Here is a 56,399-nt window from a genome sequence, read left to right as displayed (position 1 = left end):
TTGAGGACCTCGATGACCTTCTCCGCGGCGGCCTCGATGCCGCGGCCGATCGAGGTCGGGTTGGCGCCGGCCGCGACGTTGCGCAGGCCGACCTTCACCAGCGACTGCGCGAGCACGGTCGCGGTGGTGGTGCCGTCCCCGGCGACGTCGTTGGTCTTGGTGGCGACGCTCTTGGCGAGCTGCGCGCCGAGGTTCTCGAACGGGTCGTCGAGCTCGATCTCACGGGCGACGGTCACGCCGTCGAGGGTGATGGTCGGGCCGCCGAACTTCTTGTCGAGCACGACGTGGCGACCGCGCGGGCCGAGGGTGACCTTGACGGCGTCGGCGAGCTTGTTCACCCCGCGCTCCAGCGCGCGACGAGCGTCCTCGTCGAAACTGATCTGCTTGGGCATAGCGTGTTCCGCTTACCTTTCTCTGAACGCAAGAACGCCCCGCTCCCCGGCTTGCTGCGGGGCCCGGGGCGTCATTGCGCTGCGAGCGGACGTCAGTTGATGACGGCCAGCACGTCGCGGGCGGACAGGATGAGGTAGTCCTCACCGTTGTACTTGACCTCGGTGCCGCCGTACTTCGAGTAGATGACGACGTCGCCGACGCTCACGTCCAGCGGGACGCGGTTGCCCTTGTCGTCGATCCGGCCCGGGCCCACGGCCAGAACCTTGCCCTCCTGGGGCTTCTCCTTGGCGGTGTCGGGGATGACGAGGCCGGAAGCGGTCGTCTCCTCGGCCTCGCTCGTCTGGACAACGATCTTGTCCTCGAGCGGCTTGATGTTCACGCTCACCGGGTTGACCTCCACGGTCGTCGAAAGCGTTGGCAGGATGTGGTTACGGCTCTACCACCCCCGCCGTCGCGGGTGCCGGGGCTGTCGGGCCGTGCGATTAGCACTCTAGCCACGTGAGTGCCAGTCGTGCAAGGAGGGTGGTCACGGGCGCGGGGAATGCACCCGGAAGGGCTCCGACCGGCGGCTTGCCGGCCCCTCCCACCGGTCCAGCCAGTGCCGCAGGTCCAGCTCGGGGACGAGTTTCCCGACCTCGGTGAGACCCAGGATCGCCGCGGGGCGCAGGTGCTCGTGCCGATCCGCCAGCGAAGCGACCAGTTCGGCCGCCGCGGCCTGGGCCGCGCCCCCGACCGGCCCGTTGACCACCGCCACTTTGGCCAGCGCCTTCACCAGCTCCAGGTCCGCCCCGCCGGGCTCGGCGGCGTTCAGGGCGTCGGTGAACACGGCGTGCTCGGAGACGGCCTTCGCGATCGGTTCGACCAGGAGGGCCGGTCCGCGGGCGTTGGCGAGGTCCATGAGCTTGACGAACAGCTCCGCCGTCCGGAGGTCCCGTTCGAGCTCGGCCGAGGCGCTGAGCCTCGCTTCTTCGCGGCGCTTGAGGCGGTAGGTGACGAGCGAACTGACCACAGCGGACAGCAGCGTCGACCCCAGGACCGCCGTGATGATCGTCACCCAGACCGGCATGGGGGCACCTTAGAGAAGACCGCGGCTCGCCGGGACGGTTTTGCCGGAATGCCCGGTTGGCCGTCCCGGCGGGTGCGGCGGACACTGCGAGGGTGGACAAAGCGGCCGTTCACGCGGAACTGGAGCAAGCGCGCAGGACCTTCCACGAGCTGCTGGACAGCGCGAGCCCGGCGGACTTGCGGCGACCCAGCGCGGGTACGCGGTGGACCAACCGCCAGCTGCTGTTCCACATGCTGCTCGGCTACCTGATCATCCGCGCCCTGTCGGGCCTGGTGCGGCTGTTCGGCCGCCTGCCCGACGGCGCGAGCCGCGGGTTCGCCCGGGTGCTGAACGCCGTGACGGTGCCGTTCGACGCGGTCAACTTCGCCGGCTCCTGGCTCGGCGGCACGGTGCTGCCGAGGCGGTGGATGCGGGCGCTGTTCGACCGGACGATCGCGGCGCTGCACCGCCGTCTCGACCGCGAGACCGACGACGCCCTCGCCCGCGGCATGCACTACCCGACGCGGTGGGACCCGTTCTTCCGCGACCACATGACCTTGGCCGACGTGTACCGGTTCCCCACGCAGCACTTCGGCTTCCACCGCCGGCAACTGACGCTCGATCAGTGACGGACGCTCAGGAGCAGCAACCCTCCGGCTGGGCGGTGTTGTCCTCGGACGTGCAGCAGGCGGCCGCGAGGGCCGCGCTGCCGGTGCCGTACGTCGGGGAATCGGCCTTGACCGTGTAGACCTCCCACGGCTCCTGGCCGGGACCGTGCACCCACACCTTGTCCTGCACCGCGTAGCAACACGTCGTGTCGTCCTCGGTCAGCGTCTCCAGGCCCTCGCCCGTGAGGCGCTTGCTCGCCTCGCTGACCTGATCTGTCGTCTCGACCTCGACGCCGAGGTGGTCCAGCACCGTCGCCTGGCCGGGCTCGCCCTCCAGCAGCACGAGCTTGAGCGCGGGCTCGGCGACGGCGAAGTTGGCGTACCCCGCCCGGCGCTTGGCCGGCTCGGTGCCGAACAGCTTCGAGTAGAAGTCGATCGAGCCTTCGAGGTCCCCCACCCGCAGTGCGAGCTGTACCCGTGCCATCGCGTCCTCCTTGAATAGATATCCATCGAAACAGAAACTTAGATTGCCCTCTACTTAGAAGCCTGTCAAGATAGACGCATGCCGAAACAGCTGCCCCTAGTCGCGATGGACGCCTGCTGCTCACCGCTCGCCCGTGAGCCGCTGAGCGAGGACCAGGCCGCGGAGCTGTCGAAGCTGTTCAAGGCCATGGCGGACCCCGTCCGGCTGCGGCTGCTGTCGCTGATCGCCTCCCACGCCGGCGGCGAGGCGTGCGTGTGCGACCTGACCGACGCCTTCGACCTGACCGGGCCGACGATCTCCCACCACCTGAAGGTCCTGCGCGAATCCGGGCTGATCACCGGCGAACGGCGTGGCACGTGGGTGTACTACCGCGTGCACCCCGAGGTGCTGGCCCGGCTCTCGGCCGTACTCGTCCCCGGCGACGCGATCGTGCCGGCGTGACCGGCACGATCGTCGGCCGGCTGTCCACTTTGGACCGGTTCCTGCCCGTGTGGATCGCGGCCGCGATGATCACGGGGCTCCTGGCCGGCCCCGGCTTGAAGCCGGTGCTGTCCGCGGTCCAGGTCGACGGGATTTCGCTGCCCATCGCACTCGGGCTGCTGGTCATGATGTACCCGGTGCTGGCGAAGGTCCGCTACGACCGGCTCGGCACGGTCACCCGCGACCGGCGGCTGCTGTGGCCGTCGCTGGTGCTGAACTGGCTGATCGGCCCGGCCCTGATGTTCGCGCTGGCCTGGCTGCTGCTGCCCGACCTGCCCGAGTACCGGACCGGGCTGATCATCGTCGGCCTCGCCCGCTGCATCGCGATGGTGATCATCTGGAACGACCTCGCCTGCGGCGACCGGGAAGCCGCCGCCGTGCTCGTCGCGCTGAACTCGGTGTTCCAGGTCCTCGCGTTCGGGCTCCTGGGCTGGTTCTACCTCACGGTCCTGCCCGGGTGGCTCGGTCTCCCGCAGGCCGGCCTCGCCGTCTCCGGCTGGCAGATCGCGAAGAGCGTGCTGATCTTCCTCGGCATCCCGCTGGTGGCCGGCTACCTGACCCGCCGTTTCGGCGAACGCGCCAAGGGCCGCGCCTGGTACGAGTCGCGGTTCCTGCCGAAGATCGGCCCGGCCGCGCTCTACGGCTTGCTGTTCACCATCGTGGTGCTCTTCGCCCTGCAAGGAGACCAGATCACCGCGCGGCCGCTGGACGTCGTCCGGATCGCGGTGCCGCTGCTGGTCTACTTCGGACTGATGTGGGCCGGGTCGTACGCGTTCGGCAAGGCCGTCGGCCTGTCCTACGAGCGCACGACGACGCTGGCGTTCACCGCCGCGGGCAACAACTTCGAACTCGCCATCGCCGTCGCCATCGCCACGTTCGGCGCGACCAGCGGGCAGGCGCTGGCCGGCGTCGTCGGGCCGCTGATCGAAGTGCCGGTGCTCGTCGCGCTCGTGTACGTGTCCCTGGCGCTGCGCCGCCGCTCCCCGGTGGAGGTCACCCCGTGAACACCCCCGAAGTCCTGTTCGTCTGCGTCCACAACGCCGGCCGCTCGCAGATGGCCGCCGCGCTGCTGGACCACCACGCCGCCGGGCGGGTCGCCGTGCGCTCCGCCGGGTCGGCTCCGGCGAGCGAGGTCAACCCGGCCGTGGTGGCGGTCATGGCCGAACTCGGGATCGACGTCTCCCGCGAGTTCCCCAAGCGCCTGACCACCGACGCGGTCGAGGCCGCCGACGTCGTGATCACCATGGGCTGCGGCGACGCGTGCCCGGTCTTCCCCGGCAAGCGCTACCTCGACTGGCAGCTCGACGACCCCGCCGGCCTGCCCGTCGAGCGGATCCGCCCGATCCGCGACGAGATCGACCGCCGGGTCCGCGCCCTGCTCGCCGAGCTGGTTGCCGCCTGACCCTTCATCGTTTATCGTCGATGGACGATGAAAGGGGCCGCCGTGCTGGATCGTGCCACTGCTGAGACCTACGCCGGCTGGTTCCGGGCCCTGGCCGACCCGACCCGGGTGCAGCTCCTCAACCTGCTGGCCGCCGCCGGCACCCCGATGACCGTCGGGGAGATCGTCGATCGCGTCGACGTCGGGCAGTCCACCGTGTCCGCCCACCTGAAGATCCTCACCGAAGCCCGGTTCGTGCTCGCCGAACCGCGTGGCACCGCCCGGCTCTACCGGGTCAACCAGCGCTGCGTGTCCTGCTTCCCGACCGCCGCCGACGTCGTCATGGGACGCGCCGCCGTCACGTTCGCGCAGGTGTGCCCGTGAGCCTCGACCGCTACGCCGACGCCGCTCGCCGGGCCCTGGCCGGGGAAAGCACCGGCCTGATCGCCGACACGGACCCGCTCGGTGCCGTCCACTACGCCGGCGAAGACGCCCCCGCCGAGGTGGCCGCGACCAGCCTCGGCTGCGGCAATCCGGTGGCCGTCGCCGACCTGCGGCCCGGGGAGACCGTGCTCGACCTCGGCTCCGGCGGCGGGCTCGACGTCCTGCTCTCCGCGCGCCGGGTCGGCCCGGCCGGCCGCGCCATCGGCCTCGACGTGACCGAGGAGATGCTCACCCTCGCGCGCCGCCACGCCGCCCGAGCCGGCGTCGCCAACGCCGAGTTCGTCCACGGCACCATCGAACGGATCCCGCTGCCGGACGCCTCGGTCGACGTCGTCATCTCCAACTGCGTGATCACGCTCTCCCCCGACAAGCCGGCCGTGTTCGCCGAGATCGCCCGCGTCCTGCGGCCCGGCGGGCGCCTCGGGATCACCGACATCGTCGCCGCCGGCACGCTCACCGACGCCGAACGCGCGGCCGCCACCGCCGAATGCCTCGGCGACGCCCTCACCGCCGAGCGCTACCGGGCGCTGCTCCGCGACGCCGGGCTGGCAAGCATCGAAGTCCGGCTCACCCACGAAGTCGGCGACCAGCTGCACTCGGCGATCATCCGCGCCGTCCGGCCGGCGCCGGCGGGGAGCTGAACCCCGCCGGCGCGACCACGGTCAGAACGCCGGGAGGATCCGGACGTCGTCCGCCTTGACGAACGCGATCCGGTGCCCGAACTGGATCTGGACGTACTTCAGCTTGCCCTTGACCACCACGTGGTCGGCCGGGTCGAACGTCACCGCGTAGTAGTACTCCGACCCCACCGTGCCGGCCGACGAGTACTTCTGGCCCGCCGACAGCGTGTACGGCAGCGGCGTGATCGCCTGCACCGGGACGTTCGCCGGGTAGGCCTCCGGCTCCGGGTACGCGCGCCCGAACACCGGTACCGTCGCCAGGCCCGGCTTCGGCGTCACCACCCAGCCGATCGCGGGCTTGGCCACGTGCGCCCCGCGCGGGTTGTGGAACCAGCCCTTCTGGCCGAGGTACCAGATCGCCGTCCAGTCGCCGCTGACGCCGGCGACCGCGTACTGCTGCCCGGTCGCCGCGCGGCTGCCCACGTCCGACACGTCCATTGTGGACGGCGAACCGTCGGTGTGCAGGCCGGCGTCCTTCAGCAGCGGCGCGGACTCACTGGGCTCCGAGTGCAGCACCACGGCCTCCGAACCCCTTGGCGCGCACGGGGTTCCGGGGCTGTCGCAGCCGGTGAACGCGGGCTGGTTCTTCGCGAAGTCCGGGTCGATCGTGACCAGCGACGAGCCCGGCAGGCCGAACCCGCCGAGCGGCGCGCCCAGCAGGTCGAAGTAGTGCGACCAGTCCCAGTACGGGCCCGGGTCCCAGTGCATGCCCTTGATCGTCGACGGGATCGTGCCCGGCACGTTGTCGTGGCCGATGATGTGCGCGCGGTCGAGCGGGATGCCGTACTTGCGCGCGAGGTAGCCGACGAGCTTCGCGCTCGACCGGTACATCGCCTCGGTGTACCAAGTCCCCTTCGCGGCGAAGCCCTCGTGCTCGATGCCGATGGACTTCGCGTTGACGTACCAGTTGCCGGCGTGCCAGGCGACGTCCTTGGTCGGCACGTGCTGCGCGATCAGGCCGTCGTTGGAGCGGATCGTGTAGTGCCAGCTCACGTACGTCGGGTCCTGGGCGAGCTTGAGGACGCTGTCCCAGTAGCCCTCGGTGTCGTGGATGACGATGTGGTCGATCTTCTGGCTGCTCGGCCGGTCGGCGAGGTCGTGGTTGCCGTAGTCGTCGTTCGGCAGCTCCTGGTACGGCGCCGGGACGGACTCGCAGGCGACGGTCCGCGGGCACTCGACGTTCGCCGGGTTCCCGCTGTGCGCCGGCAGCTGCACGTCCGGCGAAGCGGCGAGGGTGACCTGCTGGCCGTCGTCCGTGGTCCGGGAGATGCCGCTCTTGATGGTCTCGTAGACCTCGTCGGCGAACGTCTGCGCGGCGTCGCCGGTGGACCCGCTGTAGCGCGCGACGGCGTCGTACCAGCCGGTCTGGCCGGCGTGGTACTTCGCGAGCAGGGCGGCGCCGCCGCGGATGTTCTGGGTGGCGTCGGTGCGCAGGGTCGCGGCGTCGGTTCCGATGAGCTTCGCCGCTTCGTCGACCGTCTGCAGCCCGGCCGGCGGCGCGGCGGGCCCGGCCTGCGGGTGCAGCGCGGGCCGCGCGTCGTCGCCGCGCGGGTCTTCGGTGCCTTCGTCGTGGTGGCTGGTCGCGACCCCGGCCTCGCGCACGTCGGTGAGGTGCATCGGGCCGTAGCCGGCCGACGTGCTGGGCGTGCCGGCGTTGAAGTCCCAGCGGGATTCCAGGTAGGAGACACCGAGCAGGACGTTCTCGGGGACGCCGAACTCGGCGGCGGCGGCCGCGAAGTCGCGTTGCCGCTGGTCGCGGCCGGCGGCCTGGGCCGGTGCGGTGGCCAGGCCGGTCAGCAGCGCGACGGCGGCGACCAGCGCCGCCGATCTCGGGAGGGAACGGACGGACATGGGCATAAACCCCCAGGGTTCAGGTGCCAGACGGTGAGAACCTAACCAGAAACTCACCCCGGAGGTAAGAGCTCACGCGTCGAGCGCGACCTTCGCCCCCGCCGCCTGCTCGGTGTTGCGGCGTGTCTTCGCCCAGCCGTTGCGGCCGCGGACCAGCCGGAACAGCGCGCGCCACGACGTCACGTAGAACGTGTAGATGTACGCCGCGTACGCGAACCCCAGCCCGATGCCGCGCAGGACGTTCTTGCTGCGCAGGCACTTCAGCTGGTAGATCGGGCCCCAGACGAGGAACGGCAGCAGCCCGAACGAGCCGTAGATGGCGAACAGGATCCAGGCGCCGCCGGTGAACCACGTCCACATCTGCGCCGGGTCGCCCGCGGTGCTCACCACCAGCAGGACGAACGGGATCGGGTACAGCAGCGAGCCGAGCAGCTGCAGCCACGGCTGGGCGAGGTAGTACATCATCTCCGCCGCGCCGAGCGTGCTGACGTGCGGCGAATCCCAGATCCGCCGCAGGTAGCGCGCGCACTGCATGGTGCCCTGACCCCACCGCGTGCGCTGCACCAGGAACCGGCGCAGGCTGTACAGACCCTCCTGCGCCACGTGGGAATCCGGGGTGAACCCGGTGCGCCAGCCGGCCGTCAGCAGGTGGACGCCCAGCTCGAAGTCCTCCAGCAGCGACCCGCGCCACGGCTCTTCGGTGCCGCCCGCGATGGAGTCGAGCGCGGTGAGCCGGGTGAACTGGCCGTTGCCGCCCATCGAGATCGTGCCGGTGAAGCCGCGGGAGGTCTGGATCGCCGCGATCGCCGTCCGGAACTCGAGGTCCTGCAGCTGGGCGAGCTTCAGGCCGAACCAGCGGCCGACCGGGTTGCGCGACGGCGGCGGCGTTTCGACGTTGCTCATCCACACGTCGAGCTGGACCGCGCCGATCTCCGGGTCGCCGAAGAGGTGGTCCGCCGCGCAGACCTCCAGGCAGTTCGGGGCCGGGCGGCCGTCGGCGTCGACGACCACCACGACGACGTCGTCCCGCGCGGCGTCCGGGCCCATCCAGTCGTTGAGCGCCCGGTAGGCGGCGTTGAGCGCGTCGCCCTTGCCCGTCCGGGCTTCGGGCCGCACGCGCGGCACCAGGTGCAGGTACGGGTCGTAGCCGCCGTGGCGCCGCCACAGCATCCGGACGACGCGGGCGGTGCGGTCCTCCGAGTCGTCGTCGACGACCCACACGTGCGCCTTGCGGAACGTCGTGCGCAGGTAGCGGATCGTCTCGCGGATGACCGTCTGCTCGTCGCGGCACGGCACGAAGAAGTGCCACGTGAAGTCCGCCGGGTCGCCGACCGGGGCGGGCTTGCGGCGCAGGTAGGGCACCACGATGACGACGACGTACACCAGGAACGCCACGCTCATCGTGAGCGCGAACGCCTGCGTGATCGCCAGCAGGACCTTGACGCTCATGCCTTCTTCTTCCGGGTGGCGAGCCAGACGAACAGGACGATCGAGACGGCGCCGCCGAACACGCTGACCATCGAGCCGAGCAGCGTGTGGCCCCAGTAGTAGCCCTCGTCGGTGCCGAACCAGTGCACCAGCCCGACGATCGTCAGAATGCGCAGCTGGTTCACCAGCACGACGACGAGCGCGGAAATACCGAGGGAAAAGAACAGGCGTTTCGCATTCGACGGCCGGAAATACAACATGACCATGGTCACAACGAGCAGCGGGAGCAAAAGGAACGCCGAAGAGCATTCCGGAGTCATTCTCAACCCGAATGGAGCAGCGCTGCTCAACCCAAAGTAAACGGACTCCCGATCGGGAGCAACATAAACACCCGATGTAGTGATGACGTCGAGGATCGCGCCGGCCAGGCGCACTTCCAGTTCGCGGTAGAACCGCTCGGCCAGCACCACCACGACCCCGGCGGCCGCCAGCGCACCCAGCGCGATGACCAGCGGAAACCTTGCCATGCCAGTGTTCGGAGCGCTCGCTACGGCCACGACGGTCCTTTCGGTGTCGATTCTTCGTTCAAGCTGCGGACCCCGGGGCGAGCGTAGAACACAAGTGCCGAGCCGCTCCACTCGGAGGTGTGGTTTGGCGTCCCCATTCGGCTGTTTCCGCGGCTGACTTGCTAGACCGAACGGGTGATGTCACGGCGACCAGCGCAAACGGCGTCACGGAATACCCGATCCGGTGATTCGGGAAATTTCGTGTGCTATTCGAGCCGCACTTCGCGATAGTCGATTCGCGTGCCGAGTCGAGGCAAGCCGGTTCGATCCGCGCCACCGTCACGCGAACTCCAGGGAAACCCAGCGAATTCGGAGGACCAGTTGATGAAGAGCTCTCTCGCGCGCCGCGGCGGCCTGCTCGCCGCGGTCGTGGCGAGCTTCGTGCTCGCCGGCGCGGCGCCCGCTTCGGCCGCGCCCGGCGACGGATCCGCGTACGGCGTGAAGGTCGACGTGACGCTGCTCGGCCAGCCTGCGGTGCACGCCGGGCCGCTCGCGGCCGCGAACACCGCCGGCCCGACGACGAGCACGCTGGCGAGCGCCACCGTGCCGGGCATCCTGACCGCCGGCGTGATCGCCACCGAAGCCAAGCGCGACGACAACTCCGGTGCGGTGACCGCGAAGGCGAGCACCGCCGACGTCGGGCTGCCGCTGCTGAAGGCGGCCCTCGGCGACGTCGGCATCAAGGTCGTCGAAGCCGTCTGCACCGCGACGCAGAAGGGCGTCGAGGGCAGCACGAAGCTGGTCGGCGCGAACCTCGGCAGCGTCGGCAAGGTCGACGCCACGCCGGCCGCGAACACGCAGATCAAGGTCGGGCTCGGCGCACTCAACGTCGCGACGATCATCCTGAACGAGCAGGTGAAGAACCAGGACGGCAGCCTCACGGTCAACGCCGTCCACGTGAAGCTGCTCGGCGAAGGCCTCAACGCGCTGGGCTCGGGTGACGTGATCGTGTCGTCGGCGACCTGCGGGCCGGCCGCGCCGCCGATGCCGCTGGCGTCCGGGGCGGGCCTGTGGATCGGGCTCGGGCTGCTCGGCGCCGTCGCGGTGCCGGTCGGCACGCGCATCTACCGCCGCCGCTCCGCGCGGGCCTGAGCGAGGCCCGCATGTACAAGATGCCGGGCGCGGGCGTCGGCGTGGCCGGTGGCGGGGTGGGCACCCTCGCCGCCACCGGCGCCGACGTCGGGTGGTGGCTGGCCGTCGGCGTGCTCCTGGTCCTGCTCGGGACCGTCGCGTTGATCGCCGTCCACCGCCGCAACCGCCGTCTCTCCCAGGCGCGGGAGTAGCGGAAGAGGGCCGTCGGCGTGTGCCCCTCGCACGCCGGCGGCCCCGTGGTGGGAGTTTTGCTGGACACTGGACTATGTGGAGAAGGGGCACCGCGGGGTGGATGTCATGTTGCTGGCCGGGACGCGGCCGGAAGCGCTGAAGCTCGCGCCGCTGGCGCTGGCGTTGGAGGCGCACCCCGCGTTGCGGCCGATCCTGGTCCACAGCGGGCAGCACGCGGGCATGGTCGAGCAGGCGCTGACGCCGTTCGGCCTGAGCGTGGACGAGTGGCTGGCCGTGCCACCGCGCGTGACCGGCGGCCAGGCGGAGCTGGTCGCGGGCCTGCTGCCCGCGCTCGACGAGGTCCTGCGCCGGCACGCACCGGCCGCACTCGTCGTCCAGGGCGACACCACGACGACCCTCGCGGGCGCGCTGGCCGCATTCTGGCTGGGCATCCCGGTGGTACACCTGGAAGCCGGACTGCGCACACACGACCTCACGGCACCGTTCCCGGAGGAGGGCGCGCGCCAGATGGTGTCCCGCCTGGCGGCGCTGCACCTGGCCCCGACCCTCGCCGCGGCGGCCGAGCTGCGCGCGGAAGGCGTTGCGCGGCAACGAATAGCGGTCACAGGCAACACGGTGGTAGACGCGGTACTGGAGATAGCGGCGCGCGACCTCCCGGCCCGCGACACGGCGCTGGCGTTGCTGGAGATGGAGATAGCGGAGGCGGACGAGCGACTGGTGCTCGTGACGTCCCACCGGCGAGAGTCGTGGGGCGAGCCACTGGAGCGGACGCTGGCGGCGGTCCAGCTGATCGTGGCCGAGCACCCGGACGTCCAGGTGCTGTTCCCAGCGCACCCGAACCCCCAGGTCCGCACCCAGGTGGAGGCGGCGTTGGCCGGCCTGCCACGGGTGACGGTGACGGACCCGCTGGAGTACCCGGACCTGGTCCGCGCGTTGCGGCTGGCATCGCTGGTGCTGACGGACTCGGGCGGAATCCAGGAGGAGGCCCCAACGTTCGGGACACCGGTGCTGGTCCTGCGAGACGTAACCGAGCGGACCGAAGTAGTGGAAGCGGGCTGCGCATGGCTGGTGGGCACGGAGACATCCCGCATCGCCGACACGGCGGCCCGCTTGCTGAACGGCGAGCTGCGGCCGGCACAGGTCGGAAACCCGTACGGCGAAGGAAACGCGGCAGCGTTAGCGGTCGCGGCAATAGAGGAGCTGCTGGGCGTGGGCGCCCCAGCCCAAAAACACGCCGCGGCGTCCTAACGGGACAGGACACGAGCACCCAGAAAACTCGGAACCCAGACCCCCCGCAACCCCGATCCGAAGCCAGAACACGGCCGGCGGCGCCGGGTCAAGGCATCTTTCCCGCCTTGACGCGGTGCCGCCGGCCGTAGTCACAATGGGCGAGCGGGGTGGCGGATCACCACACCTGAGCGAACCAGCTTCTACAGCGACACCACGCTCACCGGCAAGGCCGGATTAGCACTGAAGTCCAACGGCGCAGTCGGCCGCTTGGCAGCAACAACATGCGCCCCCAAAGCCGCGATCATCGCACCGTTGTCCGTACACAGCCGCGGCCGCGGAACCCGCAGTTCGATCCCCGCCGCAGCACAGCGCTCAGCCGCCAGCGACGACAACCGCGAGTTCGCCGCCACGCCACCGGAAATCACGATGGTGCCGATCCCCTGCTCCTTCGCCGCACGAACCGCCTTCATAGTCAGCACGTCCGCAACAGCCTCCTGGAACGACGCGGCAACATCATCCACCGGGATCTCCTCGCCCCGACGAGAAGCACCTTCGACCCACCGAGCAACCGCAGTCTTCAACCCGGAGAAGGAAAAGTCGTTCTTGGCATCCCTCGGACCAGTCATACCGCGCGGAAAGGCAATCGCCGCCGGATCGCCGTTCTTGGCCGCCTTGTCGATCGGCGGCCCACCCGGATAGGGCAGGCCGAGCACGCGCGCAACCTTGTCGTACGCCTCACCGGCAGCATCATCCACAGTGGACCCCAACTCGATGATCTCCGAAGCGATGTCATCGACCCGCAGCAGCTGCGTGTGCCCACCGGAAACCAGCAGCGCGAGACACGGCGTAGGCAACGGCCCGTGCTGCAACGTGTCCACCGCGATGTGTCCAGCGAGATGATTGACGCCGTAAAGCGGCACATCCAACGCAGTCGCGTAGGCCTTCGCAGCCGAAACGCCAACGAGCAGCGCCCCCGCCAGCCCCGGCCCGGCCGTCACCGCGATGGCGTCCACATCGGACAGAGAAAGGCCGGCGGTAGCAAAAGCCCGCTCAGTCGTCGGCACCATCGCTTCCAGGTGCGCCCGGCTAGCAACTTCCGGAACCACACCGCCGAACCGCGCGTGCTGCTCGACACTGGAAGCGACCTCGTCGGCAAGCAACTCCACCGCGCCGTCGTCGTGCAGGCGGACCAGGCCGACGCCGGTCTCGTCGCACGAGCTCTCGATGCCCATGATGATGCGTGCCATCAGCCCGCCACCCCGTCTCGCGTCCGCGCGGGGCGGACCATCGTGTACGCGTCGGCGCCGGAAGGCTGGTAGTAGCGCTTCCGGATGCCGAGCCGTTCGAAGCCGTGGCTCTCGTACAGCGCGAGAGCCGTCTCGTTGTCCGTGCGGACCTCCAGGAACACCGGCGCCTCGAACTCGTCGGCCCGCTCCAGCAGCGCCCGCAGCAGCGCCTTGCCGATGCCCTGGCCCTGGTACTCGGGCGCGACGCCGATGGTGTGCACGGTCGCCTCGTACTCGCCGCGGCGCCGCCCGAAGACGGCCAGGCCGGCGTAGCCGAGCAGCTCGTCGCCCTCGTCCGGGCGCGCGGCCAGGTAGAAGTTGCCCGCGTCCAGCTCGGAGTGGAACGCGCGCGAGCTCCACGGGTCGTCGCCGGGGAACAGGATCTTCTCGATCTCGACGCACCGGGCGATGTCCCGTCGGCGCAGCGGCTCGAGTCTCACGGCGCGGTCACCCGTTTCGGCGCCGCGGGCTCGGCGGCGTCGGGACGGCGCAGGTACAGCGGCGTCAGCGGCGCCGGCGTCTCCTTCGCGAGCAACGCGGCGCGAGCGGCCTTCACCAGCCCGGCGGGTGACGGGAAGCGCGGCTCGATCGGCCGGACGTCGAGCGCGTCGGCGTACAGCAGGGCGCCGTCGCCCGCCGCGACCTTGACGTCGGTCTCGAGGTCGGCCGGGCGCTGGACGTGCGGGCCGTCGGTGCGGGTCCCGGCGGCGTCGTAGGCCGCCCAGTAGACCTCGCGGCGGCGCGCGTCGGTGAGGACGAGGAAAGCGCTGTCGCCCGGGGAGACGTCGGCGGCGAGCGCGTCGAGGCTGCAGACCGGGTACACCGGCAGGCCGAGCGCGTGCCCGAGGGCGGCGGCGGTGGCCATCCCGGCACGCAGGCCGGTGAACGGCCCGGGGCCGACGCCGACGACGATCGCGTCCAGGTCCTTGACGGTCACGCCGGCTTCTTCCGCGGCCGCCAGCGCGTGCGGCATGATCAGTTCGCCGTGGGCGCGGGGGTCGACCGTGACGCGGTCTCCACGCGTCTCGACCCCGCTGTCGTCCACCGCGACGACGCCCGCGGTCACCGCCGGGGTCGAGGTATCGATCGCCAGTACCAACACGGTGAGCAAGCGTACGACCAGGGCCTTCGGCCGCTTGCTGCAGGGGACTGATCCGCACGGTAACGTGCGGGACGAGTGCGACTCTGGGAGGTCCCCGCGGTGCCCGACCCGATGTTCCCCACCCTCTTGCCAGGTTCGGGCAAGGAAGCCCTCCGCTTCGGCGACCACGTTCTCACCTACGACGACCTCGCCGCCGTGGCCGGGAGCCTCGCGGCCGAGCTGCCACGCGGCCGCGTCGCCGTCTGGGCGACCCCGACCCTGCACACGAGCGTCGCCGTCGTCGCCGCGCTGCTGGCCGGCGTCCCGGCCGTGCCGCTCAACCCGAAGATCGGCGAACGCGAGCTCGCGCACATCCTCGCCGACAGCGAGCCCCAGCTGGTGCTCGCCGAACCCGGCGTCGAGCTGCCCGCGGGCCTGGCCGGCCTGCCGCGGCGAGACATCCCGCTGACCGGCGAGACGACGCCGATCGCGGACGAGCCCGACCCCGAGACGCCCGCGCTGATCGTCTACACGTCAGGAACCACCGGGCCGCCGAAGGGCGTCGTCCTCCCCCGCCGCGCGCTCGCGACCACGCTCGACGCGCTCGAAGACGCCTGGGGCTGGACCGAGGGCGACGTCCTCGTGCACGCGCTTCCCCTGTTCCACGTGCACGGCCTGATCCTCGGCATCCTCGGCCCGCTGCGCCGCGGCGGCTCGGTGCGCCACCTCGGCCGGTTCTCCACCGAGGGCGTCGCGCGCGAACTCGCGAACGGCGCGACCATGCTGTTCGGCGTCCCGACCATGTACCACCGCATCGCCGGCGAGGTCGGCACGGACACGGCGTTGGCCGAGGCCCTGAAGGGCGCGCGGCTCCTGGTTTCCGGGTCCGCCGCGCTGCCGGTGCACGACCACCAGCGGATCACCGCGGCGACCGGCCAGCAGGTCGTCGAGCGCTACGGCATGACCGAGACGCTGATGAACACCAGCGTCCGAGCCGACGGCGAACGCAAGCCCGGCACGGTCGGCGTGCCGCTGGGGGGCGTCGAACTGCGGCTGGTCGGCGAGGCCGGCGAAGTGATCGAGGACGTCGAGACCGTGGGCGAGATCCAGGTGCGCGGGCCGAACCTCTTCACCGAGTACCTCAACCGCCCGGACGCGACCGCGGCGGCGTTCGACGGCGGCTGGTTCCGCACCGGTGACATGGCCACGCGCGACACCGATGGCTACGTGAAGATCGTCGGGCGCAAGGCGACCGACCTGATCAAGAGCGGCGGCTACAAGATCGGCGCGGGCGAAATCGAGAACGCGCTGCTCGAACACCCCGGCGTCGCCGAAGCGGCCGTCACCGGCGAGCCGGACGACGACCTCGGCGAGCGGATCGTCGCGTGGATCGTGCCCAGTGGCGAACCGCCGGCCGCCGACGAACTCGCCGACCACGTCGCCAAGCTGCTCGCGCCGCACAAGCGCCCGCGGGTCGTGCGGTACCTGGACGCGTTGCCGCGCAACGACATGGGCAAGGTCATGAAGCGGGCGCTCGGTGCCTAGGCAGCCGGCGCGCGAGATCGTCGGCGCGATCGCGAACGCCTTCGAGGAGCTCCCGACGCGGTTGCGGGACGAGCCGGCCGACGGGCCGATCCACTGGCCGGGCTACCGCTCCGCACGCGCGGCCGCGGAGGAGCGCACCGGCGAGAAGGAGTCGGTCGTCTGCGGGACGGCGAAGATCGGCGACGTCGAAGCCGTGCTGATCGCGTTCGAGTTCGGGTTCCTCGGCGGCTCCCTCGGGCAGCGCACCGGCGACCGGATCGAGGCGGCCTTCGCGCACGCGCGCGACGCGCGGCTCCCGGTCGTGTCGCTGATTTCGACCGGCGGCAGCCGCATGCAGCAGGGCATGCGCGCGTTGCTGCAGCTCCAGCGGGTGGCGCGGGCGGCGGCGTTGACGCGGTCGATGGGCATCCCGCAGATTTCGGTGCTGCGCGACCCGACGACGGGCGGCGGCTGGGCGACGCTCGGCGCGGGCGCCGACGTCATCCTCGCGCTGCCGGACGCGCAGGTCGGCTTCGCGGGTTCGCGAGTGCGTCCGGCCGGCTCGCCGGAGGCCTACACCGCCGAAGCGAAGTACGAGTGGGGCCAAGTCGACGCTCTGGTGGAGCCGGACGAACTCGGCGTGACGCTGGAGCGCTGGCTGCGGCTGCTGACGGCCCGCTCGACGGCGGCGGCTCCCCCGCCTTCGGCGCTTCGGCCGGCTTCGCTGCCTTCGACGGGCTGGGAAGCGGTCCAGGCGGCGCGGTCGCCCCGGCGGCCCCGGGCGGTCGAGTACCTGGACGCGTACTTCGACTGGCGCGAGGACGTCAGCGGCGACCGCGCGGGCGGCGTCGATCCGGGGGTGGCGTGCGGCTTCGGCTGGCGCGACGGCCGGACGATCGCGTACGCGGCCCAGTGCGGCACGCCGACGTCACCCGCGGGTTTCCGCACGGCGGCGCGGCTGGTGCAGCTGGCTTCCCGCCTGGGGATCCCGGTGCTGACGCTGGTCGACACCCCGGGAGCGGCGAACGACGCGGCGGCCGAGCAGGCAGGCGCGGGCGGCGCGATCGCGGCGATGTTCGAGGCGGTCGCGACGGCGTCGATCCCGGTGACGACGTTGGTGATCGGCGAAGGCGGGTCGGGTGGGGCGCTGGCGTTCGCGGCGTTGGGTTCGACGTGGGTGGCGCCGGACGCGTACTTCTCCGTGACGTCTCCCGAAGCCGCGGCGGCAATCCTCAAGCGGCCGGCGTCGGAGGTCCCGGCGATCGCCGACCAGCTGCGGCTGCGGCCGCAGGACCTGGTGGACCTGGGTGTGGCCCGCGCGGTCGTGAGCGTGAAACAGGGTTAGAACACTGTTTCCCACTCACGACGTCCGTGGTTGGATCTTGCGATGGGGTATCGACTCAACAGGCGAGCGGCGTTCGGTTTGGGGTCCGCTGTCGTCGCCGGAAGCGTTCTGACCGGCTCTCCCGCGTTCGCGCAGGAAGCAGACATCGAAGCCAGCCCGGCCACCCCGGACCGGGCCAGGCAGAAGGTGAAGCGCGTCTACGACACCGCCGCCGCCGAGGCAGGCGGCATCTGGAACTCCTACATCAGCGTGGCCGACGAGGTGGCCGTCGACGTGGCGTCCGACGAGGTCGTCGAGGCGTACAGCGTCAACAAGGTGGCCGTCGCGGTCACCTTGATGGACAAGATCGACCGTGGCCTGCTCACGCTGGACCAGCAGGTCCAGGTGCCGGAGAGCATCGTCGTGCCGGGTGGTGACGGCATCATCATCCTCGACAAGGCGTACCCGAGCGCGTTCACGCTGGGCCACGTCCTTTCGCTGTTCCTCACGGTCTCGGACGACACGTGCGTCCGGCTGGTGGGGCTCGTCGTGCCGGCGGCCGAGATCAACCAGATCCTGGTGAGCAAGGGCTTCCCCAAGACCCAGGTCACGCCGGTGGCCAACCCGAACCGCTACTTCCTCGGCCAGACCACTCCGCGCGAGACCCACGACCTGCTGAAGGCGCTGGTCGCGGGCACCTTGCTGAGCCCGGCGTCGACGGAATACCTGCTGTCCATCCTGCGGTCGCAGGTGGCGTTCACCGACGGCATCCGCCGGGAGATGTCGTCCGTCGACCGGGCGAGGATCGCCACGAAGGCGGGCTGGCTGAACGACGGCCGCAACGAGGCGGGGATCATGTTCGACGCCGCGGGCAAGCCGGTGGTGATCTACTCGATGTTCGCCCACGGCCAGGCGAACCCGGAGGACTTCGGGGCCACGCACCCGGTCCGGCAGGCCACCGCGAAGATGGGGCCGAAGTTCCTGCGCGCGGTCGACAAGATCGCGGGTGCCGGCGCCAGGACGTTCCGGGCACCGGCCTACCAGCAGTACAACGGCGGCTGAGCGCACCTACCCTCGTGAGTGGGAAACAGGGTTAGAACACTGTTTCCCACTCACGAGGTCTTGGCGAGCTCCGGCACCCGGTCCGCCCAGGTGCCGTGGGGTTCGAGCGTGATCTCGCGGACGTCGTCCTCGCGGCGGTCCAGGCGGACGACGAGGTAGTCCGAAGACAGCCGCTCCGCCGAACCTTCGCCCCATTCGACCACGATCGCCGAGCGTTCCAGGTCCGTGTCCAGGTCCAGGTCGTCCAGCTGGGACAGGTCCCCGCCCAGGCGGTACGCGTCCACGTGCACCAACGGCACACCGGCAGCACCCGCCGGGTGGACGCGGGCCAGCACGAACGTCGGGCTGCTGACCCGGCCACCGACGCCGAGGCCGTCCGCGATGCCGCGGGTCAGCGTGGTCTTGCCCGCGCCGAGCGGGCCGGCCAACAGCACCAAGTCACCCGCGCGCAGCGCGCGGCCGAGAACCCGCCCGAAGTCCATCGTTTCTTCGGGCGTGGGAAAAACGAAGCTCAACGCTGCCACCACCAGGTTCGCCGGGACGAGGATTCGCCGTCCGCACCGGAACAGCGTTGCAGGAGATCGATCAGATGACTGTTCACCAGCTCGGGCTGCTCGAGCTGGACCATGTGGCCGGCGCCGCGGACGCGCACCAGCTCCGCGTCGGGCAGCTCGGCCGCGATCCGCTCGGCGTGCGAGAACGGCGTGAACCGGTCCGAATCGCCGCCGATGACCAGCACTTCCGCGTGCTTCAGCCCGGCCAGCGCGGCGTAGCGGTTGTGGCTGCCGAGGGTGTCGACGAAGTTCACGAGCCCGCGCACCGGCGTCACTTCCAGCATCTCGAGCATGAAGTCGACGAGCCGGGGCGCGACGTCGCGGCTGCCGAAAGCCAAGCGCCGCACGGCTTGGCGCGTCAGCTGGCCGCCCGCCGCGCGGACGAACTCGACCAGCCCCGGCTGCCAGCCGGCGAGACCGCCGGCCGCGCGTGTCAGCGGGTTGTACTTCGAGAGCAGCGAACGCGGCAACCCGCGTGCGCCCACTTCGCCCGCCGCCGTCGCGATGAAGGCAACGCCGCAGACGCGGTCTTCGAACAGCTGGGGGAACTCGGCGGCCAGCTCCATGATGACCATGCCGCCCATCGAGTGCCCCATCAGCACGATGGGCCCCTCCGGCACCACCGACCGCAGCACGACGTCGAGGTCGCGCGCCAGCTGCTCGATCGTCGAGTTCTCCGCAGACGCCGCGCCGGACAGGCCGTGGCCGCGGTGGTCGTAGTACACCTGACGCACGCGCGGCAGCCGCAGCTTCGCCAGGTCGCGACGCTGGAAGTGCCAGCAGCGCCGCGAAAGCGCGAAGCCGTGCACCCCCACGACAGTCAGTTCGGGCTCCCCGCCGTCCTCCGGGTCGATCTCCTCGACCGACAGCGGCGTGCCGTCCTCGGCCGCGACCGTGGAGGCACGGTCCGGCTTCAGCTCCCCCAGCGGCTCGTCCACGTACGGATCCTCACTGTGCCGCCGCTGCTGCGCGGCGACGATTGCGGCGGCGGCGGTCCCGGTGGCGAGGGCCCCGACCCCGCCGGCGATGGCCAGCAGTCGTCGTGAAGGTGTCACGAGCGCTCCCCCAGATACCGGCGCCGGACGCGCGGGCGGTACATCGAAGTCACGATCTCGTAGTCGATGGTGCCCAGCTTGTCGGCCCACTCCCGGGCCGTCGGCTCGCCGTGCGCGCCGGCGCCGAAAAGCACGACTTCGTCGCCGACCGCGGGCTCGTAGTCGCCGCAGTCGACGACCAGCTGGTCCATGCAGACGCGGCCGGCGACCGGCCGCCGCTGCCCGCCGAGGAGGACGTCCATCCGGCCGGACAGCGACCGCGGGACGCCGTCGGCGTACCCGGCCGGGACCAGAGCGAGGTTCGTGTCCCGCGAGGCCGTCCAGGTGTGGCCGTACGACACCGATTCGCCGGCTTCGACGCGCTTGACCAGCGCGACCGCGGACCGGAACGTCATGGCCGGGCGCAGGTCTTCGGGCTGCGGCACCGGGTTCAGCCCGTACATCGCGATCCCGGGCCGGACGACGTCGAAGTGCAGGTCCGGCCGGGTGAGGAGGGCCGCGGAGTTCGCCAGGTGCCGCTGCGGGTCGAGCCCGGCGGCGCGGGCGGCGTCGTAAGCCTCGGCGAAGCGCTTCGCCTGCAGGTCGGTCGCCGGGTGGTCCGGCTCGTCCGCGCACGCGAGGTGGGACCAGATCGCGACGACTTCGACCCGCGGTTCGGCGGCCGCCGCTTCGACCAGTTCGGCCCAGGCGGCCGGCGGGCAGCCGTTGCGCGAGAGCCCGGTGTCGATTTTGAGGTGCACACGCGCCCGGGTACCCACGGGCGCGGCGGCGGCGATGCGGCGTAGCTCACCCAGCGAACTGGCCGCCAGGTCGACGCCGGCTTCGATGCCCGGCGCGAAGTCGACGTCCGGGGTGTCCAGCCAGCTGAACAGCCGGGTCGTGATGCCGGCTTCGCGCAGGGCGAGGGCTTCGCCGAGCGAGCAGGTGCCGAGCCAGCTCGCCCCGGCCTCGACCGCGGCGCGCGCCACCGGCAGCGCGCCGTGGCCGTAGGCGTCGGCCTTCACCACGGCCATCACCTCGGAGCCGGGCGCGCGGGCGCCCAGCAGGGTGAGGTTGTGGCGGATCGCGTCGAGGTCGATGTCGACCTGGGCGCGGGGGAAACTGGAAGACATAACGCCCTCCAGTTTCCCATGACCCGAGGTCAGGGCAGGCGCAGCCCGGACGTGGCGGAGAACACGTGCAGCTCGTCGGGGCGGATCCGCAGGTTGAGCGTGTCGCCCATGGCGGGCGGCGTGCGCGGGTCGACCCGGGCGACGACGTTCGACTTGTTGTCGGCCGCGTCGGTCTCGGCGAGCTTGCCGTAGACGTAGGCGTCCGAGCCGAGCTCCTCGACCAGGTCCACCTTGACCGGCAGGGTGCCGTCACCGGTGGCGACCTCGAGGGCCTCCGGCCGGAAGCCGAGGGTCACGGTGTCGCCGTCGGCCGCGGCGATGGTCTCGCGGGTCAGCGGCACGCGCGCGCCGCCGACCTCGGCGCCGTCGGCCGTCAGCTTCGCGGTGACGAGGTTCATCGCGGGCGAGCCGATGAACCCGGCGACGAACGCGTTCGCGGGCCGGTCGTACAGCGCGCGCGGGGTGTCGCACTGCTGCAGCAGGCCGTCCGAGAGCACCGCGACGCGGTCGCCCATCGTCATGGCCTCGACCTGGTCGTGCGTGACGTACACGGTCGTGACGCCGAGGCGGCGCTGGAGCGCGGCGATCTGCGTACGCGTCGAAACACGCAGCTTCGCGTCGAGGTTCGACAGCGGCTCGTCCATCAGGAAGACCTGCGGCTCACGCACGATCGCGCGACCCATCGCGACGCGCTGGCGCTGACCACCGGAGAGCGCCTTCGGCTTGCGGTCGAGGTACTGCTCGATGTCCAGCAGCTTCGCGGCTTCGAGGACCTTCTGCTTGATCTCGGACGCGGGGCGGCCGGCGATCTTCAGCGCGAAGCCCATGTTCTGGGCGACCGTCATGTGCGGGTACAGCGCGTAGTTCTGGAACACCATCGCGATGTCGCGCGACCGCGGCGGCAGCTGCGTGACGTCGCGGTCGCCGATCCAGACGGCGCCGTCGTCGATGTCCTCGAGGCCGGCGAGCATGCGCAGGCTGGTCGACTTGCCGCAGCCGGACGGGCCGACCAGCACCAGGAACTCGCCGTCGGCGATCTCCAGGTCCAGCGCGTCGACCGCGGGGCGCTCCGAACCCGGGTAACGCCGGGTCGCCTTGTCGTAGGTGATGGAAGCCATCGGTCAGTCCTCTCCGAGATTCCGCCGGACCCCGTAAGCCGCTTCGCGGGCTTCGAGGTGGCGCTGCTGGATCCGGTGGCCCTCGGCGCGCTGCGCCTCGGTCGGCTCGTCCAGCTCGAGCCGGAGCTTCTGGTTCTTCTGCCAGGACGGGGGTTCCGCGCTGGACGCAAGGGCCCAGGCCGCCTGGCGCGCCGCCCCGATGGCGACGTACTCGGCGACTTCGGGCAGCTGCACGGGCACGCCGAACACCAGCGGCGCGACCGCGCGGACGGCGGCCGACTGCGCGCCCCCGCCGATCAGCAGCACGCGCTGGACGTCGAGACCGTGCGCACGCACCGCGTCGAGCCCGGCGGCGAGGCCGCAGAGCATGCCTTCGACGGCGCTGCGCGCGAGGTTCTGCGGGGTCATGTTGTCCCTGGTCAGACCGCTCAGGGAGCCGGTCGCGCCGGGGAGGTTCGGGGTGCGCTCGCCGTCCAGGTAGGGCAGGAAGGTCAGGCCCCCGGCGCCCGGTTCGGCGGTCAGCGCGAGGCGGTCGAACTCGCTCAGCGTCGCGCCGAGCATCGACGCCGTCGCGGTGAGGACGCGGGCGGCGTTGAGCGTGCAGGCCAGCGGGAGGAAGCGGCCGGTGGCGTCGGCGAACCCGGCGACCTCGCCGGACGCGTCGGCCGCGCCGGCTTCGGCGACGCCGAACACGGTGCCGCTGGTGCCGAGCGAGACGACGACGTCCCCGGGCGTGAGTTCGAGCCCGAGCGCGGCGGCCATGTTGTCGCCGGTGCCGGCCGAGACGAGCACGCCGTCCGGAGTGTGGCCGGCGGCGTCGGCCGGGCCGAGCACGGTGGGCAGCTCCGGCGTCCGGCCGCCGAAGGCGTGGCTCAGGACGTCGAGGCGGTAGGCGTTGTCGGACGGCGAGAAGTAGCCGGTGCCGGACGCGTCGCCGCGGTCGGTGACCGGGTCGCCGCCGGTGAGCTTCCAGGTCAGCCAGTCGTGCGGGAGCAGCACGCGGGCGACGCGGTCGGCGAGCTCGGGCTCGTTGTCGGCCAGCCAGCGCAGCTTCGTGACGGTGAAGCTGGCGACCGGCACCGAGCCGACGGACTTCGCCCAGACCGACGGCCCGCCGAGCTCTTCGACGAGGTCGAGGGCCGAGCGCGCGGACCGGGTGTCGTTCCACAGCAACGCGGGCCGGACGACCTCGCCGGAATCGTCGAGGGTCACCATGCCGTGCTGCTGACCGCCGACGCCGATGGCCTTGACGTCGTCGAGCAGGCCCTTCGTGGCCTCACCGAAGGCGTCCCACCAGGCGGCGGGGTCGACTTCGGTGCCCTCGGGGTGCGGCGCGCGGCCGGTGCGGACGATTTCGCCGGTTTCGGCGTCGCACACGACGACCTTGGTCGACTGCGTGGACGAGTCGATGCCGGCGACCAGCTCAGCTGTCATAGGGCTGCCCCTCTGCGACGTGTTCGACGATCTCGATCGCGGTACCGGCGTTGAGCGCGGCCTCGATCTCCTCGGTGGGCGTGGCTTGGCCCGTGATCAGCAGGTCGTAGTCGCCGACGTCACCGTGCGCGTAGGTGGCGGTCCGGCCGAACTTCGAGTGGTCGACGACGAGGACGTTCTGGTTCGCGACGCGGAGGGCGGCCTTCTTCAGCTCGGCGTAGTCGCGGTCGGGGTGGAAGAGCCGCCCGACGGCGACGGCCGTCACCGAAACGAACGAGACGTCGGCGCGGATCGAGTCGAGCAGGTTGAGGACCTCCGGGCCGGCGCAGGAGTCGTACTCGGGCGAGTACCGGCCGCCGGCGAGCACGACGTCGTTGTTCGGGCCCAGCAGGCGCGCGGCGTGCAGCGAGTTGGTGACGACGGTGAGGGCGTCGATCTCGGCCAGGCGCTTGACCAGCGGGAGGAGGGTCGTGGAGTCGTCCACGAAGACGGTCTGGCCGGGCTGAACGTGCTTCGCGGCGGCCTCGCCGAGAGCGTCCTTCTCGTCGTGGTGGAGGGTGTCGCGGAAGCGGGCGGCGGTCTCGATGGTGAGCGCCGGGTAAGCCTCGACCTTGCCGCGCAGCTTGCGCAGGAGGCGGCGCTCGGCGAGGTCGTCGAGGTCGCGGTGCATGGTCATGAGGCTGACCTTGAACCGGCTGGTCAAGTCGTCGATGCGGGCTTCGCCGTGCTCGATGACGTGGTCGAGGATGTCCTGCCGGCGCTGTTCGACGACAGCGTCGGACGGCCGGGTCTTCCGGTCTCCAGGTGCTGTGCTGCCGCTCACACGGCATTCTTACCAGATTTCTCGCCCCGAGTTAACAGAGAACTCGATAACTCTTCTCAGGACGTCAGAGAGCGGATCGCCCGGATGGCCTCGGGGATCGCGTGCACCAGGCCGGATGCCGACGTCGGCGCGTTCTGGGCCGCGATCGCCCCGGCCAGCGAGTGCACGTGGGCCGCCGCCGCGGCCGCCAGCCACGGGTCCAGCCCGGCCGCCAGCAGCGAGCCGACCAGGCCCGACAGGACGTCGCCCGAACCCGCCGTCGCCAGCCAGGCTCCGCGGGGCGTGTTCACCGCGACGCGGCCGTCCGGCGCCGCGATCACCGTGACGTGCCCCTTCAGCAGCACCACCGCGTCGTACTTCTTCGCCGCTTCGCGTGCCGCCGTCACGCGGTCCGCGCCCGGCTTCCGGCCCATCAACCGCTCGTACTCGCCCGCGTGCGGGGTCAGCACCAGCGGCGTGTCCGGGTCGCGCGCGTCCAGGACCTCCGGGGACTTCGCGATGATCGTCGTCGCGTCGGCGTCCGCGCACACCGGGACGCCCTGGCCCAGCACGTGCCGCAGGACGTCGCGGCCCTCCGAGCCCGTGCCGATGCCCGGGCCGACCGCCCACGCCTGGACGCGGCCCGCGTCCGCGACCGTGCCCGTCGCGATGATCTCCGGCCACTGCGCCCGGACGACGTCGGCCGCGTGGCCGGCGTACCGGACCATGCCCGCCGTCGCGCGGACCGCCGAGCCCGCCGCCAGCACCGCCGCGCCCGGGTACGTCGCCGAGCCCGCCGCGATGCCCACGACCCCCTGGCTGTACTTGTCGTCCTCCGGGCCGGGGATCGGCCAGGCCGCGGCGACGTCCACGATGTCGAGCCTGCGCAGGTCCGGTTCGGCCAGCTCGAGGCCGATGTCGACCAGCACGACCTCGCCGCACTGAGCGGGCGCGAGCGCGTGCACCGGCTTCAGCGCGCCGAAGGTGACGGTTTTGGCCGCCTTCACCGCGGGGCCGTCGACCGCGCCGGTGTCCGGGTCGACCCCGCTGGGCAGGTCGACCGCGACGATCGGTGCCTCGACCAGCTCGACGAGCCGGGCGGCGTCCGGGCGCAGGCCGCCTTTGCCGGAGATCCCGACGATGCCGTCGACCACGACGTCGGCGCGTTCGATCCACTGTGGACCGTCCGCGGCGGACACGACCCGGCCGGCGGCCCGCTTGAGCGCTTCCAGCCCCTTGGTGTGCGCCTTCTCGGGTTTGAGCAGGATCGCCGTGATGGCCACCCCACGGCGGCGCAGGAACGCGCCCGCCCACAAGGCGTCACCACCGTTGTCGCCCGAGCCGACGAGCAGCACGACCCGGCGGCCGGAAACGCCACCGGTGTGGTCGTCGAGGAAGTCCGCGATGTGCACCGCGAGCCCGAACGACGCCCGCCGCATCAGCTCGCCTTCCGGCGTGACGGCGAACGCCCTGGCCTCCGCCTCGCGAATCCGTTCCGTGGTCCAGATTCCCTGCACGGCGAAGGCCTCCCGCTACTCGACGGTGACGGACTTCGCCAGGTTACGCGGCTTGTCGACGTCGTACCCGCGGGCGCGGGCGATCTCCGCGGCGAGCACCTGCAGCGGCACCGTGGACACCAGCGGCTGCAGCAGCGTCGGCACCGCGGGGACCTCGATGAGCTCGTCGGCGAACGGCCGGACGGTCTCGTCGCCCTCTTCGGCGATCACGATCGTGCGGGCGCCGCGGGCCTGGATCTCGCTGATGTTCGACACGAGCTTCGAGTGCAGCACCGCGCGGCCCTTGGGCGACGGCATCACGACGACGACCGGCAGGCCGTCTTCGATCAGCGCGATCGGGCCGTGCTTGAGCTCGCCGGCCGCGAAGCCTTCGGCGTGCATGTACGCGAGTTCCTTGAGCTTCAGCGCGCCTTCGAGGGCGACCGGGAAGCCGACGTGCCGGCCGAGGAAGAGGACGGCCTTCGAGTCCGCGATCCGGCGGCCGAGGTCGCGCACCTGCTCCACAGTGGACAGTACCTTTTGGACGGCCGCGGGCATGGCCTCCAGCTCGGCGAACTCGCGGGCGACCTCGTCCGGGTACTTCGTGCCGCGGGCCTGCGCCAGCGCCAGGCCGACCAGGTAGTTGGCCGCGATCTGGGCGAGGAACGCCTTGGTCGAGGCGACGCCGATCTCGGGCCCCGCGTGGGTGTAGAGGACGGCGTCGGACTCACGCGGGATCTGCGCGCCGTTGGTGTTGCAGACGGCCAGGACGCGCGCCTTCTGCTCCCGCGCGTGCCGGACGGCTTCGAGCGTGTCCGCCGTCTCGCCGGACTGGGACACGGCGACGACCAGCGTGTCGCGGTCGAGGACCGGGTCGCGGTAGCGGAACTCCGAGGCCAGCTCGACCTCGACCGGCAGCCGCGTCCAGTGCTCGATGGCGTACTTCGCGACCAGGCCGGAGTGGTAGGCCGACCCGCAGGCGACGACGAAGACCTTGTCGACGTCGCGCAGGTCCTGGTCGGAGATGCGCTGCTCGTCGAGGATGATCCGGCCGGACTCGAAGTGGCCGCGCAGCGTGTTGGCCAGCGCCTCCGGCTGCTCCTCGATCTCCTTGAGCATGAAGTACTCGTGGCCGCCCTTTTCGGCGGCGGAGAGGTCCCAGTCGACGGTGAACGGCTTGGCCTGGGCGGCGTCGCCGTGGAAGTCGGTGACCTCGTAACCCTCGCGCGTGATGACGACGAGCTGGTCCTGGCCCAGTTCGACGGCCTCGCGGGTGTGCTCGATGAAGGCGGCGACGTCCGAGGCGACGAAGTGCTCGCCTTCCCCGACCCCGACGACCAGCGGCGACGACCGCCGCGCGGCGACGATGGTGTCCGGCTGGTCGGCGTGGGTGACGACGAGGGTGAAGGCGCCCTCGAGCCGCCGGCAGACGGCGGCGACGCTGGCGGCCAGGTCACCCTTGGTGTCGCCTTCGGTGTAGGCGCGGGCGACCAGGTGCGCGGCGGTCTCGCTGTCGGTGTCACTGGCCATCTCGACGCCGTCGGCTTCCAGCTCGGCGCGGAGGGTGGCGAAGTTTTCGATGATGCCGTTGTGCACGACGGCGACGCGCTGCGAGGCGTCCCGGTGCGGGTGCGAGTTGCGGTCGATCGGCGCGCCGTGGGTGGCCCAGCGGGTGTGGCCCATGCCGGCGGTGCCGGTGAAGCTTTCCCGGCCGACCTTGTCGAGCTCGGCTTCCAGGTTGGCGAGGCGCCCGGCCTTGCGCTCGACGGTCAGTTCGCCGCCGTCCAGGACGGCGATCCCGGCCGAGTCGTAACCGCGGTACTCCATGCGCCGGAGCCCGCCGAGGACGACGTCCAGAGCCGGGCGGTGCCCGACATATCCCACGATTCCACACACGCGCACCAGCCTAACGAGGGATATTCGGCGGGGTGATGGGGTCTGGAAAGGGTGTTTGACCTGCGGATATCGCTATCTCTGTGGTCCGGACCAATGCGTTGTCACCCACACGTGGTGTGCTTGGTGACCCGCCACCCCGGCGCCCGATTGTGACTACGGACGGCTTCGGATCGGGGTGGGGGGAGGGGGCTGGGTGGAGTGCCTGTTCTGCTCTCCGGCTGCCGGTTTCGTGCTCCCCGGAGCGGGGCGGCGGCGACCCCGGCCGGACGTCATGAACGAGTCGTTCAGCGCGCCCGATGACATGAACGAGTCGTTCATGAGCTCGCAGGCCGAGCCGCCCCTGCTCGTCGGTGCGGCGGGCGCGCCTCTCCATCTCTTGGGCGCTAGGGTTCCCGCATGGCCAGCAAGCCCAAGCAGCTGCTCGCGGAGTTGACGCACCCGGGTCCGCACGAGGTCCTGCGGGGCAACCTCGCCCTGGTCGGGCTGCCCGGCGTCGTCTACACACCACGCTCCGGGCTCGGGTTGCCCGCCCTTGCCTTCGGGCACGGGTGGCTGCAGCCGCCCGATCGGTACCGGCAGCTGCTGCACCACCTCGCCAGCTGGGGCATCGTCGCCGCCGCGCCGGCCACGCAAAAAGGGCCCCTGCCCTCGCACCGGTTGCTCGCCGCCGATCTGCTGACCACCCTCGACGTCGTCACCACCGTGCGGCTCGGGCCGGACGGCATCAGTGTCGACCCGGCCAAGCTCGGCCTCGCCGGGCACTCCACCGGGGGCGGCTCCGCCGTCCTCGCCGCGGCTCAGGACGCCCAGGCCGAACACCCCCGGATCAAGGCCGTCGCCACCATCACCGCCGCCCAGACGATGCCGCCCGCCACCGAGGCGGCCAAGGCCATCACCGTCCCCGGCCTGCACCTCGCCGCCGAAGAGGACCTCGTCGCCCCCAAGGTCGGGCACGCCGAGGCCATCACCGATGCCTGGGGCGGCGAAGACGTCCAGCTGCGCACCCTCGGCAAGGCGACCCACCTGGGCGTCACCGAGGGCAAGCACTGGTCGCAGCTGATCATGCACGGCAAGCCGCACCGCAAGACCCAGCAGCTCACGCGGGCCCTGTTCACCGCGTTCTTCCTCACCCACCTGACCGGTACCGACAAGTACCGGCCCCTCCTCGAAGCGGACGTCAAGCGCGCCCCCATCGAGCGCGAGGAAGAACCCGCGCACTGACGAGAAGTCAGACCAGCCAGCTGGTGCTGGAGAAGTCGTCCTCGTCGTCGGGCTGACGCGCGTGGCGGCCCCGCTTCGCCGGCTCCGGCGCCGGTGGCGCGGGAGGCTCCGGTGCGGGCGGTGCCGCCGCGGCCGGGACCGGCGTCCCGTAGCTCGGCGTCGGGTAGGGCGTGCGGCCGGTGTCGGCCTCCTCGTCCTCGACGCCGAACTCCATCAGCGACTCGCGGCCCTTGTCGGCCAGCGTCTTCTCCGTCGCCCAGCCCCCCGCGCTCTGCTTGCGCTTGTTGAGCTCGTCCATGTGCTCGGCGTACTTCTGCGCGGCCGCCAGCTCGTTCTTCAGCCCCTCGCGGGCCTGCGTCTCGGCTTCGGCGACGCGGCGCTCGCGCAGCCCGCGCTGCTCGTCCTGCTCTCGCGCCGCGGCGTCCATCGTCGAGATCGCCGCGCGGTACCGGTCTTCGGCGCTGGTCATCGCCCCTCCTCAGGCCTTGGTCACCGGTCGTACCGGATCGAACGGTCACCCTCGTCGTCGAGCGAGCCGCTGATCCGGCCCTTGGCGCCGCTCGTTTCGAAGACGCCGCCCTCGATGCGGTACTGGCTTGGCCCGCGCTGCTGGTCGCCACCGCCACCACCCGGCGCGCCGCCCATGCCGCCGCCCATCATGCCCATGCCCCCCATGCCGGACATCCCGCTCATGCCGCCCGACGAGCTCGCGGCCGCGGCGTGCGCGCCCGGGTCGACCGGGGTCGCGCCGAGCCCGCCGCCGTCGGACATCGGGAGCGACGTGTCGCTGCCCGTCTGCGCGCCCGGGTCGAGCGACACCGCGCCGGCGAAGTCGGCGGACCCGCCGCCGGTGACGGCGGACCCGAAGTCGCTCGCCCCCGCCGTGGTCGTCGCGTCGCCGCCACCACCGCCGGCCACCCCGGAGTCGCCGCCGCCGGCACCCGCGTCGGCCGTGGCCACCGCCGGCTCCGCGCCGACGCTGCCGCCGAAGTCACCGGAGAAGTCCTGGCCGCCCGGGGCGACGAACCCGCCCTCGCTCGACGCGCCCCGAGTGAAGCCCGGGTCGGGGTTGTCCGGCGCCGGGTCCTTCGTCAGGGCCGACTCGGCGCCCGGGTCGTGCTTGATGTCCGCGCCGACGGCGCCCGGCTTGCCGGTGTCGGTCGCGGCAGCGGGGTCGGTCTTGAGGTCGCTCGCCTTGGGGTCGTCCTTCTCGTCGAGCGTGTACGTCGTCGGCTCGCCCTTGCCGTCGTCGACGGTCACGATCGTCGGGCCGTCCGGCCCCTCCGGCCGCTCGGCCGTGATCTTGAGGTTGCCGTCCTGGATGTGGATCTTGCCGTCCGGGCCAGGCTTGTAGCTGCCGTCGGCGGAGGGCTGCCCCTCCTTCACGGCCTGCGAGCCCTGCGGCCCGAAGCTGCCGTCCTTGGCGCCGTCCTTGCCGTCCTTGCCCGCCTCGGCCTTGTCGTCGTCACCCCAGTCGAGGTGGTAGTCCTTCTTGTGGCCGTGGCCGTCGTCCACGGAGATGTCCTGCTTGCCCTCCTTGTCGGGCTCGGACATCTCGATCGTGTTGTCGCCCTTCTTGACCGACACCGTGTCGGTGTCGTCCATGTCCTTGATGGCCTCGCCGGTCGTCGGGTCGATCGGGTACGGCTTCCCGGTGTCCGGGTCCATCTCGAGCGGCTTGCCGGTGATCGGGTTCTTGCCGTCCTCGGGCTTCGCCGGGTCCTCGGTCTTGGGCGGCTCGGTCGCCGACGGCGTCGTGCTGCCCCCGCCGCCCGTGCTGCCGCCGCCACCCGTCGACCCGCCACCGCCGGTGGAGCCGCCGCCCCCGTTGTCGCCGCCGCCGGTGTTGCCGCGGTGCGTGTCGCCGCCGCCGTCGTCGCCGCCCTTGCCGGGGTCGCTCTTGGCCTCGGTCAGCTGGTTGCGGTAGCCGTCCATGAACCGCGCGAGCGCGCCCCACTGCTGGTCGATCGTGTCCTTGGCGGACTTGCAGGAACCGTTGAAGGCGTTGATCAGGCCCTGGTACTCGGTCGTGAACGCGCCGTCGCGCCAGTAGCGGCAGACGTTGCGGCCGTACTCCTTGTTCTCGTCGTTGAAGCCGCAGTCGTCGTTCTGCAGCCGCTCGGCGAGGTTGGTCTGGTTGCCGTTCTTCGCGTTGACGGCGTCGACCCAGCCGGCGACCTTCATGAAGTCGTCGAACTCCTCGGTCTCGCCGTTGGCGATCTTGAGGACGTCGCGGGCCATGTTGATGTCGGCCTGGGCGATGGTCGTGCGGTGCAGCCCGAGGACCTCGTCGACCTTCTTCTTGACGGCGTCGAAGACGTGCGTGACGGTCTGCGGGATCAGCTTCGCGGCGCCGTCGATCTGCTTCGACAGCTCCTGGGCGTGCGGCTTGACCGTCTCGTCGTACTTGATCTCCGCCGCGTTCGCGCCCTTGCCCTTCCACTCCCCGAAGAGGGTCTGGAGCTCGGTGTCGCTCTTGCCCAGCGTGTCCTCGACGACCTTGTGCGCCTTGCTCAGGTCGTCGGCCTCGGTGAGGAACTTCTGGAACTGGATGCCGCGGTTCTCGTGGAACTTGTCCTTGATGTCCTTCTGCGAGTCGATGTGGCCCGACCCGCCCTTGATCTTGTTCCAGATCTCGTCGGTCCACAGGGCCAGGAAGTCGACCGTGATGTTGCCCTGGTCGAGCAGTTCGTCCGACGTCTTCGCGCCGACGCCCAGGGTGGGGGTCGCGATTCCGTCGAGATTCTTCTTCGCCTGGTTCTTGCGGTCGGTCTGGGCCTGCTGCTCCTTGTTCTTGGCCGCCCCGTCCTGCTGGGCTTCCTTGAGCGCGTTGTCGACGTCTTCGTCCGATCCGGACGGCGCGAGCGGGGTCGTCAGCCAGTTCCGGTCGGCATACCCGTCGACGTACTGCTTGGCGTACTTCTCTTCTTCTTCGTTGAAGTTCCAGGTCGCCTTGTCGTACGCCTCCATGAGCGCCGACTTCTTCTCCATGGAGACGTTGGGGTCGTCCAGGACCTTCTTGATTTCCGCCCAGTCGGCCATTACTTGCTCCCCGCCGCTTTCGCCTGCGCACTGGCGTCCTGCTCCTGCGCGCTGTACTTGGAGCCCGCGGTGCCGATCCCGGAACTGAGGTTCATCAGCGCGTTCGACAGCCCGGTCATGCCGGCGCCGATCTGGTCGATCCCGGACTTGTACTTGCCGAAGCTCTCCTGGTGGACGCGGCCGAAGTCCACGGCGGCGATTTCGGTCGGCGCGACCTTCGATGCTTCGGTTGCCGGGTCGTCGGCGGCGTCCGCCAGGCGAATCTGCGCCCGCGTCATCGCCTCCGAACTCGCTTCATAACCGTTTGGCATGGTCGCTGCCCCCTTCGATCCCACAGTCCTCGCTCGGTTTCCGGGACTGTGACGCGCCCGGCCGCCGTTCGGTGCCGTCGCAGATGCACACAGAGTCTAGCGTTCGGGCGAGCGGCCTACCTGGGCTTCGCCGAAGTGCACTCAGCCGGTGGGTCGCTGCGCGGCGACCGCTTCGGAGATCACTTCGGCGACACCGCGGACGTCCACCAGCCGGTCGAGCTCGTCCAGGTCCACCGACACGCCGTAGCGCACCTCGACCCGGGCGAGCAGCTGGACGCGCTGCCGGGACGTCATGCCGATGTCGTCGAACGGGGTCGTGTCGCCGAGCCGCTCCGGCGGGATCTCCAGCGCGGTGCAGACGATCTTGCGGATCTCGTCGGCGTAGGCGCCCGCGTCATCCATGGCGCCCATTCTCGCCCCACCACCGGTCGCGGGCCGCGGCGCGGGACACCTTGCCGCTGGAGGTCCGCGGCACCGCGCCCGGCGGGACCAGCCAGAGGGCGCGCAGCGGCAGGTCGTGGCCCGCGGACACGGCCCGCCGGACGGCCGTTTCGACGTCGGCGCCGGGCGCCGTGCAGCCGGCCACCACAGCGACGCCCTCGCCGCCGCCGTCCCGCACGGCGAACGCGGCGACGCGTGCCGCCCGGATGGCGGGGTGGGCGGCCTCGACGGTGGCCTCGATGTCCTGCGGGTGGTGGTTGCGGCCGTCGACGATGATCAGGTCCTTCAGCCGCCCGGTGACGTACAGCTGTCCATCGTGGACGAACCCGAGGTCGCCGGTGCGGAGCCAGCCGTCCGCGGTGAAGGTGTCCTCGCGAGCCGGCCGGCCCCAGTAGCCGTCGGCGACGTTCGGGCCGGCCACCTGGATCTCTTTGTCGACAATGCGGATCCGCTGCCCGTACGGCCGCCCCACCGAGACGCGCGGCTCGCCGTCGAACGCCGTGATCGTCGGCCCCTCGTCGCCCGCGCTCGCGACGAACACCGTCGCCTCGGCCAGGCCGTAGCACGGCTTCAGCGCGGTGCGCGGCAGCCCGAATCGCGCGAAGGCGTGGTGGAAGGCGTCGAGGCTTGCCGCGCGGATCGGCTCGCTGCCGTTGAGCACGGAGTTGACGTGCGAGAGGTCGACGTCCGCCAGTTCGCCCGCGGCCTCCGCGGTCAGGTCGAAGGCGAAGTTCGGGGCGGCGGTGATCGCCCCGGGGTGCTCGGCGAGCAGCCGGATCCAGCGCAGCGGGTCGCGGACGAACTCCATCGGCGTGAAGAACACCGAGTGCGCGCCCAGGAAGACGGGAGTGCCGATGAGCAGGACCAGGCCCATGTCGTGGAAAAACGGCACCCAGCCGGCCAGGTTGGTCGACGCGGTCGCGTGGTAGCACTCCGTGGTTTGCCAGCAGGCGGCCACCAGCGCGCGGTGCGAGATCACCGCGCCGGCCGGGCGGCTCGTCGAGCCCGACGTGTACTGCAGGTACGCCGGGTCGCTCATCGCCACGTCGGCGGGCGGCTCGGCGTCGTCGGGGTCGATGTCCTCGACGACCAGGGCGGTGACCGGCGGGAGCTTGTCCAGGAGGTCCTTCGAGGTCAGGCAGGCCGCCGGGGTGGCGTCGGCGAAGGCGGAGTCGATCCGCGCGCGGCCGGTCCGGCCGGTCGGGACGGACAGCGGCACCGCGATCCGCCCCGCGTAGAGCGTGCCGAGGAAGGCGACGACGTACCCGAGGTCCTGCCGGGCGACGATCGCCACCCGGTCACCGGGCCGTGTGCGGCGCCGCAGCTCCCGCGCGACCCCGCGGACGCGCGCGAGCACCTGCGGCCAGGTCAGGGTGTGGTCGGCGGGGCCGGGGAAGGTGCGGCACGTGAACGCGGGCCGGTCCGCGGCGGCGTTGCGGAGCAGGTAGTCCGTGAACGGGGTGGCCAGGACCTCTTCCGGGACGTCTGCGGGCGGCACGCGCCCATCCTGCCCTACCGTGTCGAACCGATGGACGACTTCGAGCGGCACGGGATCGGCGTGGTCTCCGGCCGCGACGCGTGCGCGCGGGCCCTGCGCTCCCCCGAGCTGACGTCGGATCCCGGCGGCGGCTCGCCGAGCGTGCTGCTGCGCGACGGCGACGGCCACACCCGGGTCCGCGGGGTGCTGCGGGAGATCATCGCCGGGCTGGAGCCCCTGCCGGCGCCGGTGCTCGCCGGGATCGAGGCCGTGGTGGCCGGGCTGGGTCCGTCGTTCGACCTCGTACGCGACTTCGCGCGGCCGGTGGCGGGGCTGGTGACGTCGGCGGTGCTCGGCGTCGACCTGGACGACGGCTTCCTGGACCGCCTGGAGGCGACGACGGCGAACCTCGACGTCTTCGGCGGCGCGGACCGGGTCGGCCAGGCGGCCGCGTTCCGGCTCGCGGTGCAGCTGAGCCGGACCCCGGCCGGGCCGGGCGGGCTGACGGCGTTGCGGGAGGCCCACGCGGCCGGCCGGCTCGACGAAGACGAGCTGGCGCTCAACGCCGTGGTGCTGGCGCACGCGGCGTACGAGAACTCGCTGAACTTCCTAGCTTGCGCGGGGTTGGAACTGGCGACTTCGGGGCCGCGGAGTGTGCGTGAGCTGGTGACGGCGGTCTGCCCGGCGCGGTACGTCCTGCGGTTCGGGCCGGACGGCCCGCTGGCGGTGTCCCTGGCCGACGGTCTCCCGTTCGGCCTGGGACGGCACGCCTGCCCGGGGTCGGGAGTCGCGCTGGCCGAGGGCGAGGCCGCGCTCACGGCGCTGGCCCAGCACCTCGACGGCGGTTGCGAAGTCGGCGAAGTGGTGTGGAAGACCCACCCGGTGTTCCACGGCCTGGCGAAGGCCGTGGTCACCCGGTCAGGAAACCGCTGAGACCACGCCGGCCAGGCGGTCGGCCGCGGCCTGGGCCGTCGACTGGGCCGGGGCCTCGACCATCACGCGGACCAGCTGCTCGGTGCCGGACGGGCGCAGCAGCACCCGGCCCTCCTCGCCGAGCTCGGCCTCGACCGCGCCGACGGCGTCGCGGACCTCGCTGGAGTCCGCCACCGCCGCCTTGTCCGCCACCGGGACGTTCACCAGCACCTGCGGCAGCCGGTTCATCACCGCGGCCAGGTCCGCCAGGGACTTGCCCGTCTCGGCGATGCGGCTCATCAGGCGCAGTGCCGTCAGCAGGCCGTCGCCCGTGGTCGCGTGGGCCGGCAGCACGACGTGGCCGGACTGCTCGCCACCGAGGGCGTAGCCGCTCGCGCGCAGCTCCTCGAGGACGTACCGGTCGCCCACCGCCGTCGTGACGACGTTCACGCCGTGGGCCTTCATCGCCAGGTGCAGGCCGAGGTTGCTCATCACGGTCGCGACCAGCGTGTCCTTGGTCAGCTCGCCGGACTCGGCCAGCGCGAGGGCCAGGACGGCCATGATCTGGTCGCCGTCCACGAGCTCGCCCGCGGAGTCGACGGCCACGCAGCGGTCGGCGTCGCCGTCGTGGGCGATCCCCAGGTCGGCGCCGTGCGCGACGACCGCCTCGCGCAGCTTTTCGGGGTGGTTCGAGCCGCAGTGGTCGTTGATGTTGATGCCGTCGGGCTCCGCGTGCAGCGCGACGACCTCGGCGCCGGCGCGGCGGTAGACCTCGGGGGCGGCGGCCGACGACGCGCCGTTCGCGCAGTCGACGACGACCTTCAGCCCGGCGAGCGAATGCGGCGTCGCGCCGAGCAGGTGGGTGGCGTAGCGGTCGAGGGCGTCGTCGACGTCGTGGACGCGGCCGACGCCGGCGCCGGTCGGGCGGACCTTGCCGTCCGCGAGGCCGGCTTCGATCTCGTCCTCGATGCCGTCGGGGAGCTTGTGCCCGCCCGCGGCGAAGAGCTTGATGCCGTTGTCGGGCATCGGGTTGTGCGACGCGGAGATCATCACGCCCAGGTCGGCCTCGAGCGAGCCGACCAGGTAGGCGACGGCGGGCGTCGGCAGCACGCCGACGCGCAGGACGTCGGCCCCGGCGGACGTGAGGCCCGCGACGACCGCGGCCTCGAGCATCTCACCGCTGGCGCGCGGGTCGCGGCCGACGACCGCGACCGGCCGGTGCGAGCGGTCGTGCGCGGCGAGCACGCGGGCGGCGCTGGCCGCCAGCGCGAGCGCGAGCTCCGGCGTCAGCTCGGCGTTGGCCAGGCCACGTACCCCGTCGGTACCGAACAGGCGTGCCATCGATGGACCTCCTCAGTGCGGTCACCAGTGAACCGCCACGACAACCTAGCGACCCTGACGGACCGCGGTGTTCCACCCCCGAGTGTCGCTCCCGGCAGGGGAAACGACACAGCCCCCGAAAGAAACAGGCCCCCAGAAAACACCGGAGCGCCCATCCGATGGACGGATGGGCGCTCCGGTGGGTTGCGCCAGGGGCGCGATCAGCGCTTGCTGTACTGCGGGGCCTTGCGGGCCTTCTTGAGGCCGTACTTCTTCCGCTCCGTGGCGCGCGCGTCACGGGTCAGGAAGCCGGCCTTCTTGAGGGCCGGGCGGTCGTCGGCGTCGACCTCGATGAGCGCACGGGCGATCGCCAGGCGCAGCGCGCCCGCCTGACCCGAGACGCCGCCACCGTGCAGGTTGGCGAAGATGTCGAACGAGTCCGGCTTCTCGACCAGGACCAGCGGGTCCTTGATGAGCTGCTGGTGCACCTTGTTCGGGAAGTACTCCTCGAGGGTGCGGCCGTTGAGCTTGAACTGACCGGTGCCCGGGACGACCCGCACGCGGACGACGGCTTCCTTGCGGCGGCCGACGGTCTGCGCGTTGCCGCCGGCGGCACGCGACGGGCGCGGCGCGGCGGCGGACTCGCTGGTGGCGACCGGGGTCTCGCTGGTCGCGACGGCGCCGGTCTCGGTCGCCTCGGTGGCCTCGACGACCTCGGGGGTCTCGGTCTCGGTGCTGGTCACAGACTGTTCCTCACTCACTGCGCGACCTGCGCGATCTTGGTGATCTCGCGCGCCTGCGGCTGCTGCGCGGCGTGCGGGTGCTGCGGGCCGGCATACACCTTCAGCTTCTTCGCCTGGGCGCGGCCGAGCTTGTTCTTCGGCAGCATGCCCTTGACGACCTTCTCGACCAGGTGCTCGGGCTTGGTGTCGAGCAGCTCGCCGAACGAGCGCTTCCGCAGACCGCCCGGGTAACCGCTGTGCCGGTAGGCGAACTTCTGCTCGCGCTTGTTTCCGGTGAGCGCGACCTTCTCGGCGTTGACGATGATGACGAAGTCACCGGTGTCCACGTGCGGGGCGTAGGTCGGCTTGTGCTTGCCGCGCAGCAGCGTGGCGACCTCGGTCGCCAGCCTTCCGAGCACGACATCCTCGGCGTCGATCACGTGCCAGGCACGAGTGAGATCGCCGGGCTTGGGGCTGTACGTGGGCAAGGGTCTACCTCGTCGTCAACATTGCGTGTGGGTTCTGTGCGGGCCTAGCGCTTACGCGCCGCAGCGCACAACGACATGTAAAGATACCCGCACGCCCACCGTACCCGTGCATCGGGGGTGGGTTGAAGCGCCCCCATCAGGCTCCGACCGGCCCGGGCGCAGCCGGACTCTACCCGGTTTTCCCGTCGAAGTGCCCGCACGCGTCGCCCCGACACGCGAGGATGAGACGATCCGGGCGGCACCATCCGAGCAGGGGACGCGCATGAGCAGACGACCGACGGCGATCTTCGTCCTGGGCGCCATCCTGGCCCTGGTCAGCGCCTGCGGCACGGCGAAGGCGGGCACCGCGCTGCCGAAGGGCGACGACGCGGCGGACTACGTCGGCGCCAAGTTCGAGCAGATCATCGGCAAGCTCGGCGACGCCATCACCGACACCCGGGACGTCACGAACTCGCTGGACGCCTACTTCAAGTTCGACGACAAGTGGATCCACAGCACCGTGACGTCGGCGCGCACCGGCAGCCCGGAGAGCCGGGCGGTGCGGCACCGGTCGCAGAAGAACCCGGACGAGATCATCGACACGTACACGCCCGCCGACGGCGCGGTCGAGTACACCTACCTCGGCCCGATGTACGTCCAGAAGGGCGTCTCGCCGACGGCGTGGGTGTCGATGCCGAAGCCGGAGGCCGGCCTGGTCCAGCCGTGCGTCTGGGGCGGGGTGCTGACCCCGTGCCGGATGGCGGACTCGACCGTGGACGCCTACAAGGCGGACAAGCGCGCGGTCCGCGGCGCGAAGAGCCTCGGGGACGGCAAGACCGCGCTGACGGTCAACGTGCCGTTCGGGATCTTCGTGAAGAACAAGGTCGAGATCCTGCCGCAGAGCCTGGTCGACCAGGTCGGGCCGGAGCTGAAGAAGGCCATGGTGCCGACCACGATCACGCTGAACCCCGACGGCAGCCTCGTTTCGTTCGTGATGGACGCCAAGTTCTCCGGCGACGGCCACAACCTGGAGCTCAAGTACGACTTCCGGTTCACCGGCAAGGCGAGCCCGCAGGACATGCCGAAGCTGCCGGACGCGGCGCAGATCACGGTGCTGCCCGACCGGGCCGCGATGAACGACTTCTACCGCCGGCTCGGCGAAGCGCAGGGCAGCTGACGCGTGGCCACGACCCGAGGTGATCTCCGATGACTCAGCCGCCCGGCCCCCAGCAGCAGCCGCAGTGGTGGCAGCCCCCGTCGAACCGGCCGGAGGGCGAGCAGCAGGCGACCGGCCCGCACGCCGGGCAGTGGCAGCAGAACGCCGACCCGGGCGCGGTTTCCGGTTCCTACACCGGCCAGTGGAACCCCGCGCAGCAGCAGGGCGGCGGTTCCGGGTCGTTTTCGGGACCGTGGCAGCCGGGACAGCCGACGAGCGGCCCGTGGCAGCCGCCGTCCCAGCCGACGCCGCAGCAGCCCGGCACGCCCGGTGGCGGGCAGCCGGCGCAGTTCCCGCAGCAGCAGTACGGCGGCGGGTTCCAGCCGGCGCAGTACGGCGGTCTGGGCGCGTTCTCGGTGGCGCCGGAGAAGAAGCCGAAGTCGAAGAAGCCGGCGCTGATCGCCGGCGCCGCGGTCCTGGTGCTCGCCGTCGGCGGCGGGCTGGCCTGGCTGCTGGGCGCGTTCCGCGGCGACGTGCTCGAGCAACAGTCCCTTGAGGACGGTGTGGTCAAGGTCCTCAACGAGAGCTACGGCGAGCCGGACGTGACGAACGCGCAGTGCCCGGCGAACGAAGCCGCCGAGAACGGCACGACGTTCGACTGCACGGTGAAGATCGGCGGCCAGGACAAGAAAGTCACCGTGCGGGTGCTCAACGACCGCCCCGAGTACGAAGTCGGCGCGCCGCACTGAGTTTTCCTTGCCGCGGATCGGCGAAGTGGCGGGCTGCCCCGAAAGTACGCCACGCGCCGCCGGGCCCGATCTCCCTTGCCGCGCAACAGAAAACGGCGGGCCCCGCACCGAAGTGCGGGCCCGCCGTGGTTTCCGGGACTACCGGCTCAGAACAGGCCTTCGACGGCGTTGTCCGTCGACTGGTAGCCGTCGGCGATCTGCGGCAGGGCGGCGGCGATCTGCGCCAGAACCTGCTTCAGGTCCTCGAACTTCTGGTCCCAGGTGCGCTGGGCCTGGTCGTAGGACTCCTTCGCGTTACCGGTCCAGGTGGTGACCAGCGGGTTGAGGTCGTCCTTCAGGCGGTCGAAAGCGGCCTGCAGTTCGCCACCGGTGGCCTTGCAGTCCTCGGCGGCCGCGTGGATGGTTGCGTAATTGACGACAATGCCGGCGCCATCAGGCATGATGTGCTCCTTCTGTGCTGAGAAAGTTCTGGTGCAGGAAAGGAAAGTTCAGGGACGAGCTCAGCCGAGCGCCTCGAAGCCCTTGTTCAGGGCCGCGATGGTCTCCTGCTGCTGCTGCTCGGAACGCTCGTACTTCGAACCGGCCTCGCGGAGCAGGTCGGCGATGCGCTGCAGCGCCTGGTTCATCTGACGGGCGTCGTCGTCGAACCGCATCATCACGTGGTCGAACGCCTTCTGCGCCTCGCCCTGCCAGCCGGCGCGGGTGGCCTCGATGCGGTCGCGCAGCGTCGCGAGGTTCTGGTCCATGCCGGTGCGGACCTCGGTCACGCGGCCTTCGGCATCGGTGAACTGTTGCGGTGTTCCCTGGAATCCACTCATGGTGGAACCCCCTTCGTAAGCGTGGTTGTCCGTACCGGGTCTTGTTCGTTGTACGGCCCTACGACGCAGACCCTGCCACGTCCGGTTCCCCCTTGTCGTGCTTTGCCCGCAAGTAGTTGCTTGCGTGAACGCTCCTCCCGGGAACCGATCGCGACGGGTATTGCGAGAACTCCCCGACTCGGCGACGAGTCACTCGAAAAAGCGTTCTCCACCAGCGGAGTTAGCACACGCACAGCAATCGGTGACGTGCCTCAGCCGTCGCGTTTCATGATTCGCATCTGGGAAAAGTCTTCGTCCTCGTCACCCGTTCGAGGGGCACGAGCGGTGGATTGCGAACGCGAAGGAACCGAATCGGCGGGATCGGGAACCGCCGGGACCGACAACCCGCGAGCGCGGCGGAACCGTTCGGCGGCGGCGCGCAGCGTTCCCGGCGTCGGGTCGCCCGACTTCGCGCCGCGGCCGCTGCGCTTCAGCAGTTCGACGTTTTCGCTGTGGTGCCGGTAGGTGCGTGCCTTCGCGGTGCCGGCGACGCGCCGGGCGTGCGTCACCGCGTCTTCGCCGGTGCGCCGGAAGGCCGCCGCGGCGCTGTCGAACTCTTCGGACGGCACCGGGTGCCCCCCTTTCTCTCAGCCGATGATCTCGACCGTGCGCACGGCCTGCGTGCACGCGGCGGCGACCCGGTCGCGCAGCTGCGCCGTGGCGTACTGGCAGCCGACGTGGACGCGGATCCGGCCCTTCGCGACGACGTACCAGTCGATCTGGAGGTCGGGCCGGTCCTTCTTGACCTCGTGGTAGCCGATCACCGTCTTGCCCGCGTACGACAGGCTCGGGTTGAACGCGCTGTACTGGTCGGGGTGCTGTTCCGCACCGCCGCGGAGGTAGTCCACCAGCTTCTGCGGATCCGCCGTCGCGTCGTAGTCCATCACGAACTCCTGCGCGACTACGAGGTCGTTGCCGTCCCGGGACTCCTGCGGGTGGATCACGACCTGCTTCTTGGCGACCTGGTCGTCGGTCTGGACCCAGTCCTCCGGCGAGACGAACTTGAAGTCGTACTGCGAAAGCGTCCGGCCGGTCTCCGCCTGGCTGCCCGAGTTCTTGAACACCAGGAAGCCGGCAACGAGCGCGGCCACGACGACCACGGCGCCCGCGACGATCCCCCAGAGCTTCCCGCGGCTCTTCTTCTCCGGCTGCGCGGTGGCGCCGCCGGGGCGGCGGCCGGGCGGCGGGGCCTGGGCGGGCTGGCCGGCCGGCGGGGTCCACGGCCGGGCCGCCGGCTGCCCGTGGGGCGGCGACGGCGGGGCCGCGCGGTTCGGGAACCCGGCCGGCCCGGGCGGGACCGGCGCGGCGGCCGGCGTGCGCGGCGGCGCCGGGCGCTGGTCCGCGGGGCGCGGGGCGACGTCGCCGGGGCGGACGACCTCCGTGCGCTGCGCGGCCGGGCTGAGGGCACCGCCGGGGACCGCGCCGAGACGTGCCATGGCTTCGCCGGGCAGTGCGCCCGTGCGGTCCGGGTCGACCAGCACCGCCCGCAGCGCGCCGCGCGCGACGACCGTCTCGGGCTGGTCGAGGCTCGTCGGCACGACGCCGGTGCGTTCGTGCACCAGCCGCGAAATCATCGGGATCCGGCTCGACCCGCCGACCAGGAAGATCGCCGTGAGCTGCTTCGGCCGCAGGCCGGCGTCGCCGATCGCCGCGACCGTCAGCTCCACCGCGCGGCCGAGCGGCGCCGCGATCAGCCGCTCCAGGTCTTCGCGGGTGACGTGCGCGTCGGCGAACGGCGGCGGCATCGGCACGTCGGTGTAAGCGTGCCGCGACAGCGTTTCCTTGGCGCCCCGCACGTCCTGGCGCAGCACGCGGCGACGGCGCCGGTCGACCATCTCCCGGCCTTCGACGAGCTGCCGCCAGGCGTCCTGGTCCGCACCGGCGACGAGCGAGCCGATGTGCTCCAGCAGCGCCTGGTCGATGTCCGCGCCGCCGAACGCGGGGTCGCCCCGGGTGGCGAGCACCTGGAAGCCGCCGCGCTGCGGACGGCCGGCCCGGTCGCGCGCGGCGTCCGGCGGCAGCCGCCGCACCACGCTGACGTCGACCGTGCCGCCGCCGAGGTCCAGCACCGCGAGCGCGTCGCCGGGGCGGCCGCTGAACTCGACGGTGCGGTCGTTCGTCACGTCCTGCGGCGCGAACGTCGCCGCGTGGTAGACCGCCGCCGCGACCGGCTCGGGCACCAGCGCGACCTCGCGCGCCAGCCCGCCGGCCGCCTGCCGCAGCAGCCGGGTGCGGATGGCGCCCCAGTCCGCGGGGTGGGTCAGCACCAGCAGGTCGACCTCGGCCTCGCCGGCCAGCCGACGCGCCTCGGCGACCGCGCGGCCCAGCACGGCGTGCACGACGTCGGTGACGCGCAGGACGCTGTCGCCGAGCAGCAGTTCGCCTTCGTCGATCCGCCGCTTCGGGTTCGGCTCGTACCGCGACGGGTCGACGGCCGCCTGCCGCTCGGCCTCCTGGCCGACGAACAGCGTGCCGTCGGCCGCCGCGAACACCGCCGAGGACATCAGCGGCTGGCCGTCGATCACCACGACCTGCGGGTCGCGCCCGTTCACCGAGGCGACGACGCAGGTGCTCGACGTCCCGAAGTCCACCGCAACCCGGACCGTCACCAGCAGCTCCCGCAGTACTTGTCGCGTTCCCCCACGTCCCGCCGGCGGGACGCGCCCTCGGGGAGGAACCTACCCACCCCGCCGGGAGCGCGTCCGGCCGCCGTCGTCAGTCGGGGTTGATCCACGACACCTGGATCAGCTGCTTGCCCGCCTTCCGGGTCAGCAGATTGCCCCGGCCCGGCGGCATCGCCGACGGCTTGATGTTGCCCACCAGCGCACCCTCGTCCCGGGAACCGTTCATCACCATGCCCGGCGCCGCGATCTCCTTCAGCTTCCCGATGATCGGGTCGTACATCGACTTCGACGCACCACCGGTGCGCCGCACCACCACCAGGTGCAGACCCACATCCTTGGCCTGCGGCAGGAAGTCGGAAATCTTCCGCAGCGGGTTGTTCGTCGACGTCGCGACCAGGTCGTAGTCATCGACCAGGATGAACAGCTCCGGCCCCTTCCACCACGACCGCGTCTTCAGCTGCTCCTGCGTCACATCCGGACCCGGCAACCGCCGCGTCATCGAATTGAAGACGTCCCCGACCATGCTCTCCAGCTGCGCCGCCGACACCGCATACCCCAGCAGCGAATCACCCTGGACGAATCCGAGCATCGTGCGCCGGTAATCCACCAGCAGGATCAACGCTTCCTTCGCGGTGAACCGCTCGGAAATACCGCGGGCGATCTGCCGCAGCAGGTTCGTCTTCCCCGACTCCCCGTCGGCGAACGCGTAGAAATGCGGCTCGGCGTTGAAGTCCAGATAGATCGGCTGCAGATCCTCCTCGTTGACCCCGATCGGGATCAGCTTCGAATCCCGGTGCGCGTCGAGCTTGAGCACCTCCTCGTAGGTGATCATCTCCGGCAGCAGCCGCACCTGCGGCGCCACCCGCCCCCGCCACGCCGCCTTGATCTTCGCCACCGCGTCCGCCACGCCGGCGGCGATCGTCTCCGGATCACTCGACCCGTCGATCCGCGGGAGCCCGCCCAGCATGTGCAGCTTCTCCCGGGTCAGGCCGCGGCCCGGGCGCCCGGCCGGGATGTTCACCGCCACCCGCCGGTCGATGTCGGACTCGGTCGGGTCACCCAGACGCAGCTCGAACCGGGTCCCGATCATGTCCTTGATCGCCGGGCGGATGTCCGCCCACCGGTTCGCGGCGATCACCACGTGCACCCCGTAGGACAGACCCTGCGTGGCCAGCCGGGTGATCGTGGTCTCCAGCTCTTCGAAGTCATCCCGCAACGCACGCCAGTTGTCCACGATCAGGAACGCATCCCCGAACGGGTCCTGCTCCGCCCGGATCTCCCCACGCCGCTTGCGGTTGCGGAACTCGGTCATCGAGTCGATCCCCATCGCCCCGAACCGGCCCTCCCGCTCGGTCAGCAGGGTGGTCAGCTCGGCCACGATCCGCCGCGCCTTGTCCGGCTCCCGCCGGGCCACCGCCACCCCGCCCACGTGTGGCAGGTCGGCCAGGCCGGCCAGGGTGCCGCCACCGAGGTCCAGGCAGTAGAACTGCGCCTCCTCCGGCGTGTGAGTCAACGCCATCGACATGATCAGCGTCCGCAGCATCGTCGACTTCCCCGACTGCGGGCCGCCGACGATCACGCCGTGCCCGGCCGCGCCGGAGAAGTCCGCCCACAACGGGTCGCGGCGCTGCTCATACGGCCGGTCGATGATCCCCAGCGGCACCTGCAACCGGCCGTTGCCGAAGAACCCGACCGGGGACAGGCCCCGGTCGTCGGTCGGGTTCAGGTTCGGCAGCAGCGTGTCCAGGGAGTTGGGGTCCTTCAGCGGCGGCAGCCACACCTCGTGCGCCGGCGGGCCCTGCCCGATCAGCCGCGACACGATCACGTCCAGCTCCGACGGTTCGACCGCTTCCTCCGACTGCGGCGTCGCCGCGACCGGGGCCGCCTCGATCTGCTGCGGTTCCGGTTCGGTGGGCAGCTCGACGAAGTCCGGGACGAACAGCTGCGGGCGCTTGTCCGCCCGCACCACCGTCGCCGCCGGCCCGGCCGCCTGGATCCCCGCCGGCCGGTACGGGCCGGAGACGTAGGAGGCTTTGAACCGGACCAGGGTCGAGGTGTCGTACTTCAGATACCCGCCACCGGGGACCGAGGGCAGCTCGAACGCGTCCGGCACCCCGATCGCCGCGCGGGACTCCGCCGCCGAGAACGTCTTCAGGCCGATCCGGTAGGACAGGTGCGAGTCCAGGCCGCGCAGCTTGCCTTCCTCCAGGCGCTGGGAGGCCAGCAGCATGTGCATCTGCAGCGACCGGCCCAGCCGGCCGATCGCGACGAACAGGTCGATGAAGTCCGGCTTCGCCGCCAGCAGTTCGGAGAACTCGTCGCAGACGATGAACAGCGCGGGCAGCGGGTCGAGGTCGGCGCCGTTCTCCCGCGCCTTCTCATACTCCCAGACGTTCTTGAAGTTGCCGCCGTTCTTCAGCGCTTCCTGCCGCCGGTTCATCTCCCCGGCCAGCGCGTCCTTCATCCGGTCGACCAGGGTGACCTCGTCGGCGAGGTTGGTGATCACCGCCGACACGTGCGGGGCCTTGTCCAGCCCGAGGAACGTCGCGCCACCCTTGAAGTCCACCAGCACGAAATTCAGGGTGCTGGAGGAGTGCGTGGCGAGCATGCCCAGGACCAGGGTGCGCAGGAACTCCGACTTACCGGACCCGGTCGCGCCGATGCACAGCCCGTGCGGGCCCATGCCTTCCGCGGCGGCTTCCTTGATGTCCAGCTCCACCGGCTGCCCGTACTCCCCGACCCCGAACGGGACCCGGTAGCGGTCCCGGATCGGACGCGGCCGCCACGCCTGCTGCACATCGAAGGTCATCGGGTCACCGGGGATGCCGAGCAGCTCCAGCAGCGACGGGTTCGACAGCAGCGGCTCTTCGTCGCCGACGTCCTGCCCGGCCGCGCCGCCGACGCGGTAGGGCGAGATCAGGCGGGCCAGCGACTCGGTCTCGACCACCGACAGGGTGTCCGGGCGGCCGAACCACTCGACCCCGCCGGCGCTGCGCGCGCCGAGGCGGTCGGGTTCGACGACCAGCCGCAGGCCACGGCGGGCGGCGAGGTTGCCGATGGAGTCGGACAGGTCGACCAGCGTGACGCCGACCAGGCCCTCTTCGAGGATGATCTGCTCTTCGCGGGTGACCTCGGCGTCGTCGACGATGATCACGACGTGCGGCTGGTCCGGCGCCGGGGTGGCGTTGCGGGAGAAGCGCTGGCGGTCACGCAGTTCTTCGTCGAGCCAGTTTTCGATCTGGGCGAGCGAACCGGCCATCATGCGGAGCTGGCCGATGCCGTCGGACAGGGTGGGGTGCTGGACGTGCGGCAGCCACTTCGCCCACTCCCACTCCTCCTTCGCGCGGCCCGCGGTGGCGATCGCGATCAGGACGTCGTCCGGGCTGTGGAAGGTGACCAGCTGCGCGAGCATCGCGCGGGTCAGGCCGCGGGTGAGGGCGCGGTCGCCCTGCATGCTGACGGCGGCGAACCCCCGGAGGGTGATCTGGGTCGGCAGGTCCGGCACGATCGAGTGCGCGCGCACGAACCGGCGCAGCGCGAGGGTCGCGATCGGCTCCAGCTCGTCGACCGGCCCGGTCTGCGGCGGGACCAGCCGCGTCGCGAGGCGGTGCGAGCTGCGCCCGACGCGCAGGTGCAGGAAGTCCTGGTCGTTCTGCCGGCGTTCCCACATGCGGCGGCTGGCGGCCAGCGGCCAGAGGGACTGCGGGTCGGGGTGCACCCATTCCAGGGCGGCACGCTGGTCGACCATCGCCTCGCGGGCGCGGTCGCGCATCTGGCCCAGGTAGCGGAGGTAGTCCTTGCGGTCTTCGTCCATCTCGGCGCGCTTGGCACCGCCACCCTTGCCCCCGCCGCCGGCCATCATCCCGAGCGTGCCGACGACCATCATGCCGCCCATGGCCATCATCATCGGGTTCCGGTTGCTGGCCTGGAACATGAAGACCATCATCCCGAGCGACGCGACGATCATGACGACCGGAAGCGCCTTCATGACGATGTTCCCGGGGATGACGCGCGGCACCTCGGGCGGCGGCTCGAGGTGCACCTCACCGCCCGGCGGCCGAGGTGCCGCCAGCCGCGGCGACTTCTTGAACTGCAGCGTGCTCATCGAAGGACCCCTCATTCAAACTCGACGATGGCGGCCACCGCTTGGTGCGAACAACCTATCGAACGCCTCGGACGAATTCCGGCGGATGCCGGAAGACCCCGCGTGCGCTGCCCCACCCTCGCCCCGCGAGTGTAGGGCCCACCACCGACAGTAACGCCGGGTTCCGGGAACCGACCGGCCGCTGCCGGTGATTTTCGGACGTTCGGTGATGCCCGCACCGGGGTTCGGTATAAGTTCCCCCGGGAGCAGTCTCGACCGAGCGGGGGCAGTGCAGTGGCTACGGGCACGACAGTTTTCAGCAGGGTGACGGTCGTCGCGCCGTCCACCCGGATCGACGTGGCGTTGCCCGCCGACGTCGCGGTGGCCGATCTCCTGCCGATGCTGCTGGACATGGCCAAGGAGTCGTCGCCGGACGGCGGGGCCCGGCACGGTGGCTGGGCGCTCGCCAAGCTGGGTGACGCCCCGCTCGACCCGAGCCGGACGCTCGCCTCGCTCGGCGTCGTCGACGGTGAACTGCTCCAGCTGCGCAAGCGCAACGAAAACCCGCCGCCACCGCTGTACGACGACGTCGTCGACGCCATCGCCGAGTCCTCGCCCGACAGCTTCCGGCCGTGGACCAAGGAGACGGCCAACCGCTTCGGGCACATCGCGGGCGGGCTGGCGCTGGTCGCCGCCGCCATCGCGCTGTTCATGAGCGGCTCGCTCTACGGCGGCAGCGCGCTCGGCGCCGCCATCGCCGGCGGCATCGGCGCCATCGCCTGCGTCGCGGTCGGCGCCACCCTCGCCAAGGCCTACCAGGCCGAAGCCACCGGGGTCCTGATCGCCGCGGCCGGCGGGCTGCCACTGGCGTTCGTCAGCGGCTTCTACATCGTGCCCGGCCTCTCCATGCGGGCGAACCTGCTGCTCGGCGCGGTCCTCGTGATCATCGTCGCGTCGGTCTGCATCATGGTCATCGGCGCCGGCATCACGACGTTCATCGCCGCCGCCACCGCGGGCACCTTCGGCGCGCTGGCCTTCCTCTTCGGCACGCTCGTCGCGCACCCGGCGGGCGGCATCGCGGCCGGCACCGTCGCGGTCGCCCTCGCCTGCATCTCGATCCTGCCGCGCGCCACGATCTGGCTCGCGAAGCTGCCGCTGCCGCACGTCCCGAGCAACGCCGAGGAGCTGAAGGAAGACTCCGGCTTCCCGGACTACCGGGCGATCGAGCGCCGCACGGCGGTCGCGCACAACTACATGACCGGCCTGATGATCGGCTGCGGCGCCACGGTCGCGGTGTCCGCGATCATCGCCGCCACCGCGCCCGGCGCGTTCGGGATCATCCTCGGCGTCGTCGCGACCCTCGTGCTGCTCCTGCGCGCCCGCGCGTACGCGAACGGCAGCCAGGCCATCGCCCTGCTCACCACCGGCCTGGTCGCGGCGACCGGCATCGGGATCGGCTGGCTCGTCACGGCGAGCGCGCAGAACCGCCTGCTCTACGTCTTCGGGGCGCTGATCCTGCTCGCCGCGGGTGCGCTCGTGGTCGGCGTGATCTTCCCGAACCAGCGCTTCTCGCCGCCGCTGCGGCGCACGGTGGAGATCATCGAAGCGATCTGCATCGCGTCGGTGCTCCCGCTCGCCCTGGGTGTGATGGACCTGTACACCACCCTGCGGCACCTGAACTTCAAGTGACCGGATCGGGTGACTCTCGGATGGCTCCAGGACGCCGGTTCGGCACGACCAGGCGAACCACGACGGCCCTGATCGCCGGCACGCTCGGCATCCTGGCCCCGGTGGGCGCGACGGTCCCGGTGTGGGCCCAGGCGGCCCCGGCCGACGGCTACTTCGCGACCCCGCCGCCGGTCGACATGAGCAAGCTGATCCCGGACTCCCGGCAGCCGGACAAGAAGTACAAGCAGTCGAAGGGCTGCGTCCAGCGCAGCACCCTCGGCCAGAACATCGTGCTGAAGAACCGGCCGTGGGGCCAGGACTACCTGCAGATCTCGAAGGCGCAGGAGATCGTCCGGGCCGCCACGAACGGCGGTGCCGGCAAGGGCGTCAAGGTCGCCGTGGTCGACACGGGCGTGACGAAGCACCCCTGGCTGCAGGACCGCCTCCAGTCCGGCGGCGAGTACGTCGCGACGGCGGCCGGCAAGCAGCCCGGCCTCGAGGACTGCGACGGCCACGGCACCGAGGTCGCCGGCATCATCGCGGCCCGGCCGGACAACCCGGAGGTCGGCTTCGTCGGCGTCGCCCCGGACGCCACGATCGTGTCCTACCGGCAGCTGAGCGAGAACTACGAGCCCGACACGTCGACCTCGACCCCGAACCCGCCCGCCAGCTCGAGCGGGACGCCGTCGTCGAGCACCAACCCGCCCGCCGGCTCGGAGTCGTCGCTGCCGCCGAGCACCGAAGGTGGTGGCGGCGGTTCCGGCGAAGGCGACCAGACGTCGCCCGGGCAGTCGAACGGCGGGCGCCAGCTGGAGAAGGCCGGCACGGCGGGCACGCTGAAGACGCTGGCCGAGATCATCCGCGGCATCGCCGAACGGCACGAGGCCGACATCATCAACATGTCGGTCGACAACTGCCGCGCCGCCGACGGGCGCATCACCGACGGTGAGCAGCAGGTCCAGGCCGCCGTCCACTTCGCCGCGTCGCAGGGCGTCGTGGTCATCGCCGCCGCGGGCAACGCGACGGACACCTGCCCCCAGAACGACCAGCCGGACGCGAGGAAGCCGAAGACGATCGTGACGCCGCCGTGGTTCGCCGACGACGTGCTGTCGGTCGGCGCGATCGACGAAACCGGCAGCGTGGCCCCGTTCAGCGTGCACGGCCCGTGGGTCGGCGTCGCGGCGCCGGGGACGCAGATCATCTCGCTCGACCCCGCCGAAGGCTCCGACGGCCTGGCGAACCTGACGTTCGAGAGCGGCGACAAGGCCAGCGCGATCCAGGGCACGAGCTTCGCGGCGCCGTACGTGTCGGGCCTCGCGGCCTTGGTCAAGGCCAAGTTCCCGAACCTCGACGCCAAGGGCATCATCAACCGCATCAAGGAGACGGCCCAGCACCCGGCGGCGCCGGGCGGGCGCGACAACTTCGTCGGCTACGGGGTCATCGACCCGGTGGCCGCGCTGACCCAGATCCTGCCGTCCGAGGTGGGGAACCAGGCGCCGATCCCGCCCCCGCAGCTGGCCCAGCTCCCGCCCGCGGGCGACAACAACAAGACCCCGATGGTCGTGGCGCTGGCCGGCACCGGCGGCGGTCTGGTGGCGTTGCTGATCACGCTGTTCGTGATGCGCACGATCCGCCGCAACCGCCCGGCCGAAACCGGCTCCACCCGCCGCTGAACGAAGTCCGGCCCGCGGGCCGGACTTCGTTCACTTCGCCGGCGGGGCCGGCGGTTGCTTCTGCTTCGGCGCGTTTTCGTCCTCGCCGATCACCGGCGGGGCGACCAGACCGGGCTCCCCCAGCAGCTCCGCCGGGGACGTCGTCGGGCGCGTCTTCGACTGGCGACGGCCGCCACCTCCGCCGCCGCCGAACGCGCCGAAGCCCATCATCGGCATCATCGGCATGCCCGACGCGCTGTGGTTCGCCGAGCTGTCCGGGGCCGGCGCCGGCTGCGGGGCCGCGTCGGCCGGCTGCGCCGCGTCGGGGGTGCCGACGCCCGTGTGCTTCGGTTCCGCCGGATCGCCGCTCGCCGACGACGGCGTCATCACCTCGTCGGCACCGCCGGAACCAGCGGCGGCCGCGGTGGTCGGCTCACCGGAGCCGGAGGCGGCCGTCGAACCGGATTCCGGTTCGTGCAGCTGGAACCGCTCGTCCGGGTACCGGTGCGCGATCTCGATGCTGCGCGTGGTCGCATCGGGGTCGTCGACGCCGTCGCAGAGCCGGTCGAACGCCTCCAGGACGTCCCGCGCGGTCTCGTACAGCGCCTTCGCCGAATCCTGCGTCTCCCGCAGCTGCGTCCGCGCCCGCTTGGTGCCGCCGCTGGGCAGCATCATCGTCTCGGAGATCAGGTCCGCGGCGTCGACCAGGACCTCGGCGAGGTCGACGACGACGTGGCGCAGCGTCGTCACCAGCTCGTCGAGCGCGCCGGCGAGGACCGTGAGCGCCTCCTGGAGGTCACCGCCCGCGGCGCCGATCTCCCGCATGTACGCGACGAACGCGTCGGCGTCCCGGCCCGCCCAGCCGGCGTCGAGCCGCCCGAGGCGGTCGTCGAGCCGCGTGGACACCTCGGCCGCCGCGGCCGCCGCCGAGCGCAGCCGCCCGGCTTCGGCGCCGAGGTCGCCCCAGCGGCCGATCAGTGGCCGGAAGTACGTCTCGACGGGGTCGATCAGCCCCAGCTGCCGGGAAACGTCGGTGAGGTAGGCCAGGTACGGCTCGGCCGTGGCGGCGATGTCGTCGCCTTCGGCGTCCGGCGCGAACGCCACCGCGGGCGCGGTGGCCGCCGGGGCGGCCGTCCGCTTCGCCAGCGGGTGCGGGATGGAGTCGGTGGAGCCCTCCGGCTCGGCGAACATCATTCCGGCCTGCCCGCGCGCTTGATGAGCTCCGCGGCTTCGGCGTCCTGCCCGCTGTGGCGGACCGTGACGTGCCGCAGCGCCTCCGCGGCCGACTTCAGCGCCTCGGCGCCGTCGACCAGCTGGCGCCGCAACGCGTCGGCCGCGCGGCCGTACGACTCACCGAGGCCGATCTGGGCCCCCAGCGCGCCGTAGGACTCGCCGGAGACGCCCCCGCCGCCCACGTCCGCCGCGGCCGCGTGCAGGTCGTCAGCGGCCTCCTCGGCGGTCCGGGCGTACTCGGCGACGACCACGCCGTCCATCCTCAAGCCGGCCATGGCACCTCTCCGCTCGCCGGAAGATCCTTCGGGCGTGTGACGTCCGCCGCCGCCCGATGGTTCCGCCTCAGCCGCCCGCCTGCTGCGTCTGGGTCGGGAACGAGCCGGCGTTCGGGTCGATCGGCACCGAGTCGAACTGCTTGAGCACGTCCTGGGTGTTCAGCGAAGCGCCGGTCGGGAGCAGGCCGATGATCGACTCGGGCGCGGGCTGGCGGTTGTTCAGCCCGATCGCGTCCGCGGTCGCCGCGTCCGGGACGCTGTAGCGCACCCCGCGGTCGGAGATCAGCTGGATCGCGCCCTTGCCGAAGCTGGCCTGGCCGGTGGCGGACTGCACCACCGCGGCGAAACCCGGCTGGAGGTAGAAGCCGGTGATCGGCACGCGGTTCGGGCCCGGCGTGGTGACCTTCGTCGTGGCGAACTTGGCGCCGTGGCTGTTCTGGCCCGGCAGCTGGGTGTCGATGTACACCGACGTGTGGCCGTCACGGTTGGGACCGTCGCCGACCACCGACCAGCCGAGGCAGGCGACCGCGGAGTTCTTCGTCGCGTCGAGCACCGTCGGGACCGACCGCGGGAAGTCGTCGACCGGGATGTAGTCGGGGTCGGTCGGCTGGAGGACGCGGACGCCGTTCAGCTTGTCGAGGCCCATCGTCTGGATCCGGCCGGAGCTGCCGTTCTTGGCCACGCGCATGATGTCGGCGACGGCGTTGGACACCTTCTGGATGCCGCCCGTGGTGATCGCCCAGAACTCCGGGTCCGCACCGGCGGGCTGCGTGGCGAAGACATCGCCCGCGCTCAGCCCCCCGAAGTTCCCCGGGGCCGCGCCGTCCGGGATCTGCGGCGGGGTCAGGCGCGAAACTTCGGGAATCGCGTTCAGCAGGCCCTGGGTGATCTTCCGCGGCTTCTGGTTCAGCTGCAGCGCCGTCGAAACCGCGTTGTGGGTGTCACTGGTGTCGATCTCGGCGCGGACGGTGTTGGCGTTGGGGCGGTTCTGCGTGCTCGGCAGCCGGTAGATCAGGTAGGTCTTACCGTTGTCCGCCTTCGCCAGCAGCGCTTCCTTTTCCCCGAGCTCGGTGCCGAGCGCACTCGGGGCGACGCCGCCGAAAACATAGGTGTTGGTCAGGTTCGCGTCGTCGGGCACCGGCCGCGTGGGGTCGAGCACGACCTGGTCGCACACCGACCAGTTGGGGGTAATGCGCTGGGAATCCGACGGCATCAGCTGCGGGCCGTCCGGAATTCCGGTCAGTTTTCCGCGCGGAATGTCCTTCAGCTGCTCGTCGGAAACGACCGTGGGATTCTTCACAGCCGCGGCACTCGGCGCGGCCGGCGCGGGAGCCGCCGTCGCCCCGCCGGCGCTGCCCGCGCTCGATTGCTTTTGCTGGGCCAGCAGGAGAAGCCTGGCCGAAGCCAAGTTGAACGTCGGGACAAGGGTTTTCGGGTTTCCCGCCATCACCACGTAGACCGTGCCGGATTGTTCGCCGATCACGATGTTCCCGGCCTCGGGCACCGACGGCGCCGGGCTGAGCAGGCCCCAGACGACGAACACGATCATGCCGAGCGCGCCCAGCACGACGCCCACGATGGTCGCCCTCGTGTGGGTGCGCATCGGGTCGTGCAGCATCACGGCGTCCCGCCGGACCAGCGCCGACTGCATCCGCCGCAGGACGAACTTGTACGCCTGAACCTGAGACTTAGTCGTGGGTGTTGATGGCATTCTCGACCTACAGCTCTCCCCGTCGCGGTACGGTTCCGCAGGATAGCCGTACGGGGACCGTCTGGTGTGGGGTTTCTACCAACTCAAGCTAGTGTCGGACACCCCGGGACCCGGCTTCCGGGTACGCAGCAAGCACGAGGGGAAGAGAAAGCGCGGATGTCCGTCACCAACCCTCCACGTCCGCCTGGCCCGCCCGGGCCCCCGCCGCCCGGCCGCCAGCCGGGCCCGCCACCCCGTCCGGTGAGACCCGGTGGCCCCGGCGGTCCCGGAGGTGTCCCGGGCGGTCCTGGTGGCCCCGGCGGACCCGGTGGTGGCCCCGGCGGACCGAGCATGCCCCCGCGCGGTCCCGGCGGCCCCGGTCCCGGTCCCGGCGGCCCGGGCGGACGTCCCGGTGGCCCGGGTGGACCCGGCGGCCCCGGTGGACCTGGTGGTCCCGGCGGACCTGGCGGCCCCGGTGGTGGCGGTCCCGGTGGTCCTGGTGGGCCCAGTGGCCCCAGCGGTCCCCAGGGGCCCGACGACGGCCCGGCCACTCCCCCGCCCGGCCCGGTGCGGATGGCACCGCCCGCCCGCCGGCGCTCCTCGGGCGTGAACCTCGGCCCGCTGCCCGTCGCGAACCTCGTCGTGCTCGAGGTCGGCCTCGCCGTCGGGCTCGTGCTGCTGGCGATCGACATGTCGCTGAAGTGGGTCGGCGTCGGCATCGTCGGCTTCGCCCTCATCGTCGCGCTGCTGCGCTGGCGCGGCCGCTGGTTCACCCAGTGGATCGGCCTGACGCTGCGCTACTCCTTCCGCTCCCACGATCGCGTCGCCGAGCCGCTGCCGCCGAGCACCGTCGAGGAGCTGGCCGCCGAAGAGACCACGGTGACCGGCCCGGACGACGCCCGCGTCAACCTGCTGCGCGTCGCGGTCCCGGACCTCGTCGTGGCGCACGGCGTCGACCACGAGCGCCAGCAGGTCGGCCTCGCGTGGAACGACGGCACGTGGACGGCGGTACTGCTCGTCGAACCGACGCCGGCGCTGATCACCCAGGCCGGCGGCGCGCCGAGCCTGCCGCTGTCGGCGCTCGCGCCCTGCCTCGAGGACCGCGGCGTGGTCCTCGACTCGATCCAGACGATCTGGCACTGCTACCCCGGCAGCGCGGCGCTGCCGGCGGACTCGCCCGCGCTCAGCTCCTACATGGAGGTGCTCGGCCCGCTGCCCGCGGCGGCGCGGCGGACGACGTGGGTGGCGATCCGGCTCGACCCGCGGCGCTGCCCGGCGGCGATCCGCGAGCGCGGCGGCGGCGTCGTCGGCGCCCACCGCGCGCTGATCGGCGCGCTTTCGCGGGTGCGCAACGCGCTGGAGTCCCAGGGCGTGCCGACCCGGCCGCTCGACCCGGACGAGCTGCTGCGCGCGAGCATTTCGGCCGCGGAGCTGACGTCCGTCGCCGGTTCGCCGAGCAAGGTGACGCTGCAGGAGCGCTGGTCCGGCGTGACGGCGGCGGGCATCGGGCACGCGAGCTACGCGATCACCGGCTGGCCGAAGGGCAAGATCACCAGCAGCCTGAACGCGCTGACGAGCGTCCGCGCGCTGTCGGCGACGCTGGCGATGTCGATCTCCCCCGCGTCCGACGAAGGCAAGATCGGGCTGCGCGGCGTGGTCCGGCTGAGCGCGCGCAACCCGCGTGAGCTCGAAGCCGCCGACCAGCGGCTGCAAGGCCTGTCGGAGCGGCTGGGCGTCGACCTGACGCCGTTGCGCGGGCTGCAGGTTTCGGCGTTCGCCGCGACGCTGCCGATCGGAGGGACAGCATGAGCACGCGGATGCGTGACGCCGGGCAGAACCTCGGGGTCGCACCGGAGTTCACGGTCGACCCGGCGATGCTCGACGCGGTCAGCCCGTCGGGCGACCGCGGCGGCATCGTGCTCGGCTCGGGCCTCAAGGGCGAGCCGCTGACGATCTCGGCGCTGCGCTCGACGCCGACGCGCATCGTGCTGGTGGGCGGGCTGTACCTGGCCCGCCAGGTGGCGATGCGCGCGATGGCGGTCGGCGCGTGGGTCGTGGTCGCGACCGGACGTCCGACGGAGTGGCAGGTGCTGTCCCGCGCGGCCGGCACCCGCGACGGCCGGCCGTCGCCGCTGGTCCAGATCCGCCGGCTGTCCCCGGTCGAGCTGCCGCGGCCGTCGGAGGACGCCCCGCTGCTGGTCGTCACGGACGGCGGCCCGACCCCCCAGGACCTGTTCCCGCCGCGGTCGCCCTGGCAGACGACGGTCTACGTGCTCCCGTACCTGCACCCCCAGGCGGGCGCGACGGCGAACGCGGCGGACCTGGTCCTGATGCAGCGGCTCCCGGCGGGCCAGGCCGAGCTGGCGGCGCGGATCTGGCGCCTGCCGCCCCAGATGATGCGCCAGCTGACGACGTTGCAGGACGACCAGGTGGTGGCCCTGGGCCGCAACCTGTGGCGGCCGCTGAGGCTGGTGACGACGGGCAAGGAGCAGCAACTGCTCGGCCCGGTCCGCCGCGGCGACTGACACCGCCCGCGGGACGGTTCCGGTGGTCATGAACGACTCGTTCATCGCATCTGACGAGGTGAACGACTCGTTCATGCCATCCGCCGCCTGGAACGACTGACTGCCCACCGCATCGCCAGGCCACAAAGGCGAGAGGCCCCCGAGAACAGACACCAACGAGAACCCAGACTCCCCCGCACCCCGATCCGAAGCCACAACACGGCCGGCAACACCGGGTCAAGGCATCTTTCCCGCCTTGACGCGGTGTTGCCGGCCGTAGTCACAATGACAGCTTCGGGGTGCCGGAAGGGCTTTGGCAGGACAGCTGTTCCAGCCCCACCCCGAACACCATGAACGACCCATTCATGTCACCTGA

At 71.5% G+C, this 56,399-nt stretch carries 54 protein-coding genes (1 of these 54 running past the window's edge); 20 read left to right on the top strand and 34 right to left on the bottom strand.

Going from position 1 to position 56,399, the window contains the following annotated elements; translation table 11 throughout:
- From groL to ACERZO_RS46170, 3 genes are all read right to left on the bottom strand, one after another.
- Window positions 1-392: the beginning of a chaperonin GroEL gene (groL, locus tag ACERZO_RS46180; protein WP_372672339.1), read on the bottom strand. 1,222 nt of this gene lie to the left of the window's left edge; only the first 392 of its 1,614 coding nucleotides appear in the window; it begins with the start codon at window positions 390-392; the stop codon falls past the left edge of the window.
- A gap of 92 nt (window positions 393-484) precedes the next feature.
- Window positions 485-778, bottom strand: a complete 294-nt coding sequence (groES, locus tag ACERZO_RS46175; protein WP_007031106.1) for a co-chaperone GroES — start codon at window positions 776-778, stop codon at window positions 485-487.
- A 141-nt stretch (window positions 779-919) separates the two neighbouring features.
- Window positions 920-1,459, bottom strand: coding sequence for a hypothetical protein (locus tag ACERZO_RS46170; protein WP_372672338.1), 540 nt, complete (start codon window positions 1,457-1,459; stop codon window positions 920-922).
- A gap of 92 nt (window positions 1,460-1,551) precedes the next feature.
- Between ACERZO_RS46170 and ACERZO_RS46165 the strand changes: the two genes are divergently transcribed.
- Window positions 1,552-2,067 carry a DinB family protein gene (locus tag ACERZO_RS46165; protein ID WP_372672337.1) on the top strand — a complete coding sequence of 172 codons (516 nt, stop codon included), beginning with the start codon at window positions 1,552-1,554 and terminating at the stop codon, window positions 2,065-2,067.
- Between the two features lie 7 nt (window positions 2,068-2,074).
- On the opposite strand, the gene ACERZO_RS46160 is transcribed toward ACERZO_RS46165, so the two are convergent.
- Complete coding sequence (locus ACERZO_RS46160; RefSeq protein ID WP_372672336.1) at window positions 2,075-2,530, bottom strand: ArsI/CadI family heavy metal resistance metalloenzyme; 456 nt, start codon at window positions 2,528-2,530, stop codon at window positions 2,075-2,077.
- A 78-nt stretch (window positions 2,531-2,608) separates the two neighbouring features.
- On the opposite strand from ACERZO_RS46160, the gene ACERZO_RS46155 reads away from it, so the two are divergent.
- Genes ACERZO_RS46155 through ACERZO_RS46135 form a run of 5 tightly spaced genes read left to right on the top strand, consistent with a single transcriptional unit; the run spans window position 2,609 to window position 5,476 of the window.
- Window positions 2,609-2,971 carry a metalloregulator ArsR/SmtB family transcription factor gene (locus ACERZO_RS46155; RefSeq protein ID WP_372672335.1) on the top strand — a complete coding sequence of 121 codons (363 nt, stop codon included), beginning with the start codon at window positions 2,609-2,611 and terminating at the stop codon, window positions 2,969-2,971.
- Window positions 2,968-4,014, top strand: coding sequence for an ACR3 family arsenite efflux transporter (gene arsB / locus ACERZO_RS46150; RefSeq protein WP_372672334.1), 1,047 nt, complete (start codon window positions 2,968-2,970; stop codon window positions 4,012-4,014). The genes ACERZO_RS46155 and arsB overlap by 4 nt, the downstream gene beginning before the upstream one ends.
- Window positions 4,011-4,412, top strand: a complete 402-nt coding sequence (locus tag ACERZO_RS46145) for an arsenate reductase ArsC (protein WP_372672333.1) — start codon at window positions 4,011-4,013, stop codon at window positions 4,410-4,412. Before arsB ends, ACERZO_RS46145 begins: the two co-directional genes overlap by 4 nt.
- A gap of 42 nt (window positions 4,413-4,454) precedes the next feature.
- Window positions 4,455-4,775, top strand: a complete 321-nt coding sequence (locus ACERZO_RS46140) for an ArsR/SmtB family transcription factor (protein ID WP_372672332.1) — start codon at window positions 4,455-4,457, stop codon at window positions 4,773-4,775.
- Window positions 4,772-5,476 (top strand): methyltransferase domain-containing protein, encoded by a 705-nt coding sequence (locus ACERZO_RS46135; RefSeq protein WP_372672331.1) that lies wholly within the window; start codon window positions 4,772-4,774, stop codon window positions 5,474-5,476. The genes ACERZO_RS46140 and ACERZO_RS46135 overlap by 4 nt, the downstream gene beginning before the upstream one ends.
- A 21-nt stretch (window positions 5,477-5,497) precedes the next feature.
- Here ACERZO_RS46135 and ACERZO_RS46130 read toward each other — a convergent pair whose 3' ends face one another.
- The 3 genes from ACERZO_RS46130 to xrtP form a co-directional block, all read right to left on the bottom strand.
- On the bottom strand, window positions 5,498-7,372 hold the full coding sequence (locus ACERZO_RS46130; RefSeq protein WP_372672330.1) for an N-acetylmuramoyl-L-alanine amidase: 1,875 nt from the start codon (window positions 7,370-7,372) through the stop codon (window positions 5,498-5,500).
- Window positions 7,373-7,438: 66 nt separating this feature from the next.
- A complete protein-coding gene (locus ACERZO_RS46125; protein ID WP_372672329.1) occupies window positions 7,439-8,815 on the bottom strand; it encodes a glycosyltransferase family 2 protein in 1,377 nt (458 codons plus the stop codon).
- On the bottom strand, window positions 8,812-9,321 hold the full coding sequence (gene xrtP / locus ACERZO_RS46120) for an exosortase P (protein ID WP_372672422.1): 510 nt from the start codon (window positions 9,319-9,321) through the stop codon (window positions 8,812-8,814). Before xrtP ends, ACERZO_RS46125 begins: the two co-directional genes overlap by 4 nt.
- Before the next feature lie 363 nt (window positions 9,322-9,684).
- Between xrtP and ACERZO_RS46115 the strand changes: the two genes are divergently transcribed.
- The 3 genes from ACERZO_RS46115 (at window position 9,685) to wecB (ending at window position 11,892) form a co-directional block, all read left to right on the top strand.
- A complete protein-coding gene (locus ACERZO_RS46115) occupies window positions 9,685-10,452 on the top strand; it encodes a choice-of-anchor P family protein (RefSeq protein ID WP_372672328.1) in 768 nt (255 codons plus the stop codon).
- An 11-nt stretch (window positions 10,453-10,463) separates the two neighbouring features.
- Window positions 10,464-10,643 (top strand): LPXTG cell wall anchor domain-containing protein, encoded by a 180-nt coding sequence (locus ACERZO_RS46110; RefSeq protein ID WP_086672860.1) that lies wholly within the window; start codon window positions 10,464-10,466, stop codon window positions 10,641-10,643.
- A 97-nt stretch (window positions 10,644-10,740) separates the two neighbouring features.
- Window positions 10,741-11,892: a non-hydrolyzing UDP-N-acetylglucosamine 2-epimerase gene (gene wecB, locus ACERZO_RS46105; protein ID WP_372672421.1), complete on the top strand. Its 1,152-nt coding sequence runs from the start codon at window positions 10,741-10,743 to the stop codon at window positions 11,890-11,892.
- Between the two features lie 182 nt (window positions 11,893-12,074).
- On the opposite strand, the gene tsaD is transcribed toward wecB, so the two are convergent.
- From tsaD to tsaB, 3 genes are read right to left on the bottom strand one after another with little or no spacing between them, the layout of a single operon-like run.
- A complete protein-coding gene (gene tsaD, locus ACERZO_RS46100) occupies window positions 12,075-13,121 on the bottom strand; it encodes a tRNA (adenosine(37)-N6)-threonylcarbamoyltransferase complex transferase subunit TsaD (RefSeq protein WP_372672327.1) in 1,047 nt (348 codons plus the stop codon).
- Window positions 13,121-13,600 carry a ribosomal protein S18-alanine N-acetyltransferase gene (gene rimI / locus ACERZO_RS46095; protein WP_372672326.1) on the bottom strand — a complete coding sequence of 160 codons (480 nt, stop codon included), beginning with the start codon at window positions 13,598-13,600 and terminating at the stop codon, window positions 13,121-13,123. Before rimI ends, tsaD begins: the two co-directional genes overlap by 1 nt.
- Window positions 13,597-14,262 carry a tRNA (adenosine(37)-N6)-threonylcarbamoyltransferase complex dimerization subunit type 1 TsaB gene (tsaB, locus tag ACERZO_RS46090; protein ID WP_372672325.1) on the bottom strand — a complete coding sequence of 222 codons (666 nt, stop codon included), beginning with the start codon at window positions 14,260-14,262 and terminating at the stop codon, window positions 13,597-13,599. The genes rimI and tsaB overlap by 4 nt, the downstream gene beginning before the upstream one ends.
- Window positions 14,263-14,361: 99 nt before the next feature.
- On the opposite strand from tsaB, the gene ACERZO_RS46085 reads away from it, so the two are divergent.
- The 3 genes from ACERZO_RS46085 to ACERZO_RS46075 all read left to right on the top strand — a co-directional run bounded on the left by ACERZO_RS46085 (window position 14,362) and on the right by ACERZO_RS46075 (window position 18,151).
- Window positions 14,362-15,786 (top strand): acyl-CoA synthetase, encoded by a 1,425-nt coding sequence (locus ACERZO_RS46085; RefSeq protein ID WP_372672420.1) that lies wholly within the window; start codon window positions 14,362-14,364, stop codon window positions 15,784-15,786.
- Complete coding sequence (locus ACERZO_RS46080; RefSeq protein WP_372672324.1) at window positions 15,779-17,110, top strand: carboxyl transferase domain-containing protein; 1,332 nt, start codon at window positions 15,779-15,781, stop codon at window positions 17,108-17,110. The genes ACERZO_RS46085 and ACERZO_RS46080 overlap by 8 nt, the downstream gene beginning before the upstream one ends.
- Window positions 17,111-17,188: 78 nt before the next feature.
- Window positions 17,189-18,151: a serine hydrolase gene (locus tag ACERZO_RS46075; protein ID WP_372672419.1), complete on the top strand. Its 963-nt coding sequence runs from the start codon at window positions 17,189-17,191 to the stop codon at window positions 18,149-18,151.
- Between the two features lie 50 nt (window positions 18,152-18,201).
- On the opposite strand, the gene tsaE is transcribed toward ACERZO_RS46075, so the two are convergent.
- The 8 genes from tsaE to glmS are packed head-to-tail and all read right to left on the bottom strand — an operon-like array spanning window position 18,202 to window position 27,618.
- A complete protein-coding gene (gene tsaE / locus ACERZO_RS46070; protein WP_372672323.1) occupies window positions 18,202-18,666 on the bottom strand; it encodes a tRNA (adenosine(37)-N6)-threonylcarbamoyltransferase complex ATPase subunit type 1 TsaE in 465 nt (154 codons plus the stop codon).
- Window positions 18,663-19,760 carry an alpha/beta fold hydrolase gene (locus ACERZO_RS46065; RefSeq protein ID WP_372672322.1) on the bottom strand — a complete coding sequence of 366 codons (1,098 nt, stop codon included), beginning with the start codon at window positions 19,758-19,760 and terminating at the stop codon, window positions 18,663-18,665. The genes tsaE and ACERZO_RS46065 overlap by 4 nt, the downstream gene beginning before the upstream one ends.
- The gene (alr, locus tag ACERZO_RS46060; protein WP_372672321.1) at window positions 19,757-20,872 is read right to left on the bottom strand and encodes an alanine racemase; all 1,116 of its coding nucleotides are present in this window, start codon (window positions 20,870-20,872) and stop codon (window positions 19,757-19,759) included. Before alr ends, ACERZO_RS46065 begins: the two co-directional genes overlap by 4 nt.
- Before the next feature lie 29 nt (window positions 20,873-20,901).
- Entirely contained in the window at window positions 20,902-21,990 is a 1,089-nt protein-coding gene (locus ACERZO_RS46055) for an ABC transporter ATP-binding protein (RefSeq protein WP_372672320.1), read from the bottom strand.
- 3 nt (window positions 21,991-21,993) lie between these two features.
- Window positions 21,994-23,424, bottom strand: a complete 1,431-nt coding sequence (gene xylB, locus ACERZO_RS46050; RefSeq protein ID WP_372672319.1) for a xylulokinase — start codon at window positions 23,422-23,424, stop codon at window positions 21,994-21,996.
- Entirely contained in the window at window positions 23,414-24,247 is an 834-nt protein-coding gene (locus ACERZO_RS46045) for a DeoR/GlpR family DNA-binding transcription regulator (protein ID WP_372672318.1), read from the bottom strand. Before ACERZO_RS46045 ends, xylB begins: the two co-directional genes overlap by 11 nt.
- A gap of 56 nt (window positions 24,248-24,303) precedes the next feature.
- Window positions 24,304-25,743 (bottom strand): NAD(P)H-hydrate dehydratase, encoded by a 1,440-nt coding sequence (locus ACERZO_RS46040; protein ID WP_372672317.1) that lies wholly within the window; start codon window positions 25,741-25,743, stop codon window positions 24,304-24,306.
- 15 nt (window positions 25,744-25,758) lie between these two features.
- Window positions 25,759-27,618, bottom strand: a complete 1,860-nt coding sequence (gene glmS / locus ACERZO_RS46035; RefSeq protein WP_372672316.1) for a glutamine--fructose-6-phosphate transaminase (isomerizing) — start codon at window positions 27,616-27,618, stop codon at window positions 25,759-25,761.
- Window positions 27,619-28,014: 396 nt separating this feature from the next.
- Here glmS and ACERZO_RS46030 point away from each other — a divergent pair, with 396 nt between their 5' ends.
- Complete coding sequence (locus tag ACERZO_RS46030; protein WP_372672315.1) at window positions 28,015-28,839, top strand: dienelactone hydrolase family protein; 825 nt, start codon at window positions 28,015-28,017, stop codon at window positions 28,837-28,839.
- Between the two features lie 7 nt (window positions 28,840-28,846).
- Here the strand turns inward: ACERZO_RS46030 and ACERZO_RS46025 are convergent, their stop codons facing one another.
- The 5 genes from ACERZO_RS46025 to ACERZO_RS46005 all read right to left on the bottom strand — a co-directional run bounded on the left by ACERZO_RS46025 (window position 28,847) and on the right by ACERZO_RS46005 (window position 34,131).
- Window positions 28,847-29,308, bottom strand: a complete 462-nt coding sequence (locus ACERZO_RS46025) for a hypothetical protein (RefSeq protein ID WP_372672314.1) — start codon at window positions 29,306-29,308, stop codon at window positions 28,847-28,849.
- Window positions 29,309-29,328: 20 nt separating this feature from the next.
- The gene (locus ACERZO_RS46020; RefSeq protein WP_372672313.1) at window positions 29,329-31,881 is read right to left on the bottom strand and encodes a WXG100 family type VII secretion target; all 2,553 of its coding nucleotides are present in this window, start codon (window positions 31,879-31,881) and stop codon (window positions 29,329-29,331) included.
- Window positions 31,881-32,192 (bottom strand): hypothetical protein, encoded by a 312-nt coding sequence (locus tag ACERZO_RS46015; protein ID WP_372672312.1) that lies wholly within the window; start codon window positions 32,190-32,192, stop codon window positions 31,881-31,883. The genes ACERZO_RS46020 and ACERZO_RS46015 overlap by 1 nt, the downstream gene beginning before the upstream one ends.
- A 141-nt stretch (window positions 32,193-32,333) precedes the next feature.
- Window positions 32,334-32,594, bottom strand: coding sequence for an acyl carrier protein (locus ACERZO_RS46010; RefSeq protein WP_372672311.1), 261 nt, complete (start codon window positions 32,592-32,594; stop codon window positions 32,334-32,336).
- Window positions 32,587-34,131 (bottom strand): fatty acyl-AMP ligase, encoded by a 1,545-nt coding sequence (locus tag ACERZO_RS46005; protein ID WP_372672310.1) that lies wholly within the window; start codon window positions 34,129-34,131, stop codon window positions 32,587-32,589. Before ACERZO_RS46005 ends, ACERZO_RS46010 begins: the two co-directional genes overlap by 8 nt.
- A gap of 30 nt (window positions 34,132-34,161) precedes the next feature.
- Between ACERZO_RS46005 and ACERZO_RS46000 the strand changes: the two genes are divergently transcribed.
- Window positions 34,162-35,043 (top strand): cytochrome P450, encoded by an 882-nt coding sequence (locus tag ACERZO_RS46000; protein WP_372672309.1) that lies wholly within the window; start codon window positions 34,162-34,164, stop codon window positions 35,041-35,043.
- Here the strand turns inward: ACERZO_RS46000 and glmM are convergent.
- The 3 genes from glmM to rplM all read right to left on the bottom strand — a co-directional run bounded on the left by glmM (window position 35,029) and on the right by rplM (window position 37,552).
- Complete coding sequence (glmM, locus tag ACERZO_RS45995) at window positions 35,029-36,363, bottom strand: phosphoglucosamine mutase (protein ID WP_372672308.1); 1,335 nt, start codon at window positions 36,361-36,363, stop codon at window positions 35,029-35,031. The genes ACERZO_RS46000 and glmM overlap by 15 nt on opposite strands.
- A 200-nt stretch (window positions 36,364-36,563) precedes the next feature.
- A complete protein-coding gene (gene rpsI / locus ACERZO_RS45990) occupies window positions 36,564-37,085 on the bottom strand; it encodes a 30S ribosomal protein S9 (protein WP_364284751.1) in 522 nt (173 codons plus the stop codon).
- A 14-nt stretch (window positions 37,086-37,099) separates the two neighbouring features.
- Window positions 37,100-37,552 (bottom strand): 50S ribosomal protein L13, encoded by a 453-nt coding sequence (gene rplM, locus ACERZO_RS45985; protein ID WP_086679273.1) that lies wholly within the window; start codon window positions 37,550-37,552, stop codon window positions 37,100-37,102.
- A gap of 262 nt (window positions 37,553-37,814) precedes the next feature.
- On the opposite strand from rplM, the gene ACERZO_RS45980 reads away from it, so the two are divergent.
- Window positions 37,815-38,708: a hypothetical protein gene (locus ACERZO_RS45980; protein ID WP_372672307.1), complete on the top strand. Its 894-nt coding sequence runs from the start codon at window positions 37,815-37,817 to the stop codon at window positions 38,706-38,708.
- 29 nt (window positions 38,709-38,737) lie between these two features.
- On the top strand, window positions 38,738-39,436 hold the full coding sequence (locus tag ACERZO_RS45975) for a DUF4333 domain-containing protein (protein ID WP_372672306.1): 699 nt from the start codon (window positions 38,738-38,740) through the stop codon (window positions 39,434-39,436).
- A gap of 146 nt (window positions 39,437-39,582) precedes the next feature.
- On the opposite strand, the gene ACERZO_RS45970 is transcribed toward ACERZO_RS45975, so the two are convergent.
- The 5 genes from ACERZO_RS45970 to eccCa form a co-directional block, all read right to left on the bottom strand.
- Window positions 39,583-39,876, bottom strand: coding sequence for a WXG100 family type VII secretion target (locus tag ACERZO_RS45970; RefSeq protein WP_372672305.1), 294 nt, complete (start codon window positions 39,874-39,876; stop codon window positions 39,583-39,585).
- 60 nt (window positions 39,877-39,936) lie between these two features.
- On the bottom strand, window positions 39,937-40,254 hold the full coding sequence (locus ACERZO_RS45965) for a WXG100 family type VII secretion target (protein WP_372672304.1): 318 nt from the start codon (window positions 40,252-40,254) through the stop codon (window positions 39,937-39,939).
- 251 nt (window positions 40,255-40,505) lie between these two features.
- Complete coding sequence (locus ACERZO_RS45960) at window positions 40,506-40,862, bottom strand: hypothetical protein (RefSeq protein WP_372672303.1); 357 nt, start codon at window positions 40,860-40,862, stop codon at window positions 40,506-40,508.
- A gap of 18 nt (window positions 40,863-40,880) precedes the next feature.
- Entirely contained in the window at window positions 40,881-42,902 is a 2,022-nt protein-coding gene (locus ACERZO_RS45955; protein ID WP_372672302.1) for a type VII secretion-associated protein, read from the bottom strand.
- Between the two features lie 106 nt (window positions 42,903-43,008).
- Window positions 43,009-47,022, bottom strand: coding sequence for a type VII secretion protein EccCa (gene eccCa / locus ACERZO_RS45950; RefSeq protein ID WP_372672301.1), 4,014 nt, complete (start codon window positions 47,020-47,022; stop codon window positions 43,009-43,011).
- Window positions 47,023-47,325: 303 nt separating this feature from the next.
- Here eccCa and eccD point away from each other — a divergent pair, with 303 nt between their 5' ends.
- Window positions 47,326-48,690, top strand: coding sequence for a type VII secretion integral membrane protein EccD (gene eccD, locus ACERZO_RS45945; protein WP_372672300.1), 1,365 nt, complete (start codon window positions 47,326-47,328; stop codon window positions 48,688-48,690).
- A gap of 20 nt (window positions 48,691-48,710) precedes the next feature.
- Window positions 48,711-50,342: a S8 family serine peptidase gene (locus ACERZO_RS45940; protein WP_372672299.1), complete on the top strand. Its 1,632-nt coding sequence runs from the start codon at window positions 48,711-48,713 to the stop codon at window positions 50,340-50,342.
- Between the two features lie 30 nt (window positions 50,343-50,372).
- On the opposite strand, the gene ACERZO_RS45935 is transcribed toward ACERZO_RS45940, so the two are convergent.
- The 3 genes from ACERZO_RS45935 to eccB form a co-directional block, all read right to left on the bottom strand.
- Complete coding sequence (locus ACERZO_RS45935; protein ID WP_372672418.1) at window positions 50,373-51,512, bottom strand: WXG100 family type VII secretion target; 1,140 nt, start codon at window positions 51,510-51,512, stop codon at window positions 50,373-50,375.
- A complete protein-coding gene (locus ACERZO_RS45930) occupies window positions 51,512-51,829 on the bottom strand; it encodes a hypothetical protein (protein WP_372672298.1) in 318 nt (105 codons plus the stop codon). The genes ACERZO_RS45935 and ACERZO_RS45930 overlap by 1 nt, the downstream gene beginning before the upstream one ends.
- A gap of 67 nt (window positions 51,830-51,896) precedes the next feature.
- The gene (eccB, locus tag ACERZO_RS45925; protein ID WP_372672297.1) at window positions 51,897-53,540 is read right to left on the bottom strand and encodes a type VII secretion protein EccB; all 1,644 of its coding nucleotides are present in this window, start codon (window positions 53,538-53,540) and stop codon (window positions 51,897-51,899) included.
- 552 nt (window positions 53,541-54,092) lie between these two features.
- Here eccB and eccE point away from each other — a divergent pair.
- Together eccE and ACERZO_RS45915 are read left to right on the top strand one after the other, a co-directional pair.
- Window positions 54,093-55,328: a type VII secretion protein EccE gene (eccE, locus tag ACERZO_RS45920; protein ID WP_372672296.1), complete on the top strand. Its 1,236-nt coding sequence runs from the start codon at window positions 54,093-54,095 to the stop codon at window positions 55,326-55,328.
- On the top strand, window positions 55,325-56,044 hold the full coding sequence (locus tag ACERZO_RS45915) for a hypothetical protein (RefSeq protein WP_372672295.1): 720 nt from the start codon (window positions 55,325-55,327) through the stop codon (window positions 56,042-56,044). The genes eccE and ACERZO_RS45915 overlap by 4 nt, the downstream gene beginning before the upstream one ends.
- The last annotated feature ends 355 nt before the right edge of the window (window positions 56,045-56,399 follow it).

Source organism: Amycolatopsis kentuckyensis (genome assembly GCF_041679295.1).
Taxonomy (GTDB): Bacteria; Actinomycetota; Actinomycetes; order Mycobacteriales; family Pseudonocardiaceae; genus Amycolatopsis; species Amycolatopsis kentuckyensis_A.
This window is presented reverse-complemented; position numbering and strand designations above follow the sequence as displayed.

Bases quoted from the DNA above. Each gene is read 5' to 3' on its own strand.
- tsaD (WP_372672327.1), bottom strand. From the start codon at position 13,121: ATGGCACGCATCATCATGGGCATCGAGAGCTCGTGCGACGAGACCGGC.
- ACERZO_RS45935 (WP_372672418.1), bottom strand. From the start codon at position 51,512: ATGTTCGCCGAGCCGGAGGGCTCCACCGACTCCATCCCGCACCCGCTG.
- ACERZO_RS45965 (WP_372672304.1), bottom strand. From the start codon at position 40,254: ATGAGTGGATTCCAGGGAACACCGCAACAGTTCACCGATGCCGAAGGC.
- eccB (WP_372672297.1), bottom strand. From the start codon at position 53,540: ATGCCATCAACACCCACGACTAAGTCTCAGGTTCAGGCGTACAAGTTC.
- ACERZO_RS46160 (WP_372672336.1), bottom strand. From the start codon at position 2,530: ATGGCACGGGTACAGCTCGCACTGCGGGTGGGGGACCTCGAAGGCTCG.
- ACERZO_RS45975 (WP_372672306.1), top strand. From the start codon at position 38,738: ATGACTCAGCCGCCCGGCCCCCAGCAGCAGCCGCAGTGGTGGCAGCCC.
- ACERZO_RS45930 (WP_372672298.1), bottom strand. From the start codon at position 51,829: ATGGCCGGCTTGAGGATGGACGGCGTGGTCGTCGCCGAGTACGCCCGG.
- glmM (WP_372672308.1), bottom strand. From the start codon at position 36,363: ATGGCACGCCTGTTCGGTACCGACGGGGTACGTGGCCTGGCCAACGCC.
- ACERZO_RS46055 (WP_372672320.1), bottom strand. From the start codon at position 21,990: ATGGCTTCCATCACCTACGACAAGGCGACCCGGCGTTACCCGGGTTCG.
- ACERZO_RS46025 (WP_372672314.1), bottom strand. From the start codon at position 29,308: ATGACCAGCGCCGAAGACCGGTACCGCGCGGCGATCTCGACGATGGAC.
- ACERZO_RS46170 (WP_372672338.1), bottom strand. From the start codon at position 1,459: ATGCCGGTCTGGGTGACGATCATCACGGCGGTCCTGGGGTCGACGCTG.
- ACERZO_RS46110 (WP_086672860.1), top strand. From the start codon at position 10,464: ATGTACAAGATGCCGGGCGCGGGCGTCGGCGTGGCCGGTGGCGGGGTG.
- ACERZO_RS45980 (WP_372672307.1), top strand. From the start codon at position 37,815: ATGAGCAGACGACCGACGGCGATCTTCGTCCTGGGCGCCATCCTGGCC.
- eccCa (WP_372672301.1), bottom strand. From the start codon at position 47,022: ATGAGCACGCTGCAGTTCAAGAAGTCGCCGCGGCTGGCGGCACCTCGG.
- ACERZO_RS45970 (WP_372672305.1), bottom strand. From the start codon at position 39,876: ATGCCTGATGGCGCCGGCATTGTCGTCAATTACGCAACCATCCACGCG.
- ACERZO_RS46125 (WP_372672329.1), bottom strand. From the start codon at position 8,815: ATGAGCGTCAAGGTCCTGCTGGCGATCACGCAGGCGTTCGCGCTCACG.
- ACERZO_RS46020 (WP_372672313.1), bottom strand. From the start codon at position 31,881: ATGGCCGACTGGGCGGAAATCAAGAAGGTCCTGGACGACCCCAACGTC.
- ACERZO_RS45915 (WP_372672295.1), top strand. From the start codon at position 55,325: ATGAGCACGCGGATGCGTGACGCCGGGCAGAACCTCGGGGTCGCACCG.
- ACERZO_RS46030 (WP_372672315.1), top strand. From the start codon at position 28,015: ATGGCCAGCAAGCCCAAGCAGCTGCTCGCGGAGTTGACGCACCCGGGT.
- ACERZO_RS46015 (WP_372672312.1), bottom strand. From the start codon at position 32,192: ATGCCAAACGGTTATGAAGCGAGTTCGGAGGCGATGACGCGGGCGCAG.
- ACERZO_RS45940 (WP_372672299.1), top strand. From the start codon at position 48,711: ATGGCTCCAGGACGCCGGTTCGGCACGACCAGGCGAACCACGACGGCC.
- xrtP (WP_372672422.1), bottom strand. From the start codon at position 9,321: ATGGCAAGGTTTCCGCTGGTCATCGCGCTGGGTGCGCTGGCGGCCGCC.
- ACERZO_RS46010 (WP_372672311.1), bottom strand. From the start codon at position 32,594: ATGGATGACGCGGGCGCCTACGCCGACGAGATCCGCAAGATCGTCTGC.
- ACERZO_RS46000 (WP_372672309.1), top strand. From the start codon at position 34,162: ATGGACGACTTCGAGCGGCACGGGATCGGCGTGGTCTCCGGCCGCGAC.
- eccE (WP_372672296.1), top strand. From the start codon at position 54,093: ATGGCACCGCCCGCCCGCCGGCGCTCCTCGGGCGTGAACCTCGGCCCG.
- alr (WP_372672321.1), bottom strand. From the start codon at position 20,872: ATGTCTTCCAGTTTCCCCCGCGCCCAGGTCGACATCGACCTCGACGCG.
- ACERZO_RS46155 (WP_372672335.1), top strand. From the start codon at position 2,609: ATGCCGAAACAGCTGCCCCTAGTCGCGATGGACGCCTGCTGCTCACCG.
- ACERZO_RS46130 (WP_372672330.1), bottom strand. From the start codon at position 7,372: ATGCCCATGTCCGTCCGTTCCCTCCCGAGATCGGCGGCGCTGGTCGCC.
- ACERZO_RS46115 (WP_372672328.1), top strand. From the start codon at position 9,685: ATGAAGAGCTCTCTCGCGCGCCGCGGCGGCCTGCTCGCCGCGGTCGTG.
- xylB (WP_372672319.1), bottom strand. From the start codon at position 23,424: ATGACAGCTGAGCTGGTCGCCGGCATCGACTCGTCCACGCAGTCGACC.